This is a genomic window from Ruegeria sp. AM1, assembly GCF_056540745.1.
Genome location: NZ_JBQFXH010000018.1, coordinates 1 through 40,661 on the forward strand (window position 1 = coordinate 1; position 40,661 = coordinate 40,661).

Genomic DNA, 40,661 nt, shown 5'->3' on the forward strand with positions numbered 1-40,661 from the left:
TTGATCATTCCAATGATCTGTTCGTCGCTAAATCTGCGTTTCATAGTCCATCCTTTGCTTGGACGGATTACTAACACCTCAATGGCCTGATTTCAGGGGGCTGGGTCAGTCGGAATGCCAAGCTCATTGCCTTCGTGCATGTAGGATGAGCAACCGGAACCAATGAGAAAAGACAGGTTCTTGGAACCAAAAACCTCTGCCAGATTTCGCCGGATAATTTCGGCGCGATCATCAAACCCTGCTTCAGGGGAAAGCTTCGCAAACTCGTCTTTGCTTCCTTTTCTGAAATTAATCAAACAACCTCTCCGAGTGAATCTTGCTAATTGGTACCGCAATTTACGGTAACGTAGGAACTCGAATGTTGTAAGCTCGCTTTGCGTTGCCGCGCCTCATTTCTAGAGAGGTCCAGCGGTGGGTCTCGGCACATTGCGCCTGCAGCGAAATGCACGAACTTCTAACAGTTGTCTTTCGAAACAGAAGTCGGTAGGCTTCGGGAAGCTTAATTGGGGCTGGCGCTCTGCTGGATGCAGGTAGGCGCGGCAGGTGATGACCAACCCAGCAAATCTGATCCGGACCCATTGGATCCTGATTTGTCGAGCGACATAGAGTTCTTCAATCTGCTCATCCATCGTGCGGTTTGCGAATCCTGCCAAAGGGTCCACGGCTTAATTCGGAGTCGGAAATACGCCAGAGGAACGAGCACCATGAGCTTCCATACTGAAACGCCTGAGAGCGATGCCATCCAGGTAAATCTTGATCACCTTTCCAAAGGTGTTGACCGCATATTGGATCGCTGGAAGAGCGATGAATGCCCTACCAAACTAACTCTGTTGAATGATCTCGCGAACGCCATTTCTCCAGGGGCAAATTGGGGGGCGCTTAAAGCAAAGAGTTCTCGTCATCACCAACAGCCATCACAAGTCCTCGATAGGAGTCTAGTTCCTCCTGTTGATCGAAGCGCCGAGCAACGTTCAGCAAGAATAGCGGAAGTGAGTATTGCCAATAATAGTATCGAGTTGGCGTGGTTGGCCGAGGAAACTCGGCCGCTTTTTAGCATGCGACATTCAGGTGATCCGATTATTGGACTGGAACTCAGTGTTACCGAGGGGAATGGTCACAGTGAAGCGGCGATCTACGCCAATCTGGTCTTGAACCGCAATGGAAACGTTGAAGTGACCGATGCCTATCCTTCTGATCTCGACCCTGTTGCCGCACAGTTAATCTACGGTGCCATTAGGAACCTGAACGCGGTCGATTTGTATCCCACATTGGCTCAAAGTGACTGTAACGTGTTGCGTATCTTGGTTGGTCCGTTCGATTGCATTGTGTCCGTGCCTGAGACCTTTAGGGGCGCTTCTGTCGGCAATTTTGAAAGCCAGGGATTGCGAATATTGCTCGACGAGGGGGCTACACCTTCTGCGGTTGACGTTGAATCCGCTTTGCAATTGGCATCAGCCACGATCCCATCACTCGGACTTAAGCAATTCAAGGGTTTAAAAAATGTCCAGTTCAAACTCTCACAACCACTATTCAGTGTGTGGGAGGCAATCAAATTTACCGCGCCAGATCAGTTGGGCAATCGACCGGTATTTTGGCTTCCTGAGAAGCAGGCTTGGAAGCAGATGGATGATTTCATTGTTGAAAACAACATTAGAGCGGAAGGCAAGTTAGGTGAAGCGCTGGATTTAGCTCTGGCTCTTGTAGATATCGACGAACCGGACGTGTATTTGAACGCCTCCGTGGCGACCTCCGAAGTTGGGAACTGGAGTTGCGAAGTTTACAATGAGTTTGAGATACTGCGTCTTCGCGAGGGTGAGCCACCGAAAGTGCTTCGTCTAAAAGGTGAAGCCAAACAACGCTTCGAACGTGGTTTGAAGGGATGGGCTATCCACGAAGGCCATAACGTATTCGACGATCAAACAAAAATTGTCACCAATGTTCTGATAAAGCGCGATTTGAGACGTGCCTCGCAACATCTGCCGCAAGTCGAGGCGATCATGAACGGCATCGATCCAACTGACAAAGACTTGTTGCGTCGGGTCAGAGAAGGCAAAGCTGGATAGTTTGCTGTTCCAGCCTGCTAAAGTCGGCAGGAAAGGCGAGCCAAGCTGATTGCTTGGCTCGCGAAACAACTCAGCTGGCCTTGCCGATCATCGAAGCGGCCATTTCCAGACGACGAAGTTGTTGGCGAAGTGGAGCGCAATCCGGATAGGCGGATTTAAGCATTTGAGATACTCCGCCAAGAGCAAAAACGACATCGGCTGCGCTAGTCATCGACCTCCGCAGTGCTTTGTCCTCCGGGGTCTCGCCATAATAGACCTTGAAGAAGTCTATCCCCTCAGGATCTTTTCCTTTGATTTCAAAATTGTACCAGTTTTCAAGCTCTGACCGTAGAGAATTTAACCGTGTCCGTGCCCCCCAAGTCGTGTACTCTGATGACATTGCAGCCTTGATAATGCGCCCACATTCGACGTGCTCGTCCACTCCGAGAGCACCAATGGGGTGACGGTGAGTGCACCCCATTCGATAGCTGAAAGGTTCAGTCGTTTTGCTTGTTTCGGGATAAATTGTTCCTTTGCACCGCGCCCGACGCTTATCTTGTTTTGTCTTCGCCATTGGGCTCAAGAATGTATCCCACGAATGAACGGACTCTCCAGTCCAATCATCGCTAGTTACTGGGGCGGGCATGGAATTGATTTTCGCAACAAGTGCTTCAATATCGTACCCAGTGGTTACGTCGGCACAGACATAAAGATCGCACTGATAGGGGTAGTACATTCCGGGCCAACTGCTTTTTTCGACCCGCCATCCATTTCGTGATGCCCAAGCCGACCGTTCATCCGCATGTGGCGCTCCACCGTAGGGTTCATCGATAAGCACGAATTGACCACTTTTTTGGTCGATCCAGCTGGTAGGATGGTCGGTTTTTGGGAGTTTATCACTTTCGAGAATCTTTGGATATTTCCGTTGATCACGGTTCGGGATGAGGCCAGTGTGCTCCATAAACCGCAGTGAGCGTTCGGCAGCGCAAAGCCTGTTGCGTGCATATTCCTGATTGTGATCAACGTTGTCGCAAACAAAGTGGTCACCAGCCACCATTCTAAGCTCGCCGAAACCACGTGCATGTTTAAGTGTGTTCTTTGCGCACAGCTCGAAAATCGGAATTGGCAACTGCACCCGCAAAGTTTCCCGCCCTAAACTTGGGCGACTATCTTTGTCGTACCAGTACCTTGTTAGTAAGATGTAAGGTTTGGCGTTCGAATTCCCTCCAATAGGCAGGGTGCGCTGCGCGTGTCGGAAATTTTCACAGCGGGCGGCATTGGATGCCAGATCTAGTGCATCAGTATGCTTTATTCCCTTGCTCTTCTTGAGTTGGGAAGCAAGGCGTTTAACGCCGGTGATAGTGGTGGGACGAAGATCCTCAATCAACATAGCAGTCTCCTGGCTCGAAATGAGACGTTGCTCGCCAAACGCCCTTCAAGCCGGAGTGTCAGCTGATAGGATTCTGCAAAAGACTTTCGAAGCAGTGCTGCCTGCAGCTTTGGAACGGCGAGCGCCTTGCTCCTGCCAAGAGCAGCTCAAAAATAGCCTCTACTTAAATGCACTTCAATACCTAGACTTAGGGCTGGCTTGCGATATTTGCTGCTCTGTTGACGAATGGCGCTTCTGTACGCTTGGCTAGGATGTAGGCGTTTGGCTCAGAGTTGAATGACGTGAGTGGCTGATTTTCTGAGCCTTTGGTGTCGATTGAGACAAAGTTTCGTGACCTTCTAAAAATCCAACCGTTAATGATCAAAGTCCGCTTTGGAACTTCCCGAGTGTCTCCACTGCAGAGCGGCGAATTCACACTGTCCGCCCTGGGTGCCGGATTCAGAGCCTCCAGACCTCATGCACCGTGGCATTTCTTGGAAACTAGAAAAACAGCTAAGTTGACTGAGGTCTGCCCGTCAAAACTGCCAGATTTGGTAAAAGTTGCGGTTTTACCCGACAAAAGTTGCCTTACAAGCCGGACAAATGCCGATTCATACCGGACGACACACAATGGAAAATCATGGCTGGGGTGGTAGGATTCGAACCTACGATACACGGTACCAAAAACCGCTGCCTTACCACTTGGCTACACCCCAACGGTGAGCGGCTATCTACGATTGTTGTATGAGGGGCGCAAGGGCTTTTGGGCAAAAAAGTACGCGATGATCTCAAATTATTTTCACAGCGCTCAGGCGACCTCAAGAAGCACGGCACCGGATCGGTTTCCGGCTTCTACGGGCAACTGAGCTTGGGCGCATTCGTGCAGCGAGAAAACATCCTGAATGGGGCAACTGAGGGCATCTTCGGCCAATGCCTCGATCGGCCGCCGGCACCTCTGGTGGCAAGAGATAGACAAGCGCCACCTCGATTGTGACAGATTTGAACAAGAGGGGATAAAATGGCAGCACAGGCGTCATGTTTTGAGCCGAGCCATAGGCAGTGATACGACCGTTTTCGGCAACAACGTCGGCGTTCATGTCAATATTTGGTCCGAACTCCACACCGACGACCTGCGGGACAGTCTGTCCGCCATCTGCGTCCAGTATATTATCTGCCAAATCGGGTGCGGCGTAGTCTAGGGCCACGTCGGCACTCGCAGCCCCGACGCGGCCCAGATTGCGCGCGCTCGCCGTCGAGATGACTCTGGCACTGGCCATTTGCACTGCCAGATAGCTGACGGTGCCAGAGCTTCCTTGAATCAGGATTGTTGTTCCCTTTTATGTCGCTACCGGAAAAAAACCATGTGGCTGGTGGTGAGACCGAGGATACCCAGCACTGCACCGGTTCGCATCGAGACAGCATCGGGCAGCGGAGAGGCCTGCTCTGCGGGTAGCGTGATTTCAGTCGATGCGGTTCCGAATGCGGGTTGCTACTGGCCATTCCAAGTCCAGACCCGCTGTCCTATCGGCGCGGTTGAGAGACCGTTGCCCACAGCCGTGATGATCCCCAAGCCAGCACTGTGGGGGATGATGATCGAGAACGCGGGCTCTGTTGCTCCGGGCCGCGTGCCTGATCGCGATTTCACATCCTATGGATTCACGCCCGAACGGGCGATGTCGACCGTCACTTCGCCCGCGGTTGGGGGTAACGGGCTCAAGCTCTTGAAGCTTAAGAACCTCTGCGGCCACGCCGACGCTGCTGTAGGTGATGGCTTTCATGATGCCTCTCATGTCATGCGCATTGAGGGCTTCACACTACTGTCGAAACGTAAAATGCCAACCTCTGAACAAGACAGGTGGATAGAGTTGGTTTAGCTGATTTGGCGGTCTGTTGGCGGAGCCTGTGTCCAAGGTAGCTGCGATTGCTTTTCAGTCGCATAAGCGAATAGTTAACATTTTGAAAAATATGACTTAAAAGACGATATCGGTTGCGAAAATTCGTGCGAATATCTAGCTTAAAAAAGATAGAACGCTATTGTGAGGGAGTTCCCATGAAACTGAATGCCAAAGTCGCAGACGCGCTGAACAGTCAGATCAATAACGAGCTTCATGCGTCATATACCTATCTCGCCATGGCGGCCTATTTCGAGGCGCAGGATTTGCCGGGTTTCGCGCAGTGGTTCAGGGGGCATTCGGCTGAGGAAGAAACCCACGCCATGCGGATTTTCGATTTTATCGCAAAGCGCGGCGGGCGCATCGAGTTGGAAGGGATTTCCAAGCCGAAAGCAGACTATGCCTCTCCGGTCGACGCGTTAGAGGCGGCGCTTGAGAATGAGATAACTGTGACGGGCCAGATCAACGCTTTGTTCGGGCTGGCAAATGAGGTCAGAGAATACAGCACACAGAATATGCTGAACTGGTTCCTAGCAGAACAGATTGAAGAGGAAGACCTCTTTACGTCGATCCTCGATAAGGTCAAAGCCGCAAATGGCGATCGATGGAATCTGCTTTTGCTGGATCAAGAACTGAGTGCGCGCGGTGCTGCAGAAGAGGACACGCCTGCCTGAGTTTCGGCGGTACCGTCACTCGCGGATTTCAGCAGGATCGATGCCCCATAGGTTGGACTTGAGGGTCCAGCCACGATAACCGCCAGCCGAGATGCGACACCAGTCGACAGAACAACTGCCCAACCGCGCGACGACGCCGGTTTCGAAATGCGCGTTGATCTGGGATTTTGCGTCGGGGCTTGCGTAGACGGGCAGCATGTCCGACTCGATCAGAACGGTGCGCACCCCGGACAGCAAGGCATAGTGAACCCAGCCACCGGCACCGTCGCGGTCCTGAACCTTGCGCCAGTTCCCGTATTCAGCCGTGATCTGCAAAGGCATGCCGCGCCGTTTGAACACCCAGTCGATTCTGTGGGTCAAAGATGGTCCGCGGCGCACATTCCCCTCGGCCGCTTTCATCGAGACATAGCGCGGCAGGGGCAGGTTCGTGACCGGCCCGCGCTTGTCCTGCGCGCTGGCGCTTAATGTGCCGAACACGATCAAAGACACGGATAGGGCCGCCCAACCGAGGCGTTTCACCGAAAAAATAGCACTCACTGCCTGTCTGCTCTTATGCCTGTTTGTCGTGCTTCGAAAAAAGGTTGCATCAATACTCATGGGGTTCTTGTGCCCCGACTGATCCTGCGCCACGATGCCATGGCGCGCGACTGTTTGCAAAGCAGTAGGAGGGCTAAGGTGCCAAGAGAACGTTTGAGTGTTGTCGTTACGCGACGGTTGCCCGAAGCAGTAGAGACCCGCCTGAGCGAGCTTTTCGATGTGCGGTTGCGGCACGACGATACCCCCATGACCCGAGAAGAGCTGGTTGCTGCCGTACAAGAGGCAGATGTTCTGGTTCCGACGGTGACCGACACCATCGATGGCGGGCTTTTAGGGCAGGCCGGGGAAAGGCTTCGGCTGATTGCCAACTATGGGGCCGGGGTTGACAATATCGACATTTCGACCGCCCGACAGCGCGGGATATTGGTCTCAAATACGCCGGGCGTTCTAACCGACGACACGGCCGACATGACGATGGCGCTGATCCTAGCAGTTACGCGCCGCATTCCCGAAGGCCTTTCCCTGATGCAAAAAGGCGACTGGGCAGGGTGGGCGCCAACCGCATTGCTGGGGGGGCGTATTGGCGGACGTCGGCTGGGCATTCTTGGTATGGGGCGCATCGGGCAGGCTGTCGCGCGGCGGGCCGCAGCCTTTGGGATGCAGGTGCACTATCACAATCGTCGCCGTTTGAGGCCGGAGACAGAGCAGGAGCTTGAGGCGACCTATTGGGAGAGCCTGGATCAGATGGTGGCCCGGATGGATGTGATCTCGGTGAACTGCCCGTCTACGCCGTCCAGCTTTCATCTGATGAACGCCCGTCGACTGAAGCTGATGAAGCCTTCGGCGGTTCTTGTGAATACATCCCGCGGTGAGGTGGTGGATGAAAACGCTCTGACCCGCATGATCCGTGCGGGTGAGATCGCCGGAGCGGGTCTGGATGTTTATGAACACGGTATCGATGTGAACCCGCGTCTGCGCCAGCTGTCCAATGTGGTTTTGCTGCCGCATATGGGGTCGGCGACACTGGAAGGACGGATTGAGATGGGTGAGAAAGTTATCATCAACATTAAGACGTTCGAAGATGGCCACCGTCCGCCGGATCAGGTTGTGCCTGCCATGTTATGATGGTCCTGACCGCCGCGTCTCGTGTCGAGGGCGGGCTGGTCGCTGACAGAGCTGGTTTTAAGGCCGCAGGGCAGGGTGCCTGTGGGGGTATTTGAATTGGAAACCAATTGGAGGTTGCTATGAAGTTCAGTCAGTTTTCGTCGGCGCTGCTATCAGCCGTTGTGTTCTCTACGTCGCTGAGCGCGCAGGAGGCTGCCGATACGGTTGCGCCCGAAGGCGCGTCCGAGGGGCAAGTGCAGACCTTGACCGACGAGGTGATCGCCGCGCTCGAGGCCAAGGCTGCCGGTGTTCCCGTCCAGTCAGACAACTGGATGATCGCCGCAGCAAACCCATTGGCGGTTGAGGCCGGGGCACGCGTTCTGCGCGCGGGGGGAACGGCGGCAGATGCCATGGTGGCGGTACAGGTCGTTCTGGGGTTGGTTGAACCGCAATCCTCTGGTCTGGGCGGGGGCGCATTTCTGGTGTGGTATGATGCTGCGAGCGGTAAGCTGACAACGCTGGATGGGCGGGAAACCGCGCCCCTAGCCGCCACACCGACCTTGTTTCAGGACGAAAATGGAGAGCCGCTCAAGTTTTTTGACGCAGTTGTCGGGGGGCTGTCCGTTGGCACCCCCGGTACACCCGCCTTGTTGGAAGAGGCGCATCGTCGCTGGGGCCGCAGCCCCTGGCCATCGCTGTTCGAGGATGGCATTCGTCTGGCGGATGAGGGTTTTCTTGTGTCGCCCCGGCTGGCCAGCCTTGTCGAGCGCGACGCCGAGCGCCTGTCGCGGTTTCCTGCAACAGCCGCGTATTTTCTGCCCGGCGGAGAACCGATTGCTCAGGGACATCGCCTGATGAATCCGGCCTATGGCGAGACGCTTCGAGAATTGGCAAGTGACGGCGCAGCTGGGTTTTATGGCGGTGATGTCGCGGTGGGTATCGTGAACACCGTCCGAAATGCGCCCGGCAATCCTGGCGTCCTCTCAGGTATCGATCTGGCGCTTTATCAGGTGATCGAACGTGAGCCGGTTTGTGCCGAGTATCGCGCGTTTGAGGTCTGCGGTATGGGGCCGCCATCCTCTGGCGCGTTGACCGTTGGGCAAATTCTGGGGATGCTGAACAGCTATGATCTGGCCGCTATGGGCCCCGAAAGCCATGAGGCTTGGCGATTGATCGGAGATGCGTCGCGACTGGCGTTTGCGGATCGTGGTCGCTATATGGCGGATAGCGATTTTGTCCCGATGCCGACAGAAGGTTTGGTCGATCCTGCCTACCTCGCCGAGCGTGCGGCCCTGTTGACAGACGGAGCAGCACTGGCCGAGGTCGCACCAGGTAACCCTGAGTTCGACCACGCATCGAACTGGGCGGATGATGTGTCGATCGAACTGCCGTCGACGTCCCATATTTCGATTGTCGATGCGTATGGCAATGTTCTGTCTATGACCACAACGATCGAAAACGGCTTTGGTTCTCGGCTGATGACCAATGGTTTTCTGCTTAACAACGAACTGACCGACTTTTCATTCAAAACCCACAGCGATGGCTTGCCGATCGCCAACCGCATTGAACCGGGTAAGCGCCCCAGATCCTCGATGAGCCCGACCATCGTCATGCAGGACGGTGCGCCGGCGCTTGCCATCGGGTCTCCGGGGGGCAGCCGCATTATCGGATATGTCGCAAAATCCATCATTGCCTGGGTAGACTGGGACATGAATGTTCAGCAGGCGCTGTCGCACCCGCATCTGGTGAACCGTTTCGGCACCTATGATGTCGAGGTTGGAACCGCTGCCGAAGGTTATGCCGATGCGCTGGCAGAGCTTGGCTTTGAGGTGAATGCACGTGATCTGACCTCGGGCTTGCACGCCATTGAGATATCGGGTGGATTGAAGGGGGGGGCTGATCACCGGCGCGAGGGGATTGCGCTGGGAGAATAGGACCTCCGTCATTCTGGGTATTGGCAGGACCCCGCGGGCCTTCTAGTCATATGCTGGAGGGCTCGCGTTCCTAAGCGGGCAGGGGAGGTGTCTATGGTGCAAGCAGCTGCTTTGCCGCGCAACGAAACAGGTATCGAAACAGTAATTGGCGTTCTGAAACAACGGTTCGGCGATCGACTGCAGACCAGCGCCGCGATCCGTGAACAGCATGGCCACACCACGACATGGATCGAGAACCAGAACCCCGATGCGGTGGTTTTCCCTCAATCGACAGATGAAGTGTCGGAAATCGTCAAAACCTGCGCGGCCCATAAGGTTCCGGTGATCCCTTTTGGAACGGGGACGTCCCTTGAAGGGCACGTCAATGCCCCTGCCGGAGGCGTGTCCGTTGATTTGACCCAGATGAACCGGGTTTTGGTGGTGAATGCCAGTGATCTGGATTGTGTGGTGCAGCCGGGCGTCACGCGCGAGGACCTGAATACGCATCTGCGCGATCAGGGCCTGTTCTTCCCCATCGATCCGGGGGCCAATGCCTCGCTTGGGGGCATGGCGGCGACGCGTGCCTCGGGCACCAACGCGGTGCGCTATGGCACGATGAAGGACAACATTCTGAGCCTTGAGGCGGTGATGCCCGACGGACGTGTCATCCGCACCGGTCATCGCGCGCGCAAGTCGTCGGCGGGCTATGACCTGACCCGGCTGTTGATCGGGGCCGAGGGTACTTTGGGTATCATCACCGAGATCACGTTGCGCCTGCAGGGCATCCCCGAAGCAATCACCTCGGCGCGCTGTTCGTTCCAGACCGTTGATGCGGCCTGTCAGGCGGTGATGACAACGATTCAGTACGGTATTCCCGTTGCCCGGATCGAGCTACTTGACGAAATGTCGGTGCGCGCTACCAATGCCTATTCCGGTTTGGATCTGCCCGAAACGCCACTGCTGCTGCTGGAGTTTCATGGATCAGAAGTCGGAGCTGCAGAGCAGGCCCAGACCTTCGGAGATATTGCCGAAGAGTTCGGCGGCGCCGATTTTGTGGCGACATCCACCACCGAGGAACGGAACAAGCTTTGGCAGGCGCGCCATGACATGTATTGGGCCAACCTGCAGTTGCGGCCCGGTGCCCGTGGCATTTCAACGGATGTCTGCGTGCCGATTTCGCGCCTGGCCGAATGTGTCGGCGCGGCGCAAGACAAAGCGGCCGGGTTGGGCCTGCTCGCGCCGATCGTTGGGCATGTCGGTGATGGCAACTTTCATACGCTGTTGCTGATCGACATGGACAACAAGGACGAGGTGACCAAAGCGGATCAGTTCGTTGGATGGCTAAACGAGCTTGCCATCTCGATGGAGGGCACCTGTACAGGGGAACATGGGATTGGTCAGGGCAAACGCCCCTATCTGGTGAAAGAGCTGGGTGCAGCGACCGACTATATGCGCGCGATAAAAATGGCGCTCGATCCCGACAACATCATGAATCCGGGTAAGATTCTCTAGACGGATTGGCCCTTGCTGGCGGCAACCTTCGGGCCGAAGGTCGGTTTTGATCTTTTTTGGGTCGGCTGGACTTGGCGTTGCGGGCCGTCCTTGGGCATAAACCTTGCCAAACAGACTCAATCCGGAGAGCGGGCGAATGAAAACCCAAGTCAAAGCACTGGTCGTTGGCGGTGGCGCTATCGGCACCTCGATTGCCTATCATCTGGCCAAAGCGGGCTGGGATGATGTGATGCTGATCGAACGGGACGAGTTGACGTCAGGCTCGACCTGGCACGCGGCGGGGCTGTTGCCGCTGTTCAACATGTCTTACGCGACGACCCATATCCACAAATATTCGGTCGATTTCTACAAGACGCTTGAGGACGAAACCGGCCTGAACGCGGGCTTTGCCGTGGTTGGCAACCTGCGCATGGCGCAGACGCAGGATCGCATGGACGAATTCATGCTCTACGCCTCGACTGCCGAGACCTGCGATGTGAAATATGAATGGCTGACCCCAGATCAGATCAAGGAACGCTGGCCGCTGATCGAAACCGGTGACCTCAAGGGGGCCCTCTACCATACCGAGGATGGCTACATTAACCCTGCGGATGTTACGCAGGCGATGGCCAAGGGTGCGCGTCAGCGCGGCGTGGACATCGTGCGCAAGATGCAGGCCGACGCCTTCCACTGGACCGGCACCCATTGGGAAGTCACCTGCACCAAGATGGTCGAGCAGGGCGGTAACCTCGTGCCGTCAGACGAGCAGGTCGTCATCACCGCCGAACACGTCGTGACCGCATCAGGCAACCACGCGCAGCGGACCGCCAAAATGCTGGGCATCAAGATGCCTGCGATCCCGGTCGAGCACACCTTTATCGTCATGGACAAAGACCCTGAGCTGGTCAAATGGCGTGAAGCGGGCAACGCAGAACATCCCGTTGTGCGTGATGCCGACAATGAATCCTATGCCCGAGAGGAACGCGGCGGTTGGATTCTGGGCATTTATGAACACGGTGCGCCTGCGCGGTTTGAATACGGTGTGCCAGACAGTTTCCGGGCAGACCTGTTCCCGTTGGACTTGGACCGGATTGCCGAGCAGTACATGGCGATGGCTGAACGTGTTCCCTCGTGCGCTGACTCGGGTCTTAAGGACGATTTCAACGGTCCGATTTGCTATACGCCTGACGGCAACCCGCTGGTTGGTCCGGCTCCGGGCCTTCGCAATATGTGGCTGGCCGAAGGATTCTCATTCGGGATCACCGCCGCAGGTGGCACCGGTTACTATCTGGCGCAGATGATGGTCGATGGCGAAGCCGAGATCGACATGGCCTCGCTGGACCCCAAGCGGTATTCGTCGAACTGGATGACCACTGAGTTCGCGGCGCGTAAGAACGAAGAGTGCTATGAGCACGTCTATATTCTTCACCACCCCGACGAAGAGCGTGAAGCCTGTCGTCCGCTACGCACCGTTCCAGCCTATGATCGTCAGAAAGCGCGCGGCGCACAGTTTGGTTGGGTCAATGGTTGGGAACGTCCGAACTACTATGGCCCGCTGGATGCGCCGGACAATTTCGATAAGGAAAGCCGGTCCTTCCGCCGTGGTGGCTGGTGGCAATATGCCGTCGAAGAAGCCAAAGCGATCCGCGAAGGCGTGGGCCTGATTGATGCATCAGCCTTTACCAAGCATGTCGTCAAAGGCCCTGGTGCGACCCGGTTTCTGGATTGGTTCACCTGCAACAAGCTACCCAAGGTTGGCCGCATCAACCTGACCTACGCGCTGACCTCGCACGGCACCACACGCACCGAATACACCATCGTTCGCAATGGCGAGAACACCTACTACATCGTATCTGCCGGTGCCTGGACTGAATACGACGCCGATTACCTGCGCAAGGCGGCCGAGGACAAGATGGAGGAGTTCGGTTACATCGAGATCCAGGACGTCACCACGCAATGGGGCGTTTTTGCCATCGCCGGACCCAAGTCGCGCGACGTTTTGAAAGAGGTCATCAAAGACGCCGACCCGGACACTGCGCTGTCTAACAAGCGTTTCCCGTGGCTGTCGGCCTGTCAGATCGAACTGGGCATGTGCCCCGTGAACGCCATCCGTGTGGCCTATACCGGTGAGCTGGGCTGGGAGTTGCACCACCCGATCGAGATGCAAAATTACCTGTTCGATCTGCTTGAAAAAGCCGGTGAAAAGTACGGGATGAAGCTGGTTGGCGCCCGCGCTCAGAACTGGCTGCGTCAGGAGAAATCCTATCGCGCCTTCGGCACCGAACTGGGCCGCGACGCGACCCCGCTTGAGGCTGACCTGCCGCGTTTTGTCGATCTGTCTAAGGAGTTCCACGGCAAAGCCAAGCTGGAAGAGACCGGCGTGCGAGTGAAATGCTGTACCCTGCTGATCGATGGGCCGGACGACGCCGATCCGTGGGGCCGCGAGGTGCTGTATACGCCTGAAGGAGAGCGTGTGGGCCGCCTGACCTCGGGCGGATACTCGGTCGCGTTCGAGAAATCCATCGGCATGGGATATGTAAAGCCCGAGCTGGCGGCCGAAGGCACCAGGTTGAAGGTCAAGATGCAGGACAAGTTGTGGGACGCGGTCGTGACCTGTGACAGCCCTTATGACCCGAAGAACGAGGTTATCCGCAAAGACGGTTAATCACACAAAGGCCCCGCTTTTCCGGCGGGGCCTCTTTGCGCGTCAGATGGCCGAAAGGCCCAACGCAATCCACAGTTTGGGCCAATGCATGACATTGGCAGGGCAGTCCGCTTTTGATCCCGCTCAGATGTCCGTTTTCTCTGCCACAAACGCAAGGTTGTTGGCGGGCATTTCGATCATGTCGATCAACTCCAGACCTACCCGCTTCAACATCTCGCGCAGGTCACTGTCGTTCTTGTAACCGATGTCCGGGTCTTGCGTGATCAATGCGGTGTGAAAGCGCTGATCTCCATCGCTGATCAGGCGACCATCCCGCATGAAAGGGCCGTAAAGGACCAGACGGCCCCCGGGCGCCAGCGCCAGCGCCGCCTCGCGGATCAGTGTTTCAGCTTCGGGCGAACTGATCAGATGCAACAGGTTGACCAGAACAATCAGGTTTTGTCCGCTAAACCTCTCATGCCAGCCCGCCGAGGTCGCGTTCAGGTCTGTCGCAGCGGCAACATTCGGCAGGGACACGGTGTAGGTATCGATGCTGGTTCGGCGCTCGGCCTCAATATCGCTGGGCTGCCAATTCAGATCGGGAAAAAGTTGTGCAAAATATGCCACATGCTGCCCGGTGCCACTGGCTAGCTCCAGCGCAGAGCCGGATGTCGGAGCAAAGCTTTGCAATACATCGCAGATCGCTTCGGCATTCCGGCTGGCTGAAGGGGCAACCAACTGACCGTCATCCGCTGGTATTACAACACTAGCCGCTGGCGGCAGCTGTCTCTTGGTCATGGTCGTAACCTTGCAGGGCTAAGTTCGGAAATTATGTCCGTCGCCAGTTTTGGCTGTGCGCCAACGATCAGGTCAGCGACAAGCTGAGAGGCAGCTGGGGCGGTCTGGAACCCATACCCCCCTTGCGCGGCGCACCAGATGAAACTGCGATCCGACGGATCGGGCCCCAGCACCAGGGTGCCATCAGGAGCAAAACTGCGCAATCCAGCCCAGTTCGCCTCAACCCGCGTCACGGGTTCGGTCACCATTTCTTCATACCGTGCCAAACCCTCGGCTAACACCATGTCGTCGGCGTAAGCATCATGCGGGTCAACGGGATGGGCCTCGGCCGGGGAAACAAGCAGTTTGCCCGCGTCCGGTTTGGCGTACCATGTTTCTCCGGCGCCCAACAGCATCGGCCATTTGGCCACATCGTGCCCGCCGGGGGCGGGGATGCGTGCCATAGATCGGCGGCAGGGTTTGATCCCAATCGGCGCGATACCTGCCATAACCGCGATTTGGTCAACCCAGGCCCCTGCGGCGTTGATGACGTTGCGCGCGCAAAAGGTCTGCGCCGCTTTGACATGCCAGACGTCCTCTTTGTGGATATGCGTCACGGGTTGCCGGGTCAAAACCTGCCCCCCGTTTGTGCGAATGACACGTGCAAAATCCTGCAGCATTCGATCGGTGTCGATATCAAACGCGTTGTCGCTGATTGCGGCATGGGTAACAGTGTCCGGGTTCAGCACCGGTATCCGGGCAGTTGCATCGGTTACCGCAATCTCTTCCATCCCGAAATCGGCCACATCTTTGGCAAAAAGACTGTATTGCGCGTCGCTGCCTACAAGCATCAGACCACGCGGTGTCAGATAGTCGCTTGCAAAGAAAAACTCCGCACTTGCCCTGTTCAGTTCGACGACCGACGGCGGGCCGTAGCCTTCTTCGAACATCGCTGCTGAGCGGCCCGAGGAGTGATAGCCCAATGCCTCTTCTGCTTCCAGAACGGCTACGGTGCCGTGTTCCGACAGGCGCGCGCCGGTACTGAGGCCGGCGATGCCGCCTCCGATGATCAGAAAGTCAATCACGATTGCTCTTCGAGCCTGTCCGTCGCGGGCGGCGGAGTGACGCTGAGCGCTGTGATGCGTTCATAAAGGTCATCGGGCATTGACCAATTCATTGCTGCAAGCGACGGCGTCAATTGGGTGGCATTCCGCGCCGAAATGATCGGCATTGGCTGAAACGGGCTGGCGGCAACCCAAGCAACGGCCAGCGTGGCAGGGTCCTGTCCGATCTCATGCGCGACAGCGCTGAGATTCTGCGCCACGATGGGCATCCAATCTGCGCCATATCGCGCGGCATAGCGGCTGTCCTCGGCTAGGCGCCCCTGTTCACCTTGGGCGTATTTGCCGGTCAGCAGCCCGCCACCCAGAGGGGAATAAGCAGCAACGGCAATGCCCTGATCTGCACACATCGGCAGTATTTCAACCTCGGCTTGACGCTTCACCAGGTTATACATTGGCTGCAATACATCGATTGTCAGATCGAACTCTGCCGCGATGCGAACGGCCTTCATCACCTGCCACGCCGCGAAATTCGATACCCCGACATAGCGGATTTTGCCCTCTTGTTTCAGGCGCGCAAGACATTCCATCGTGTCCGCCAACTCGACGTTCGGGTCGAATCTGTGCAGATAAAGCAGATCGACCATGTCCTGATCCAGTCGCTGACGAGAAGTATCGAACTGTTTTGTGATATCCTGAGCGCTTGAGCTTCCGATATATCCCGCTTTGGTTGCAATCACCAACGACTCTCGGTCGCTCTTGATCATGTCACCCAGCAGGGTCTCCGATGCCCCATCGGTATATACATAGGCTGTATCGAAATGTGTGATACCGGCTGTCCGACACGCATCGAACATTTCGCGGCTTTCGTTAGCATCAGCACGTCCGCCAAACTGCATCGTGCCGAACACAAAGCCGCGGGCGACGGTTCCATTCAAAGATTTCAAAGCTGGGGTCATGCTAAGGCCTGTGTTGATAGGGGAATTAGGGCTATGAAGGTCCGAGGGAACTTTAAGCAGGGTTGAAAATACACATCAACCCATTCAAAGAAGTGACAGTAATAAAGAGGAGGGCAGGGTGAATACCGCAGAGATACACCCGATGGCCACAGGACATATCCCGTCCTATGTGACCCAAGCGGATGGGAGCGATTTCCTTTTTACATTTATGCTTGTTTTTACGGTTATCGTTATTTTGCTGATTGGCGTTGCCTATTTTACGCTGCACGCGATCCCCGAGAAATTGGCGCATGAATCCAACCATCCACAGTTTCAGCTGGTGGGAATTCTCGCGCTGCTCGCGTTGTTTACGCATAATGGCATATTCTGGATTGCGGCCATTCTGGTTGCCGGTTTCCAGTTCCCGGATTTCGCGGCCCCGTTGCGCGCTATTGCGGACGCGATCCGATCTTTGGCACCTCAGCGTGAGGATGTAGCGGTCGTCAAAGATGCGCCCGCTGATATCTCGGAACCCGTCGAAACCGCACCGCAGGAGCAGTAAGATATGCTAGAAACACTGATGTGCGCGCTGGTGACCGTGCTGCCTGATTATCTGTTCCGCAGGTTTGTTCAGGGTAAACGGATCGGGCATGAAATCACTCTTTTTACCATGTGGTACGAATTGCGATGGGGGCTGACCTCCTGTGCCATCCTGGCCCTGACTGTAATCACCACGCTGTTTTACTTCCACCCATCCAGCCAAGCCGCTGCGTCCTACTTCAGGACGGTTACGATCCTGCCGCAGCTGGGTGGTCGCGTGTCCGAGGTTTATGTCCGCAATAACCAGCTTGTGACAGCCGGGCAGCCGATTTTCCGTCTCGAAGATTTCACACAGCAGGCCCAGGTCGAAGCGGCTCACGCGCAGATTGCGCAGGTCCAGGCATCGCTGAAAGTTGCCGAGACCGATCTGGCCGAGGCAGATGCCGGGATCGCCGGGGCAAAGGCCGCGCTGGATCAGTCGATCGAAGATCTGGAGCGGAACACGACCCTGCGGGACGAGGGCTCAAGCGCGGTTCGTCTGGCCGAGATCGAGCGCCTTGAAAACCTTGTCGAAGAACGTGAGGCGCAGGTTGTCGCCACGCAATCACGCCGGGCAGCTGTTGTGCAGCAGATAGAAGAGCTGATCCCTGCGCAACTGGCCAGCGCTAACGCCCAGCTTGATGCAGCTCTGACCGAACTGGACAAAACCGTGGTCAGCGCGGGCGTCACGGGTCGTATCGAACAGTTTGGTCTACAGGTCGGGGACTATGTCAGCCCCCTGTTGCGACCAGCCGGGATCCTGGTGCCGTCGGCCTCGGGGCATGACCGTTTCCAGGCGGCCTTCAATCAGCTGTCGGCGCAAGTCATCAAGCCAGGTATGATTGGCGAACTGGGTTGTATGACCAAGCCCTTCACGGTCATTCCCGTTGTCGTGGTCGAGGTTCAGGATGTCATCCCATCAGGTCAAATCCGGCCCAGCGATGAACTGCGGGATGTGCAAAGCAACACGCAGCCGGGGTCAATTCTAGTCTATCTCGAACCGCTCTACGAAGGTATGGCGGATGAGGTTCCGCCCGGCAGTAACTGTCTGGCGAATGTTTATACCGACAATCACGAAAAGCTTGAGGATGAAAACCTTGGCTTCGGCGAAAAGGCATTTCTGCATGTAGTCGACACCATTGGTGTTGTGCATGCAGCGGGCCTGCGGTTGCGCCTGATCCTGATGCCGGTGAACACTCTGGTACTAAGCGGTCACTGATCGCCATGGTAAGACCCGGTCGGATGGGGCCGGATCTTACCTGCCTGTTTTCCTGCGGGTGGCTGGCCTTTCCAACGCCGCATAAGAATAGGCAAACACGCAGGCAGCAAATGCTGCGACGAATCCAAACACTGCCGGAAATGAGTTGGTCACAGCATAGGCTGTGCTGGCCAACGCCATTCCAACGGTTCCGCCCAAAAGCTGAAAGCTCATGGAAATACCGCTGGCCTGCCCATGGAACTCGGGTGGTACAGATGTCATGACCGCGCGCCGTGGTGGAACAAACAGAAAGGGGGCACTGCATCCCCAGATCAGGAAAGCGGCCATGATCAAAGGGCTTTGCCGGGTTGCCGTGCCGGCAGCGACCAGCCCCACTCCCAAGGTTCCGCAGGCGAGACCGATCAGTGATGGGCTGCGCGTGCCAAAGCTGTCTGCCATCTTTCCGGCCAAAGGTGCGATAAAGACTTGCGGAATGGCGACCGGCAACAGCGCCAGCCCGGCAGTGAGTGGTGAAAATCCGAGTTTCGATTGAAAATAAAGCGCACCAAAGACGAACAGCACGATCTTTACGAATTGCGCCGTGAAAACGATCATGTTTGCCGCTGCAAAGCTGGGATTGGAAAACGGTGAGACCGCAATGAGTGGATTGGCCGATTTGTTTTCGATGGGAACAAAGAGGATCAGCATTAGAACGCCAGCCGCCAAGGCGATCAAAACCTCCGGCTGTAACCAGCCTCGGTCGGGGCCCTCCATGATGCCAAAGACCAGCGCCGCCAGACCGGTGACCAGCAAGATAAAACCTGCCCAATCGAACCCGAGCTGGGGCAGGTGGGGCGGGTCGCGCCAGCAAGTCAATGCAATGGCCGCCACGATCAGAACGATCGGTGGATTGACCCAGAATATCCAGCGCCATGACAGGTATTCCGTCAACATGCCGCCGACCAGCGGACCCAGAGACAGAAAGACCGTTCCGACGGCACCATACAAACCCAGCGCCAGACCCCGTTCATGTTCTTCGAACGAGCGGACCAGTATCAGCAGGGACAAGGGAAATATCAGCGCCGCACCCAGCCCCTGAACGGCGCGGGACAACAGCAGGTCAAAACCACTTTGGGCGAACCCGCCCAACGCAGAAGCCAGGCCAAAAATCAGCAGCCCCACGCTCAGCAGCCAACGCGCCCCAAAGATGTCACCCAGACGGCCCGCGGCCCCGGCAAAGCAGGCCAGCACCAGCAGATAGATGTTCACTACCCAGTGGGATTGCAGCCGCGTCAGGCCAAGGTCTTTCTGGATGGTCGGCAACGCGACGCTGATCACCGTTTCATCCAGAAGGATCACACCCAGAATGGCACCCATCGCGGCCAGTATCCACCAGCGCCTGTGCTTGTGTCTTTGTTGATCCATACGCCCTGCGTGTTGTAAGCCTGCGTGTCTATCAGGTCGCCTGCTGGGCGGTTCGTCAAGAATTTCGTCAGCTTACCGCCCATGAGTTCATGGTAAATGGCAGAAAAAAGGGCCAGCCTTTCGGCCAGCCCCTCTCGATACATATGCCGCTGTCTTATTGCGGAATTTCGCCTTCCAGCCCTTCGACATAGAAGTTCATGCCAGCCAGCGTGCCATCATCCGCGGTCTCACCATCCGCCAGCCAGTCGCTGCCGTCCTGCTTTTTCAGCGGACCGGTGAAGGGGTGGTATTCGCCAGCGGCCATGGCAGCTTGCATCGCCAGCGCTTCTTCTTTCACATCGGCCGGGACGCGGTCGGAAATCTCGCCGATTTCAACCATGCCTTCTTTGATACCATCCCATGTGTTCACGGTTTCCCACGAGCCATCCATGACGGCCTGGGTGCGCGCGATATAGTAGGGCGCCCAGTTGTCGATGATCGACGATACACGCGGGAACGGAGCATATTCGCTCATGTCCGAGGCTTGACCGAAGGTAACAACGTTGCCTGCCTCTTGCGCGGCGGCTTGCGGTGCGGTCGAGTCGGTGTGCTGCAGGATCACGTCTGCGCCCTGTTCGATCAGAACGGTGGCGGCGTCAGCTTCTTTAGCCGGGTCAAACCAAGTGTAGGCCCAGACAATTTTGAACTCGACATCCGGGTTCACCTTTTTGGCGTGGATATAGGCCGAGTTGATGCCACGGATCACTTCGGGGATCGGGTAGGACCCGATATAGCCGATGATGTTGGACTCGGTCATCTTGCCGGCGATATGTCCCTGAACGGCGCGGCCTTCGTAGAAGCGCGCGGAATAGACCGAGACGTTGTCGGCAGTCTTATAGCCGGTCGCGTGTTCGAACTTAACGTCCGGGAATTTCTTCGCCACGTTGATGGTCGGGTCCATGTAGCCGAACGACGTGGTAAAGATCAGATCAGCACCTTCCAGCGCCATCTGAGTCATCACACGTTCCGCATCCGGGCCTTCGGGGACGGATTCAACGAATACGGTTTCAACCTTGTCGCCAAAATGCTCTTCGACAGCCAGGCGACCTTTGTTGTGCTCATAGGTCCAGCCACCGTCACCCACAGGGCCGACATAGACAAAGCCGACCTTGGTCTTGTCTTCGGCCAAGGCGCCCGTGGCCAGACCCAACGCCATGGCGGCGCTTGTCAGAAGTGTAGTGAATTTCATTTGTTACTCCCCAAGTTGGTTCAGTTGGCCTCGTCTAATGCGAGGCGTGGAAGGTCCGGCCCAATGCGGCAGGTGCGCTGCTCTTGTCAGCCGAAAGGATCACAAGCACAAGGATTGTGATGATATAAGGCGACATTGCCAGATACTCGACAGGAATGGCAACGCCCGCTGCCTGCAAATTAAGCTGCAACACAGTGATGCCGCCGAACAAATAGGCACCCAGCAGGGCGCGCCAAGGTTTCCAACTGGCGAACACCACCAGAGCCAGAGCGATCCAGCCCACACCGGCGGTCATCCCTTCCGTCCATTGCGGGACGCGGATCAGGCTGATGTAAGCGCCGCCAAGGCCCGCGCAGGCCCCGCCAAACAGGATCGCCATGATGCGGATCTTGATGACCTTATAGCCAAGCGCATGGGCTGCATCGTGGTTTTCCCCCACCGCGCGCAGGATCAGGCCAACGCGGGTGTATTTCAGCGTGGCCCAGACGGCAGCGGTCAACGCGATGCCGACATAGAGGATCGGGTCATGCTGGAACAGGATCGGGCCGAGGACCGGGATATCGCTGATCACAGGGATGTGGATGTCGCCCATGCTGGGCGGCTTGATACCTACATAGCTTTGGCCCAGCAGGGCGCTGAAGCCAAGGCCGAACAGCGTCAGGGCCAAACCACTTGCGACCTGATTTGCCAAGGCCACCTGCGTCAGCAGCACGAACAGCAGCGACAGGACCGCGCCGCCGACAGCGGCCGCGATAAAGCCCAGCCAGGGGGAACCGGTCTCGACCGAGATCGCAAAGCCGCTGATCGCACCCACGATCATCATGCCTTCGACGCCGAGGTTCAGGACGCCTGCTTTTTCAACGACCAGCTCTCCGATTGCGGCCAGCAACAGAGGCGTGGCCGCCACCATCAGCGAGGCAACCAGAAGGACGGGATTAATCTCACCAAGATCCATGGGTCACGCCACCTCGCTACGGGCCGCACGGATGCGGTAGTTGGTCAAAAGGTCGAAGGCCAGCAGGAAGAACAGCAGCATCCCCTGGAACACCTGAATGGCAGCGGCAGGCAGCCCCAACTGAGACTGCGCGATCTCGCCGCCAATATAGGTCAGCGCCATCAGGCCGCCGGCCAGCAAGATGCCCACCGGGTGCAGACGGCCAAGAAACGCCACGATGATCGCGGTAAAGCCATAGCCGACGTTAAAGTCGATGCTGACCACGCCCGAGGGGCCAGAGACTTCGAACATCCCCGCAAGCCCGGCCAGCGCACCGGACAAGCCCAGACAGAACAGGATCAGGCGCGCCGGGTTCACGCCCGCAAATCTCGCCGCACGGGGGGCCTCGCCGGTTAGTCGGATATGAAAGCCCAGCATGTGCCGGTTCAGCAGCACATAGGCAAAGATCACCGCGATCAGGGCTGTCACAACCCCCCAGTGCATTCCCGATCCGGCAATCAGTTCGGCATTATGCGCGCTGTCATAGGATTGCAGGTTGCGCGATCCGGGAAATCCGAACCCTTCGGGGTTTTTCAACAGCCCGAGCGAGACCGAAGCCAACATCTGCTCGGCCACGTAGACCAGCATCAGCGACACGAGGATTTCGTTGGTGCCAAAGCGCACCTTCAAAAAGGCCGGGATCATCGCCCACAACCACCCGCCCAGGGCGCCCGCCATCACCATGATCGGAAAAATGTACCACGCATCCAGCGGGTAGAAGGCCAGACCGGCCCCGGCGCCAAAAATGGCACCCATGATATATTGCCCCTCGGCCCCGATGTTCCAGATGCCGGCGCGAAAGCCAAGCGACAGACCGATGGCGATCAAAACGAGCGGTGCCCCTTTCACCAGCAACTGAGGCCGGTAATAGAAGGCAAACTCACCAAAGAGCGGGTCCCAAAAAATTGTACCGATGGCCTCGACGGGGTTCTTGCCCAGAAGGGCAAACAGCACCCCGCCAAACACCATCGTTGCCAGAACTGCGACCAACGGAGTGGCATACGACCACGCCTTGGACGGCTGAGGCCGTTTCTCCAACACAATCATCCGCGCATCCCCCTGCGGCCTTTTCCTGGTTTGCGGTGCGCGTGCGCAAGATGGTGATCACACATGTGCCACCTCCATGCCGTGCGCGCCGCCCATCATCAGCCCGATTTCGTCGACGGTCAGGCCCGTGGTCGGGCGCGGGGCGCTTAATCGTCCCTCGTTCAGCGCCGCGAAGCTATCGGATATTTCCATAAGCTCATCGAGGTCCTGGCTGATGCAGATCACAGCGGTACCCTGCGCCGCCAGATCCAGAATGCCCTGTCGGATTGAAGCAGCCGCTGCGGCGTCCACGCCCCAAGTCGGTTGGTTTACAACAAGCACATCCGGGTTCTGCAGCACTTCGCGTCCGATGACGAATTTCTGTAGGTTCCCACCCGACAGCGACCGCGCCGCGTTTTCCGGACCCGGAGTGCGGACATCGAAAGCGCTGATGATCTTCTCGGCAAAACCTCTGGCATCGGCCCACTTCAGAAAGCCGTTCGTCACCAGGCCTTCGCGAACCGACCCGGTGAGCAATGCGTTTTCGGTCAGGCTCATATCCGGCGCCGCCGCGTGGCCAAGCCGCTCTTCGGGGGCGGTCAGCACGCCCAGCTTTCGCCGTGCGGCGGGGCCAAGCCTGCCGATCTTCTGACCGTTGAATTTGATCGCGTCAGCAGTTGTGGAAATTTCCCCCGACAACACGCCCAGCAGTTCATCCTGCCCATTCCCCGCAACACCGCCGATGCCCAGAACCTCGCCTTGGCGTACGGTCATGTGTACGTTTTTAAGGGCGGTGCCGAACTCCGAAGGGGACGGCACTGACAAGCCGCTGACATCCAGCGCAATCTCACCGAAGTCCCGCCCTGCGCGTTCCGGGGTTTGCAAGGTCGCACCGACCATCATTTCCGCCATGTCCCGGGCCGAAGTCTCGGCAGGGACGCATTCGCCCACATTCTTCCCAAGGCGCAAGATTGTGGCATGGTCACAAAGCGTGCGGATTTCCTCAAGCTTGTGCGAGATATAAAGGATCGATGTCCCCTCAGAGCGCAATTTGTTGAGTGTTTCAAACAGGATATCTACCTCCTGCGGGGTCAGGACCGAGGTTGGTTCGTCCATGATCAAAAGCTTGGGATCCTGTAGCAGGCAGCGGATGATCTCAACCCGCTGACGCTCGCCCGCCGACAGGTCGCCAACGGTACGATAGGGGTCCAGCGGCAGGCCATAGGTCTCGGACACTTCGCGGATGCGCGACGCCAGCGCACCCATCGGCGGAGGGTTCTCCATTCCCAACGCGATGTTCTCGGCCACGTTCAGCGCATCGAACAGCGAGAAATGCTGGAACACCATCGCGATCCCGTCACTGCGCGCGGCGCGCGGCTCGGGTGGGGCAAAGGGCTGGCCGCGCAGCAGCATCGTGCCGCTATCGGGTTTGACCAGCCCATAGATCATCTTGACCAGCGTTGATTTTCCCGCGCCATTCTCGCCCAGAAGGGCGTGAACCTCTCCCTCGCCGATGTCAAAGGACACCTGATCATTGGCGACGACACCGGGATAGGCTTTGGTCAGCCCTTGCAAGCTCAGAAGTGGGGTGGTCACGCGCTCAGGTCCTCCTTCAACTCGTTCTGCCAGGCCGGGCGCAGAAACTGTGCCGCGACACCAACGGCGATCATCTGCGGGTGCTTGCCCAAGCCGGGATCACCGATCGGACAGGTGATCCGGCCGATCCGTTCGGGCGAATGGCCAAGCGCCGCCAGCCGCGATCGGAATCGCGCCCATTTCGTAGCCGACCCAATCAGCCCCGCAAAGCGGAAATCGTGCAAAAGCAGCCGGTTGCAGAGTTCCAGGTCCAGATTGTGTGAATAAGTAAGCACAAAGTGCTCGGCATCTCTGGGCGCATGTTGCACCAGCTCAGCTGGTGTCTTGGCCGGAACCACGGTCACCCCCGCAGCGACAGCGGCTGGAAAACGCTCGGGCCCCGTATCGACCCAGGTGAGCGCCAGATCGGGCAGCGGGGCCAGGACGTCCACCAGCGCACGGCCCACATGGCCCGCGCCCCAGATCCATACTTGGCGCGCCGGCTTGTGTACTGCTTCAACCATCCAACCGTCGATCAACTGCGGTTCCGGAACGATGCCCTGACTGCGCATCTTCGCCAGCAGGCGTTTCACCGCCAAGGGCATCTCATCTTGTGACACGGCGCGTGCGATGACTGTGTCATCCAGGGCTTCCAGCGCTTTGTGGTCAAAGACTTCGCTCAACAGAGACACCGCGCCGCCACAGCACTGCCCCATGTCGGGGCCAAGCGCATGGCGAGACAGGCTGGAGTGCGTGATTTGCGTTCGCGCCGCGGCGGCGGCCTGAAATTCCAGCGCACCGCCGCCAATGGTGCCGCTTTGCCCATCCGCCCAGACCAGCATAGCTGCGCCAACTTCGCGGGGGGACGATCCCTTGATATTGGCAATGACCACCCGGACCACTCTGCCGTGGGTTTTGACCGCCTCTCTCAAAGCCTCAAGGTCAAATCCCATCAGATGCCTCCCTTCATCCGTTGAACGCCGTGCCAGACTTCCTCGGCTGTGGCCGGTGCGTTTAGTGCCGGATAGCTGCCTCCGCAGGCTGCGACCGCATTTGACAGCGCCAGCCAGGCTGAAATCCCAAGCATAAAGGGAGGCTCTCCAACCGCTTTGGAGCGATAGATGGTATCCTCGCGGTTTTCACCCTCCCAAAGCGCGACGTTGAAGATATCGGGGCGATCCGAACAGGCGGGTATCTTGTAGGTCGACGGGGCGTGCGTACGCAGGTTGCCCTTACCGTCCCAGACCAGCTCCTCGGTCGTCAGCCAGCCCGCACCTTGCACATAGCCGCCTTCGACCTGACCGACATCCAGCGCCGGATTCAGCGATGCGCCCGCGTCATGCAGGATGTCGGTGCGCAGGATGCGGTTCTCGCCGGTCAGGGTGTCGATGGCAACTTCGGTGACCGACGCGCCATAGGCGAAATAGAAGAACGGGCGACCTCGACCCTTGATCCGGTCCCACTCGATCTTGGGCGTTTTGTAGAACCCCGTTGCCGACAGGCTGATGCGGCCCTGATAGCTGAGCGCTGCGGCCTCGGCAAAGGTATAGCGTTCGTCTCCGACCGAGACATGACCGTCGGCGAACACAACTGCTGACGGGTCGGCCTGATGCCGTTCCGCCAGATAATCGGTCATCCGGTCGCGGATCGTGTCACAGGCGGCTTTCACGGCCATACCGTTGAGATCGCTGCCCGATGAGGCCGCCGTGGCCGAGGTATTTGGAACCTTGGCCGTATCGGTGGCGGTGATTTTGACCATCTCAAGCGGTATGCCAAAACGCGCGGCGGCGACCTGCGCGACCTTCTGGAACAGGCCCTGCCCCATCTCGGTGCCGCCATGGTTTAGGTGGACCGAGCCATCCTGATACACATGCACCAGCGCGCCCGCTTGATTCAGATGGGTTAGCGTGAAGGAAATCCCGAATTTGACCGGGGAAAAAGCGATCCCCTTTTTGATCACCCCGTGTTCGGCGTTCCATTTCTCAATTGCTGCTTTCCGTGCGGCATAGTCACTAGATCTCAGCAGTGCATCGGTCATGCCGTGCAGTTCGAAGTCGCTGACTTCCATCCCATAGGGCGTTGTATTCCCCTCCGCGGGCAGGGGGCGGACTGGCGCGTTGCCGGTCTCAACCGCGCCACGGCTGGTCAGATCCTCATACGGATCGGGATGGCCCAGCGGTTTGTTCTTGGGGGCGCGTTCGGCCGTTGCATGAGCCGGCTCATAGTAGTTCCGGCGGCGCAGCTCGACCGGGTCCAACCCGAGCGCATGCGCGGCGTGGTCCATAACGCGTTCAATTCCGACCATCCCCTGAGGGCCGCCAAACCCGCGATAGGCGGTGGCGGATTGGGTGTTGGTCTTCAGCCGATGGCTTTCGATCCGGGCGTTGGGCAGCAGATAGGCATTGTCCGAATGCAACATGGCCCGGTCGGCAACTGGCAACGAAAGGTCCTGCGCCCAGCCGCAGATAGCGTAGTGGTGGAACGACACGCCCTGAACATGCCCGTTCGTATCGAAGCCTGCCTTGTAGGAAATCCGGAACGCATGGCGCTTGCCGGTGATAATCATGTCATCGTCGCGGTCATAGCGCATTTTGCAGGCCTTGCCGGTCGCGCGCGCGGCCACGGCACAGGCGACAGCCAGTGCGTTGCCCTGACTTTCCTTGCCGCCAAAGCCGCCGCCCATGCGCCGGGTCTCGACTCGGATGGCGTGCATGGGAACGCCAAGGGCGTCCGCGACCTTGTGTTGGATTTCGGTCGGGTGCTGGGTCGAGCTATGCACCAGCATGTCCGCACCCTCGTTTGGCGCGGCCAGAGCGGCCTGACCTTCCAGATAGAAATGCTCTTGCCCGCCGATCTCGAACGTTCCTTCGATCACGTGATCCGCGTTCGCAATGGCCGTGTCTGCGTCGCCTTTCGCATAGATGCGCGGGCCGTCCTCAAACCGGCTGTCGGCGGCCAGGGCCTCTTCGACGGTCAGGATCGGGGTTTCCTCGGCATAGTCGATCTTGCCCAGACGCGCTGCTTTGCGGGCGGCCAGATGGCTTGTCGCGATCACAAGAAACACGGGCTGGCCGACATAGTCAACGGTACCGTCCGACAGCAACGGCTCATCATGGATCGAGGGGGAGACGTCATTGGCGAAGGGCAGATCTTTGGCGGTGATTACGCTGACAACGCCTTTGGCGGCCTTGACCGCAGACAGGTCCATCGCCGTGATCGTGCCCTTGGCAATCGGGCTTAGCCCAAAGGCCAGATGCAACGTATCTTTTGGCGTCGGGATGTCGTCGACATACCGCGCCGCGCCGGAAACATGCAGTTGCGCCGCATCATGGGGCAGGGCTTTGGCAACACTCATGCCTGCACCTCCAGCACGTTTGTCACTTCGCCCTGATCCTCACGGTGATACCGTTCCAACATCGCTTTGGCGCTTTCCAATCGATAAGTCGCTGAGGCGCGCATATCCGTGAGCGGCGTGAAATCCTGGGCAAAGGCGGGCAGGGCAGCCTGGATGGTCTCAGCTGTCCAGGGTTTGTCAGTCAGAGCGGCCTCGACCTGCGCTGCCCGTTTGGGAACGCCTGCCATGCCGCCGAAGGCGATACGCGCCTCTGTCACAGTGCCATCCGCCGCCGTGATATTGAAGCACCCGCACACGGCCGAGATGTCCTGATCGAACCGTTTGCTGAGCTTGTAGCATTTCAGGCGATCCGGCTGGCGTGGGACGCTGACCGCTTCGACGAACTCGCCGGGTGCGCGATTTTGCCGACCGTAGTCGATAAAGAAATCCGCAAGCGGAAGCGACCGGCGCGCGTCGCCCTTACGCAGATGCAGAGTCGCGCCCAAGGCGATCAACGCGGGTGGGTTGTCCCCGATGGGGGAACCGTTGGCGATATTGCCGCCGATCGTCGCGGCGTGCCGGACCTGAACGCTGGCATATCGCCGGATCATTTCCGCGTAGGAGGGGTGCAGATCCGCAAGAGCCTCGCCCATGCGGTTCATGTCGACCATGGCCCCAAACCGGATGTTTTCGTCCGTGACTGTGATCTCTTTCAGGTCATCACACTGGTTTAGAAAAATCACAGGCCCCAGATAGCGCAATTGCTTGGTGACCCAGAGGCCCACATCGGTTGCACCGGCAATCAGGGTCGCGTCCGGATGATCGGCGTAAACGCTGGCCAATGCGTCCGACGACGTTGGCAACATTGGGGTTTTGGGCGTGACAGCGATGGGCTTGTCTTTGACCCAAACCGGTACGGGCTGCGTTTCGGCAGCCTTGGCCGCGCGGATGATGGGCGCGTAGCCCGTGCAGCGGCACAGGTTCCCGGCAAGCTGGGTGTCGTGATCGGTCGCGCCATTGGCATGACCAGCAACCATCGACATCACAAATCCCGGTGTACAGAATCCGCATTGCGAGCCATGCAGGTCGACCATGGCTTGCTGAACCGGGTGGGCCTCGCCGCTTGGGCTGCTTGCTCCTTCGACGGTGCGCACCGCCTTGCCGTGCAATTGCGGCAGGAACAGGATGCAGGAATTCAGCGCCTTGTGCCCTTCCTGATCTGTCACCATGACGGTGCAGGCGCCGCAATCGCCCTCATTGCAGCCTTCTTTGGTGCCGGTCAGGCCGCGATCTTCGCGCAGCCAGTCCAGCAAGGTGGCCGTCGGATTCACATCCTCCAGCTCCACTGTCTCTCCGTTCAGAAGAAACGTGATGTCCATTCGAGAAACCCGTCGCCTTACCCGGTTGCGCCCGTTGGGCCCTCCTTCGATGCGACGTAGAAAGAGTGGCGGGCGGTAGCTTGCCGTAAGATGTTAGAAACAGCGCGGCTTATCTGGCAAGAAAAACTGCCTAAATGATGAACCATTACAGCTGGACGGCGTGAGCGTATGCGGGGTGTCTAGTATTCAGGCGACTGAAACTAAAGTACTTTTAATGCGCAAAAGTGTTTGCCCCAGAAGCACCTTCTGAAAAAACCGAATAATCAGCGCTGATTTTTTAGGCATTGGACCGTAACGGTTCGTGCTTTTGCCTCGCCCCCGGCTGGGATAGCTTGCGACCTATGAGTAGAAATCCCCGATTCATTCATCTCCGCGTTCATACTGAGTACTCTCTGCTGGAAGGCGCAGTCCGGCTGAAAAAGCTGCCTGCGCTTTGCGAGCAGATGGAGATGCCCGCTGTCGCGGTGACCGACACAAACAGCATGTTCTCGGCGCTCGAGTTCTCTGTCACTGCAAGCGGGGCCGGGGTGCAGCCGATCATGGGGTGTCAGGTTGATCTGACATATGCGCAGGCGCAGCCGGGCGAAAAGCCAAAAACCCCGGCGCCGCTGGTCCTGCTGGCACAGTCTGAAGTCGGATATGAGAACCTGATGAAGCTAAGCTCTTGTCTCTATGTGGACAAAGGCGGTCAGCTGCCGCAAGTGACGCTAGATGAATTGGCCGCGTGTTCGAACGGTCTGATCTGCTTGACCGGAGGGCCGGATGGCCCAGTTGGGATGTTGTTGCAGCAGGGGCAGCGCCCCGCGGCCGAAGGCTTGGTGGAGCGTCTGGCCGCCATGTTCCCAGACCGCCTGTATGTCGAGCTACAACGTCACCCAGGCGAGGATGGCCAACCCGAAGCAGAACGTCTGACCGAGCGCGGCCATGTCGAGATGGCCTATGCCAGAAACTTGCCCCTTGTCGCCACCAATGACGTCTATTTCCCTACCTCGGATATGTATGAGGCGCATGATGCGCTGATCTGTATTTCCGAAGGTGCCTATGTTGACCAGCAGGAGGGCCGCCGCCGCCTGACCGCGCAGCACTACTTCAAGTCGCAACAGGAAATGGCGACCCTGTTCGCTGACTTGCCAGAGGCGATCGAGAACACGGTCGAGATTGCCAAACGCTGCGCCTTTATGGCCTATCGCCGCGATCCGATCCTGCCGAAATTCGCGGATGACGAGGTCGCCGAACTGCGCCGCATTGCCAATGAGGGGCTGCAAAAACGTCTGGCCGTGATCCCGCACGCTGTGACGTTGGAGGAGTATCAGGAGCGGCTCGATTTCGAACTGGACATCATCGAGGGCATGGGGTTTCCCGGCTACTTTCTGATCGTTGCGGACTTTATCCAATGGTCCAAGGATCACGATATCCCCGTCGGTCCGGGGCGTGGCTCGGGTGCGGGCTCGTTGGTGGCTTATGCGCTGACGATCACCGACCTCGATCCGCTGCGGTATTCGCTGCTGTTCGAACGGTTTCTGAACCCTGAACGGGTATCTATGCCCGACTTTGATATCGACTTCTGCATGGATCGCCGGGAGGAAGTCATCCGCTACGTGCAGCAAAAATATGGCCGCGACCGAGTGGGGCAGATCATCACCTTCGGCGCGCTTTTGTCCAAGGCGGCAGTGCGCGATATCGGACGCGTGTTGCAGATGCCTTATGGGCAGGTGGATCGCCTGTCCAAGATGATCCCGGTGGAAGGCGTGAAACCTGTTTCCATCGAAAAGGCATTGAAGGACGAGCCGCGCCTGCGCGAAGAGGCCCGCAACGAAGAGGTAGTGGATCGCCTTCTTACCTACGGCCAACAGGTCGAGGGGTTGTTGCGCAACGCGTCGACCCACGCGGCGGGTGTGGTGATCGGGGATCGACCGCTGGACGCGCTGGTGCCGCTCTATCAAGATCCGCGCTCGGACATGCCAGCGACCCAGTTCAACATGAAATGGGTGGAACAGGCCGGGTTGGTTAAATTCGACTTTCTGGGTCTGAAAACCCTTACGGTGATCCAGAACGCGATGGATTTGATCTTCAAATCCGGGCGGGATTTGCACATTGCGCCGGATGGCACGGAACTCTATGAGCCTGCCGATGGAGCGGTGAATCAAATCAACGCCATACCGCTGGATGACGAGGCGACGTACAAGCTCTATTCGTCAGCTAAAACGGTGGCGGTGTTCCAGGTAGAATCCTCGGGCATGATGGATGCGCTCAAACGGATGAAGCCGGACTGTATCGAAGATATCATTGCCCTTGTTGCGCTGTATCGCCCGGGCCCGATGGAGAACATCCCTAAGTTCTGCGAGGTCAAAAACGGACTGAGCCAGCGGGACAAGTTGCACCCCTCCATCGACCACATCCTAGACGAAACCCAGGGTATCATCGTTTATCAGGAACAGGTGATGCAGATCGCCCAGGAAATGGCGGGCTATAGTCTTGGGGGCGCCGACCTGCTGCGCCGCGCGATGGGTAAGAAAATCCAAGAGGCGATGGACGCCGAGCGGCCCAAATTTCTCAAGGGCGCGGCTGAAAACGATGTGGATGAGACCAAGGCGACTGAGGTCTGGAACCTGCTCGACAAGTTCGCCAACTACGGCTTCAACAAATCCCACGCGGCAGCCTATGCAGTCGTCAGTTATCAGACCGGTTGGCTGAAGGCGAACCACCCGGTTGAGTTCATGGCTGGTGTCATGAACTGCGATATCCATCTGACTGACAAGCTGGCCATTTATTTCGAAGAAGTCCGCAAGGGATTGGAGCTGCCGTATATCCCGCCTTGCGTGAACCGTTCTCAGTCGGCGTTTGACGTGGCCGAAGGGCATCTGGTCTATGCGCTGGGCGCGCTCAAGAACGTTGGCGTTGAGGCGATGACGTTGGTGGTCGACGGGCGCGGCGACAAGCCTTTCGTGAACCTGTTTGATTTTGCGCGCCGTGTTGATCTGAAAAAAGTCGGAAAGCGCCCGCTTGAGATGCTGGCGCGGGCCGGGGCGTTTGATGAGCTCGACAAGAACCGTCGCCGTGTCTTCGAAAGCCTCGATCCGCTAGTGCAGTATTCTGCGGCCATTCATGAACAGAAGAACTCCAATCAGGTTTCGCTGTTCGGTGAGGCCGGAGAGGACCTGCCCGAACCGCGCCTGTCGCCGTCGCCTGACTGGTTGCCCGCCGAACGGTTGAGTGAAGAGTTCAAAGCCATTGGCTTTTATCTGTCGGGGCATCCGTTGGACGACTATATGCCGGCCCTGAAACGTAAACAGGTGCTGACCCTGGATGAAGTTACTGAAAAGGCGCGGTCCGGTCCGCTGATTGCAAAGCTGGCAGGTGTGGTCGCCGGACGGCAAGAACGGAAATCAGCGCGTGGCAATCGGTTTGCTTTTGCCCAGTTGTCAGATCCGACAGGTGCGTATGAGGTGACGCTTTTTTCAGAAACGCTGGAAAAATCGCGCGAGTTTCTGGAGACCGGGTCTCAGGTGGTGCTGACGGCCGAGGCGACGCTTGAGGCGGATCAGTTGAAGCTTCTGGCCCGGTCCGTGGGCCCAGTCGATTCGGTTGTGGCCGAGGCGGGCGCGACCGGATTGCGCATCTTTGTGGATGAAGCCGGAGCTCTGCCCACGGTGGCGAAAGTCCTTGAGGATGCGGCCAGCGCGGCCAAGGGCGCCGGGCGTGGACCGATCCAACTGCTGCTGCTGGACCCCGGCCTGCCGGGCGATGTCGAGATGGATCTGGGGCAGGACTTTCCGATCAACCCTCAGATCAAAGGGGCGATCAAGTCGCTGGAAGGCGTCATGTCGGTCGAGGAAATCTGAACCCGCACCGTTTTGTTGCCTAAGAGGGTGCGCGGCGCTAGGCTGAACCTGAGACATTTCTTTGGGTTAGGGCACAGGAGGACCCCCGAATGGCGATCTCGGGTACCGGTTTTAAAACGTTGAAAATTGCGGCTGTTGCGTCATTGATTTTGGCGTCAGCCTCGGCCGGGTTGGCGGATAACAAAAAGAAAAAGAACACAATCGAGGGCGCGCTGATCGGTGCCGGAGTCGGGGCGCTGATCGGCGACGGAAAGGGCGCCGCCATCGGTGGCGTGGCAGGGGCATTTATCGGACATAACTGGAAATGAAGGCGATGCGCATGACTGCACTCAAAACCGTTGTCGCAGGCTTTTGTCTGGCCGTTCCCAGTATGGCTTTGTCTGATGAAGCCGCCGAGCAAATGGTGCAGGATGCGATGCCTGTGATGTACCATACCTGCGCTTCGGTGGTAGAAGAAGCCGATGGGGATGAGACTTATATCTTTGCAATTGTGGGTAAAATGACCGCAGTGTCAATTTACAACCGGCAGATCGACATCAATGATCACGCAAGCTCGGACGAGGACAAAGCGAAACTGCGTGAGACATTTGTCGCCGCCTTGCGCGAAGGGTGTGCGGATGACAAAGACGCGCTGCTGGCCGGTGTAGTGGATAACGCCGTGAAATCGACGCTGGGCCTTTGACCTAATAGTGCGGCGGGCGTTCGTCGCCAAAGACGACCCCGCCCGATCCTTCTTGCGCGCGCTCGGCCTCGCGCTGCAGCAGCATTTCGACCCGGCGCGTCAGGCGGTCGATCTCGGCCTGCTGTTTTACAACGACCGTATTCAGCTCTTCGACTGTCCGGCTGAGGTGGGCGATCTGTTCTTCCAGATGCTGCATGGGGTGCTCCTGTCTCTGCGACGGTCATAGCGACCTGCCAGCGCCAAGACCAGAGAAACAATGCCCTGTGACAGAGGCTTGCCTTGCCCCGATCCGGGCCATGGGATAGACCGCGCGCGGAACAGGAAAATCCCAAGGACGCCCCAAATGGCCAAGCCCAAGAAACAGCCCCGCCCCAAGGCAGTCACGCCCAAAGGGTTCCGCGACTATTTCGGCTCGGAAGTCACGCAGCGCACCGAGATGCTGCGGACCATTGCTGGCGTCTATCATCAATATGGCTTTGAAGCGTTGGAAAGCAGTGCGGTTGAAACCGTCGAGGCGCTGGGCAAGTTCCTGCCCGACGTGGACCGCCCGAATGAGGGCGTGTTTGCCTGGCAGGAATTTGACGAAGGCGGTAATGGCGACTGGATGGCCCTGCGCTATGACCTGACCGCACCCTTGGCCCGCGTCTATGCGCAACATCGCAACGAGTTGCCGACACCCTACCGGCGTTATGCGATGGGGCCGGTCTGGCGCAACGAAAAGCCGGGGCCGGGGCGGTATCGTCAGTTCTATCAATGTGATGCGGATACGGTCGGGACCGCGTCGATGGCCGCAGATGCCGAGATTTGCGCAATGCTTTCGGACACGCTGGAAACTGTCGGAATTCCCCGCGGGGACTATCTGGTGCGTGTCAACAACCGCAAGGTTCTGAACGGCGTGCTCGAGGCTATGGGTCTGGGCGAAGACGCTGCGGCCCGTGATAACGTCCTGCGCACCATCGACAAGTTCGACAAGGTAGGCGAGGCCGGTGTGCGCGAGCTGCTGACCAAGGGCCGACTGGACGCGTCGGGCGCGTTTATTGATGGCGTTGGCCTGAGTGACGATCAGGCCGAGCCGGTGATTGCATTTCTGACCTCGAAAGCTGCCGACACGGCTGGCACGTTGGCGAACCTGCGCGCGGCTGTTGGCGACAGCAAGATCGGTGCTGACGGGATCGCTGAGTTGGAACAGATCGGCGTTCTGCTGGACGCAGGGGGCTATGGCGCGGACCGGATTGAGATCGACCCATCGGTTGTGCGCGGTCTGGGCTATTACACCGGCCCCGTTTATGAGGCCGAGCTGACCTTTGAGATTTTCGACGAGAAGGGCCGCAAGCGGCAATTCGGATCGGTCTCGGGCGGCGGTCGTTACGACGATCTGGTCAAGCGTTTCACTGGCCAAGAGGTTCCGGCAACTGGTATTTCCATCGGTGTTGACCGCCTGCTGGCTGCTTTGCGCGAAAAGGGCCGGATTGCGGCGCAGGCCAAAGGTCCCGTGGTTGTCACCGTTATGGATCGCTACCGGATGGCCGACTATCAGGCGATGGTGGCCGAACTGCGCAACGCAGGTATCCGGGCCGAGGTTTATCTGGGCAACCCCAAGAACTTTGGCAATCAGCTAAAATATGCGGACAAGCGCAACTCTCCCATCGCGGTGATCGAAGGCGGGGATGAAAAGGCCAACGGGATCGTTCAGATCAAAGACCTGATCCTTGGTGCTAAAATCGCCGAAAGCGCCACGCTTGAGGAATGGAAAGAACGCCCCAGCCAGTTCGAAGTGCCGCGCGCTGATCTGGTCGCCAAGGTGCGCGAAATTCTGGACAGTCAGGACTGAACCATGCCGAACCGTTCCCAGATACAGGCCCGTGCCGCCATGATGCGCGTGCGTTTCGAGGCCGCAGGCGCGCAGGTGGTCGACCCGCCTCTGCTGCAGCCTGCTGAAACGCTGCTGGACCTCTATGGCGAAGACATTCGCGCCCGCGCCTATGTGACCTCTGACGCGCTACAGGGCGAACAGATGCTGCGCCCCGATTTCACCCTGCCGGTGGTGCAGATGCACATGCGTGAGGGGGCCGAGCCCGCACGGTATACGTATTCCGGTGAGGTCTTTCGCCGTCAGGAGCATGATCCGGACCGCGCCAATGAATATGTTCAGGTCGGGTATGAGGTCTTCGACCGCGAGGACCCGGCTGGCGCTGATGCCGAGGTTTTCTCTCTGTTCGCGCTTCAACTGCGCGGCCTGCCGCTGCGGGCAGCAACTGGGGATATCGGTATCCTCATTGCAGCCGTGCAGGGATTGCAGACAACGGAACGGCGCAAGGCTGCGCTGATGCGGCATCTCTGGCGTCCGCGCCGCTTTCGCATCCTGCTGGATCGGTTTGCCGGGCGCACCCCGGAACCCGAGATGCGCTCCAGCATATTGGACGCCGCGGACCCGATGGCATTCGATGCGCCGATGATCGGCAAGCGCCGCGCGTCCGAGATTGAGGCGCGGATTGAGGCGCTGCGCGAAAATCGCCAGACACCGTCAATCTCGGACAATGAGCTTGCCGGGCTTGAGACATTGCTGACAATCCGGGAAACCATGCCCTTTGCGCTTGAGCAATTGCGCGATGTGGCAGTGGACCTGCCTCAGATCACTCCTGCGATAGACCGGCTGGAGGCGCGGGTTGCCTCGCTACAGGCGCGTGGCGTTGATGTGAGCCAGCTGGATTTCGAAGCTGCCTATGGACGCACGTCGATGGAGTACTACGATGGGTTCGTCTTTGGTTTTTATGCCGAAGGGAGACCGGATCTGCCGCCCATTGCAACGGGCGGGCGCTATGACGCGCTGACCCGTCAACTGGGCAATGGCGCGGAAATTCCGGCTGTTGGCGGCGTCCTGCGCCCGGACCTGATGCTTGAGATCGAGGAGGCCGGACAATGAACCTGAAGCTGGGCGTGCCCTCCAAGGGCCGGTTGATGGATAAATCCTTTTCATGGTTCAGCAAGCGCGGGATCACGCTGTCGCGCAGCGGGTCAGATCGCGAATATGCAGGCAAAGTTGAGGGGATCGAGGGGATTTCTCTGATTCTGCTCTCTGCCGGGGAAATCCCGCGTGAACTGGCGGCAGGCCGTATTCACCTGGGCGTCACGGGGACCGATCTGGTGCATGAAAAACTGCCCCGGTGGGAGCAGCAGGTCGAAGAGGTTGCGTTGCTGGGCTTTGGCAAGGCGGACCTGATCATCGCAACACCGAACTGCTGGATCGATGTCGATACCCTGGATGACCTTGATGCGGCGGCAGCTGCGTTCCGACGCACCCATGGGCACCGTTTGCGGATCGCGACCAAATACCACCGTCTGGTCCGAGAGTTTCTGACCGATGCAGGCGTCGCAGATTATACCCTCGTCGACAGTCAGGGCGCGACTGAGGGCACCGTGCTCAACGAAACCGCCGAGGCGATTGCGGATATCACTTCGACCGGGGAAACCCTGCGCGCCAATCACCTGAAAATCCTGTCCGATGGCCTGATCCTGCAATCACAGGCGACGTTGTGGCGGAGCCGGGTGGCCAAATACGAGTCCGAAGACAAAACGGTTCTGTCCGAGCTGCTGGATCGTCTGGCTTAGTTAAAGTACACCGATTTCGGCCAGTGCCCGGTTCAGATCGTCGGGCAGGGCATCGTCCTGCGCACGCCCTTCGGGCAGATCGGCGGGCGTATCCTCGGGCTTGAGGTAGCGCCAGCCTTGAAATGGCCGCTTGAGGGCTGTTTGGGTGCGATGCACCTCGGGGTCCAGCACGATCGCACATCGGCGGATACCGTCCTCGCCACGCACCTCGTCCAGACGCAGGATGCGCTGGCGGCACTGGATCACGCCTTTGATCACCCAATAGATAGATCCACCGTTCAGAATCTCGGCCTCGCGCTTGGGCCACATGCGGGTGACGTGACGCGGGCAGCCGTCCTCGTACAACGGTCGGCGGCTCTCTTGCCAAGCCATTAGCGTGTCGACACTTTCCGAGCCAACCGAGAGTTTTATGAGGTTTACGTACTTATCCACAGCTTTCCCACAGAGTCGTCCCGAGGCTATGCTTATATTGTAGCTCTCTGGCTGCTGTCATCAAGGTGTTGTGGCCTTGGGTTCCGCTGCTGTAGTGTAGAAGCCTGTCGACGAATCGACAATAATGTGGCGTAGCTCAAAGGATCGAGCGCCTCGCTTTCGAGTAGTTCTGGTTCGCACCTAATAGGCTACGGCGAGGAGGATGCGGGTTCAAGTCCCGCCGCCACGTCCAACTGCATTTTTGATATTGGAGCACCAATGAGCCGCTTTGCCTCCCCTATCGCCGAGCAAATCTGGGACATGAAATACCGCTTTAAGCAGGCGGATGGCACGCCCATCGACCAGACAGTCGAAGACAGTTGGCGGAGGATTGCGCGCGATCTGGCGAGGGTGGAAAAAGACCCCGAGCACTGGGAAGAGCAGTTCTACACCGCGCTGGAGGATTTCAAATACCTGCCCGCCGGACGCATCACCGCCGGTGCTGGGACCGCGCGGCAGGTCACCCTGTTCAATTGCTTTGTCATGGGCACCGTGCCGGACAGCATGGGCGGCATTTTCGACATGCTGAAAGAGGCGGCGCTGACCATGCAGCAGGGTGGGGGGATCGGCTATGACTTCTCGACCATCCGCCCGCGTGGCGCGGATGTGCATGGGGTGGCGGCGGATGCCTCTGGGCCGCTGAGTTTTATGGATGTCTGGGATGCGATGTGCCGCACCATCATGTCGGCAGGCTCGCGCCGCGGCGCGATGATGGCGACCATGCGCTGCGACCACCCGGATATCGAACACTTCATCACCGCCAAATCTGACGCGGCCCGCTTGCGCATGTTCAACATGTCCGTTCTGGTGACCGACCCGTTCATGGAGGCCGTAAAGGCCGATGGCCCATGGGAGTTGGTTTTCGGCGACAAGGTCTATCACACGGTCCAGGCGCGTGATTTGTGGAACAAAATCATGCAGGCAACCTATGATTATGCCGAACCTGGTGTGATTTTTATCGATCGTATCAATCAGGCCAACAACCTCAGCTATGTCGAGACCATCGCGGCAACCAACCCGTGCGGCGAGCAGCCCCTGCCGCCTTATGGCGCGTGCCTGTTGGGGTCGATCAATCTGGCACGTCTGGTGGCCGAGCCCTTTGACGCCGACGCGCATCTGGATGAAAAGGCGCTGCAATCGCTTGTCGCCACGGCCGTTCGCATGATGGACAATGTGGTTGATGCTTCAAAGTTCCCTCTGCCCGAGCAAGAGGCGGAAGCACAGGCCAAACGCCGTATCGGTCTGGGCGTGACGGGGCTGGCGGATGCTCTGTTGATGCTGGGGCTGCGCTATGGGTCCGACGAGGCGGCACGTCAGACCGAGCACTGGTTGCACGCGATCGCGCGCGCCGCGTATCTGGCGTCGGTGGATTTGGCCAAGGAGAAAGGGGCGTTCCCTTTGTTCAATGCCGAGAAGTATCTGGCCAGCGGTACGATGCAGCAAATGGACGAAGATGTGCGCGCCGCGATCCGCGAACACGGCATCCGCAATGCACTGCTGACGTCAATCGCACCGACCGGAACGATTTCTCTGTATGCAGGCAATGTCTCCTCTGGGATCGAGCCGGTCTTTGCCTATGCCTACACGCGCAAAGTGCTGCAAAAGGATGGCTCGCGCACCGAAGAAGAGGTGGTGGATTACGCAGTGCAGATGTGGCGTGACCGATTTGGCGATACCGAGCTGCCAGAGTATTTTGTCAATGCTCAGACGCTGTCACCCGCCGATCACGTCAAGATGCAGGCGGCGGCGCAGAAATGGATCGACAGCTCGATCTCAAAAACCATCAATTGTCCTGAAGACATCAGCTTTGACGCGTTCAAGGATGTCTATATGCAGGCCTGGGATGAGGGCTGCAAAGGCTGTACGACCTATCGCCCCAATGATGTAACGGGATCAGTGCTGACCGTGTCGGAAAGTGATGACAAAGTGCCCGGAGAAAGCGCGGACGCGCCGCAAAAGGTCGAGGGTGGCGATGTCATCTACATGTCCGAACCGCTCGACCGTCCGCAATCGTTGGAAGGGTCGACGTATAAGCTAAAGTGGCCCGACAGCGAGCATGCGATCTATCTGACGATAAACGATATCGTCATCGGTGGCCGCCGCCGTCCTTTCGAGGTGTTCATCAACTCGAAAAATATGGAGCACTATGCCTGGACGCTGGCTCTGACCCGCATGATTTCTGCGGTATTCCGCCGTGGCGGGGATGTGTCGTTTGTTGTCGAGGAACTCAAGGCTGTATTCGATCCTCGTGGGGGTGCCTGGGTTAAAGGTAAATATATCCCGTCGATCCTTGCCGCTATTGGCGGTGTGATTGAACAGCATATGATAGCCATCGGTTTCCTTGAGGGCGAAGGCATGGGCCTGAAATCAGACCCACAAGCGCAGGTCGTCAACATGGACGCCCCGCGCGGCAAAACCTGCCCATCCTGCGGTCAGTTCGATATGGTCATGATCGAAGGGTGCATGACCTGCCGCAGCTGCGGTCATTCGAGGTGTAGTTAGCCATATGATAACGTAACTGTTGTGGTGTGTCACGCGTCATGACCTAAACGTTTCAATAGGTCATTTTTGGCAGATTACGTGGGAAAACGGCCTCGGATTTCTTCCGAGGCCGTTCGCAAGTCTGACAGAGACGGACGATTGAGATGGCGCTGGGCTGACGACATTATCAGGCTTTGATACAAGGGGCGGGCAGCGGACTTTCGCTGCACGTACTGAGACTTCCATCGTTCTGAGCTAATTCAGACATTCGAGACTGTGCGCTTCCTGACCCAGCCCCCTGAAATCAGGCCATTGAGGTGTTAGTAATCCGTCCAAGCAAAGGATGGACTATGAAACGCAGATTTAGCGACGAACAGATCATTGGAATGATCAAGG

At 58.1% G+C, this 40,661-nt stretch carries 32 protein-coding genes and 2 tRNA genes; 17 read left to right on the top strand and 17 right to left on the bottom strand.

The genetic code is table 11. The features are described from left to right. Positions 1–92 precede the first annotated feature (92 nt). Positions 93–296 (bottom strand): hypothetical protein, encoded by a 204-nt coding sequence (locus tag ACR0I7_RS18975; RefSeq protein WP_480513771.1) that lies wholly within the window; start codon positions 294–296, stop codon positions 93–95. A 408-nt stretch (positions 297–704) separates the two neighbouring features. Between ACR0I7_RS18975 and ACR0I7_RS18980 the strand changes: the two genes are divergently transcribed. Then, on the top strand, positions 705–2,063 hold the full coding sequence (locus ACR0I7_RS18980) for a hypothetical protein (protein WP_480513772.1): 1,359 nt from the start codon (positions 705–707) through the stop codon (positions 2,061–2,063). Positions 2,064–2,133: 70 nt separating this feature from the next. On the opposite strand, the gene ACR0I7_RS18985 is transcribed toward ACR0I7_RS18980, so the two are convergent. Further along, positions 2,134–3,432 (bottom strand): DUF5623 domain-containing protein, encoded by a 1,299-nt coding sequence (locus ACR0I7_RS18985; protein ID WP_480513774.1) that lies wholly within the window; start codon positions 3,430–3,432, stop codon positions 2,134–2,136. 620 nt (positions 3,433–4,052) lie between these two features. Next, positions 4,053–4,127: transfer RNA gene (locus ACR0I7_RS18990), tRNA-Gln, on the bottom strand. 843 nt (positions 4,128–4,970) lie between these two features. On the opposite strand from ACR0I7_RS18990, the gene ACR0I7_RS18995 reads away from it, so the two are divergent. Together ACR0I7_RS18995 and ACR0I7_RS19000 are read left to right on the top strand one after the other, a co-directional pair. Beyond that, the gene (locus tag ACR0I7_RS18995) at positions 4,971–5,285 is read left to right on the top strand and encodes a hypothetical protein (RefSeq protein WP_480513776.1); all 315 of its coding nucleotides are present in this window, start codon (positions 4,971–4,973) and stop codon (positions 5,283–5,285) included. A gap of 176 nt (positions 5,286–5,461) precedes the next feature. Next, complete coding sequence (locus ACR0I7_RS19000; RefSeq protein ID WP_480513778.1) at positions 5,462–5,977, top strand: ferritin; 516 nt, start codon at positions 5,462–5,464, stop codon at positions 5,975–5,977. A gap of 15 nt (positions 5,978–5,992) precedes the next feature. On the opposite strand, the gene ACR0I7_RS19005 is transcribed toward ACR0I7_RS19000, so the two are convergent. Then, positions 5,993–6,514 (bottom strand): SH3 domain-containing protein, encoded by a 522-nt coding sequence (locus ACR0I7_RS19005; RefSeq protein WP_480513780.1) that lies wholly within the window; start codon positions 6,512–6,514, stop codon positions 5,993–5,995. A gap of 138 nt (positions 6,515–6,652) precedes the next feature. Here ACR0I7_RS19005 and ACR0I7_RS19010 point away from each other — a divergent pair, with 138 nt between their 5' ends. The 4 genes from ACR0I7_RS19010 (at position 6,653) to ACR0I7_RS19025 (ending at position 13,687) form a co-directional block, all read left to right on the top strand. Beyond that, positions 6,653–7,639, top strand: a complete 987-nt coding sequence (locus ACR0I7_RS19010) for a 2-hydroxyacid dehydrogenase (protein WP_480513782.1) — start codon at positions 6,653–6,655, stop codon at positions 7,637–7,639. 119 nt (positions 7,640–7,758) lie between these two features. Further along, positions 7,759–9,552: a gamma-glutamyltransferase gene (gene ggt, locus ACR0I7_RS19015; protein WP_480513784.1), complete on the top strand. Its 1,794-nt coding sequence runs from the start codon at positions 7,759–7,761 to the stop codon at positions 9,550–9,552. Between the two features lie 93 nt (positions 9,553–9,645). Beyond that, a complete protein-coding gene (locus tag ACR0I7_RS19020; RefSeq protein ID WP_480513786.1) occupies positions 9,646–11,043 on the top strand; it encodes an FAD-binding oxidoreductase in 1,398 nt (465 codons plus the stop codon). 136 nt (positions 11,044–11,179) lie between these two features. After that, positions 11,180–13,687 carry a GcvT family protein gene (locus tag ACR0I7_RS19025; RefSeq protein ID WP_480513788.1) on the top strand — a complete coding sequence of 836 codons (2,508 nt, stop codon included), beginning with the start codon at positions 11,180–11,182 and terminating at the stop codon, positions 13,685–13,687. Positions 13,688–13,810: 123 nt separating this feature from the next. Here ACR0I7_RS19025 and ACR0I7_RS19030 read toward each other — a convergent pair whose 3' ends face one another. From ACR0I7_RS19030 to ACR0I7_RS19040, 3 genes are read right to left on the bottom strand one after another with little or no spacing between them, the layout of a single operon-like run. Further along, on the bottom strand, positions 13,811–14,464 hold the full coding sequence (locus tag ACR0I7_RS19030) for a DUF938 domain-containing protein (RefSeq protein WP_480513790.1): 654 nt from the start codon (positions 14,462–14,464) through the stop codon (positions 13,811–13,813). After that, entirely contained in the window at positions 14,461–15,528 is a 1,068-nt protein-coding gene (locus tag ACR0I7_RS19035; RefSeq protein WP_480513792.1) for an NAD(P)/FAD-dependent oxidoreductase, read from the bottom strand. Before ACR0I7_RS19035 ends, ACR0I7_RS19030 begins: the two co-directional genes overlap by 4 nt. Further along, complete coding sequence (locus ACR0I7_RS19040; protein ID WP_480513794.1) at positions 15,525–16,463, bottom strand: aldo/keto reductase; 939 nt, start codon at positions 16,461–16,463, stop codon at positions 15,525–15,527. The genes ACR0I7_RS19035 and ACR0I7_RS19040 overlap by 4 nt, the downstream gene beginning before the upstream one ends. 142 nt (positions 16,464–16,605) lie before the next feature. On the opposite strand from ACR0I7_RS19040, the gene ACR0I7_RS19045 reads away from it, so the two are divergent. Together ACR0I7_RS19045 and ACR0I7_RS19050 are read left to right on the top strand one after the other, a co-directional pair. Continuing rightward, a complete protein-coding gene (locus ACR0I7_RS19045) occupies positions 16,606–17,004 on the top strand; it encodes a hypothetical protein (RefSeq protein ID WP_480513829.1) in 399 nt (132 codons plus the stop codon). 3 nt (positions 17,005–17,007) lie between these two features. Further along, positions 17,008–18,240 carry an HlyD family secretion protein gene (locus ACR0I7_RS19050; RefSeq protein WP_480513796.1) on the top strand — a complete coding sequence of 411 codons (1,233 nt, stop codon included), beginning with the start codon at positions 17,008–17,010 and terminating at the stop codon, positions 18,238–18,240. Between the two features lie 36 nt (positions 18,241–18,276). Here the strand turns inward: ACR0I7_RS19050 and ACR0I7_RS19055 are convergent, their stop codons facing one another. From ACR0I7_RS19055 to xdhA, 8 genes are all read right to left on the bottom strand, one after another. Further along, complete coding sequence (locus ACR0I7_RS19055; protein ID WP_480513798.1) at positions 18,277–19,644, bottom strand: MFS transporter; 1,368 nt, start codon at positions 19,642–19,644, stop codon at positions 18,277–18,279. A 154-nt stretch (positions 19,645–19,798) separates the two neighbouring features. Then, positions 19,799–20,872, bottom strand: coding sequence for a BMP family ABC transporter substrate-binding protein (locus ACR0I7_RS19060; RefSeq protein WP_480513800.1), 1,074 nt, complete (start codon positions 20,870–20,872; stop codon positions 19,799–19,801). A 34-nt stretch (positions 20,873–20,906) separates the two neighbouring features. After that, entirely contained in the window at positions 20,907–21,827 is a 921-nt protein-coding gene (locus tag ACR0I7_RS19065; RefSeq protein ID WP_480513802.1) for an ABC transporter permease, read from the bottom strand. Positions 21,828–21,830: 3 nt separating this feature from the next. Further along, positions 21,831–22,913: an ABC transporter permease gene (locus tag ACR0I7_RS19070; RefSeq protein ID WP_480513803.1), complete on the bottom strand. Its 1,083-nt coding sequence runs from the start codon at positions 22,911–22,913 to the stop codon at positions 21,831–21,833. A gap of 57 nt (positions 22,914–22,970) precedes the next feature. After that, positions 22,971–24,488 carry an ABC transporter ATP-binding protein gene (locus tag ACR0I7_RS19075; protein ID WP_480513805.1) on the bottom strand — a complete coding sequence of 506 codons (1,518 nt, stop codon included), beginning with the start codon at positions 24,486–24,488 and terminating at the stop codon, positions 22,971–22,973. After that, entirely contained in the window at positions 24,485–25,420 is a 936-nt protein-coding gene (gene xdhC / locus ACR0I7_RS19080) for a xanthine dehydrogenase accessory protein XdhC (RefSeq protein WP_480513807.1), read from the bottom strand. Before xdhC ends, ACR0I7_RS19075 begins: the two co-directional genes overlap by 4 nt. Then, the gene (gene xdhB, locus ACR0I7_RS19085; RefSeq protein WP_480513809.1) at positions 25,420–27,822 is read right to left on the bottom strand and encodes a xanthine dehydrogenase molybdopterin binding subunit; all 2,403 of its coding nucleotides are present in this window, start codon (positions 27,820–27,822) and stop codon (positions 25,420–25,422) included. The genes xdhC and xdhB overlap by 1 nt, the downstream gene beginning before the upstream one ends. Then, entirely contained in the window at positions 27,819–29,180 is a 1,362-nt protein-coding gene (gene xdhA, locus ACR0I7_RS19090) for a xanthine dehydrogenase small subunit (protein WP_480513810.1), read from the bottom strand. Before xdhA ends, xdhB begins: the two co-directional genes overlap by 4 nt. Positions 29,181–29,521: 341 nt before the next feature. Between xdhA and dnaE the strand changes: the two genes are divergently transcribed. The 3 genes from dnaE to ACR0I7_RS19105 all read left to right on the top strand — a co-directional run bounded on the left by dnaE (position 29,522) and on the right by ACR0I7_RS19105 (position 33,704). Continuing rightward, positions 29,522–33,022 (top strand): DNA polymerase III subunit alpha, encoded by a 3,501-nt coding sequence (dnaE, locus tag ACR0I7_RS19095; RefSeq protein WP_480513812.1) that lies wholly within the window; start codon positions 29,522–29,524, stop codon positions 33,020–33,022. An 89-nt stretch (positions 33,023–33,111) separates the two neighbouring features. Continuing rightward, entirely contained in the window at positions 33,112–33,330 is a 219-nt protein-coding gene (locus ACR0I7_RS19100) for a glycine zipper 2TM domain-containing protein (protein ID WP_480513813.1), read from the top strand. An 11-nt stretch (positions 33,331–33,341) separates the two neighbouring features. After that, positions 33,342–33,704 carry a hypothetical protein gene (locus tag ACR0I7_RS19105; RefSeq protein WP_480513815.1) on the top strand — a complete coding sequence of 121 codons (363 nt, stop codon included), beginning with the start codon at positions 33,342–33,344 and terminating at the stop codon, positions 33,702–33,704. A gap of 1 nt (position 33,705) precedes the next feature. On the opposite strand, the gene ACR0I7_RS19110 is transcribed toward ACR0I7_RS19105, so the two are convergent. Beyond that, on the bottom strand, positions 33,706–33,900 hold the full coding sequence (locus ACR0I7_RS19110; protein WP_480513817.1) for a SlyX family protein: 195 nt from the start codon (positions 33,898–33,900) through the stop codon (positions 33,706–33,708). 147 nt (positions 33,901–34,047) lie between these two features. Between ACR0I7_RS19110 and hisS the strand changes: the two genes are divergently transcribed. The 3 genes from hisS to hisG are packed head-to-tail and all read left to right on the top strand — an operon-like array spanning position 34,048 to position 37,313. Beyond that, positions 34,048–35,535, top strand: a complete 1,488-nt coding sequence (gene hisS / locus ACR0I7_RS19115) for a histidine--tRNA ligase (RefSeq protein WP_480513819.1) — start codon at positions 34,048–34,050, stop codon at positions 35,533–35,535. A gap of 3 nt (positions 35,536–35,538) precedes the next feature. Then, the gene (locus ACR0I7_RS19120; RefSeq protein WP_480513821.1) at positions 35,539–36,627 is read left to right on the top strand and encodes an ATP phosphoribosyltransferase regulatory subunit; all 1,089 of its coding nucleotides are present in this window, start codon (positions 35,539–35,541) and stop codon (positions 36,625–36,627) included. Continuing rightward, positions 36,624–37,313, top strand: a complete 690-nt coding sequence (gene hisG / locus ACR0I7_RS19125) for an ATP phosphoribosyltransferase (protein WP_480513823.1) — start codon at positions 36,624–36,626, stop codon at positions 37,311–37,313. The genes ACR0I7_RS19120 and hisG overlap by 4 nt, the downstream gene beginning before the upstream one ends. On the opposite strand, the gene ACR0I7_RS19130 is transcribed toward hisG, so the two are convergent. Then, positions 37,314–37,745, bottom strand: coding sequence for a DUF1489 family protein (locus ACR0I7_RS19130; RefSeq protein ID WP_480513825.1), 432 nt, complete (start codon positions 37,743–37,745; stop codon positions 37,314–37,316). 125 nt (positions 37,746–37,870) lie between these two features. Between ACR0I7_RS19130 and ACR0I7_RS19135 the strand changes: the two genes are divergently transcribed. Together ACR0I7_RS19135 and ACR0I7_RS19140 are read left to right on the top strand one after the other, a co-directional pair. After that, positions 37,871–37,977, top strand: a tRNA-OTHER gene (locus tag ACR0I7_RS19135). A 26-nt stretch (positions 37,978–38,003) separates the two neighbouring features. Continuing rightward, positions 38,004–40,286, top strand: coding sequence for an adenosylcobalamin-dependent ribonucleoside-diphosphate reductase (locus ACR0I7_RS19140; RefSeq protein ID WP_480513827.1), 2,283 nt, complete (start codon positions 38,004–38,006; stop codon positions 40,284–40,286). Positions 40,287–40,661 lie beyond the last annotated feature (375 nt).

What these genes read in the sequence shown, in the direction of transcription:
- ACR0I7_RS18980 (WP_480513772.1), top strand. Translation starts at nt 705, where the DNA reads ATGAGCTTCCATACTGAAACGCCTGAGAGCGATGCCATCCAGGTAAAT.
- ACR0I7_RS18985 (WP_480513774.1), bottom strand. Translation starts at nt 3,432, where the DNA reads ATGTTGATTGAGGATCTTCGTCCCACCACTATCACCGGCGTTAAACGC.
- ACR0I7_RS18995 (WP_480513776.1), top strand. Translation starts at nt 4,971, where the DNA reads ATGATCCCCAAGCCAGCACTGTGGGGGATGATGATCGAGAACGCGGGC.
- ACR0I7_RS19000 (WP_480513778.1), top strand. Translation starts at nt 5,462, where the DNA reads ATGAAACTGAATGCCAAAGTCGCAGACGCGCTGAACAGTCAGATCAAT.
- ggt (WP_480513784.1), top strand. Translation starts at nt 7,759, where the DNA reads ATGAAGTTCAGTCAGTTTTCGTCGGCGCTGCTATCAGCCGTTGTGTTC.
- ACR0I7_RS19020 (WP_480513786.1), top strand. Translation starts at nt 9,646, where the DNA reads ATGGTGCAAGCAGCTGCTTTGCCGCGCAACGAAACAGGTATCGAAACA.
- ACR0I7_RS19025 (WP_480513788.1), top strand. Translation starts at nt 11,180, where the DNA reads ATGAAAACCCAAGTCAAAGCACTGGTCGTTGGCGGTGGCGCTATCGGC.
- ACR0I7_RS19030 (WP_480513790.1), bottom strand. Translation starts at nt 14,464, where the DNA reads ATGACCAAGAGACAGCTGCCGCCAGCGGCTAGTGTTGTAATACCAGCG.
- ACR0I7_RS19040 (WP_480513794.1), bottom strand. Translation starts at nt 16,463, where the DNA reads ATGACCCCAGCTTTGAAATCTTTGAATGGAACCGTCGCCCGCGGCTTT.
- ACR0I7_RS19045 (WP_480513829.1), top strand. Translation starts at nt 16,606, where the DNA reads ATGGCCACAGGACATATCCCGTCCTATGTGACCCAAGCGGATGGGAGC.
- ACR0I7_RS19050 (WP_480513796.1), top strand. Translation starts at nt 17,008, where the DNA reads ATGCTAGAAACACTGATGTGCGCGCTGGTGACCGTGCTGCCTGATTAT.
- ACR0I7_RS19055 (WP_480513798.1), bottom strand. Translation starts at nt 19,644, where the DNA reads ATGGATCAACAAAGACACAAGCACAGGCGCTGGTGGATACTGGCCGCG.
- ACR0I7_RS19060 (WP_480513800.1), bottom strand. Translation starts at nt 20,872, where the DNA reads ATGAAATTCACTACACTTCTGACAAGCGCCGCCATGGCGTTGGGTCTG.
- ACR0I7_RS19065 (WP_480513802.1), bottom strand. Translation starts at nt 21,827, where the DNA reads ATGGATCTTGGTGAGATTAATCCCGTCCTTCTGGTTGCCTCGCTGATG.
- ACR0I7_RS19070 (WP_480513803.1), bottom strand. Translation starts at nt 22,913, where the DNA reads ATGATTGTGTTGGAGAAACGGCCTCAGCCGTCCAAGGCGTGGTCGTAT.
- xdhC (WP_480513807.1), bottom strand. Translation starts at nt 25,420, where the DNA reads ATGGGATTTGACCTTGAGGCTTTGAGAGAGGCGGTCAAAACCCACGGC.
- xdhB (WP_480513809.1), bottom strand. Translation starts at nt 27,822, where the DNA reads ATGAGTGTTGCCAAAGCCCTGCCCCATGATGCGGCGCAACTGCATGTT.
- xdhA (WP_480513810.1), bottom strand. Translation starts at nt 29,180, where the DNA reads ATGGACATCACGTTTCTTCTGAACGGAGAGACAGTGGAGCTGGAGGAT.
- dnaE (WP_480513812.1), top strand. Translation starts at nt 29,522, where the DNA reads ATGAGTAGAAATCCCCGATTCATTCATCTCCGCGTTCATACTGAGTAC.
- ACR0I7_RS19100 (WP_480513813.1), top strand. Translation starts at nt 33,112, where the DNA reads ATGGCGATCTCGGGTACCGGTTTTAAAACGTTGAAAATTGCGGCTGTT.
- ACR0I7_RS19105 (WP_480513815.1), top strand. Translation starts at nt 33,342, where the DNA reads ATGACTGCACTCAAAACCGTTGTCGCAGGCTTTTGTCTGGCCGTTCCC.
- ACR0I7_RS19110 (WP_480513817.1), bottom strand. Translation starts at nt 33,900, where the DNA reads ATGCAGCATCTGGAAGAACAGATCGCCCACCTCAGCCGGACAGTCGAA.
- hisS (WP_480513819.1), top strand. Translation starts at nt 34,048, where the DNA reads ATGGCCAAGCCCAAGAAACAGCCCCGCCCCAAGGCAGTCACGCCCAAA.
- ACR0I7_RS19120 (WP_480513821.1), top strand. Translation starts at nt 35,539, where the DNA reads ATGCCGAACCGTTCCCAGATACAGGCCCGTGCCGCCATGATGCGCGTG.
- hisG (WP_480513823.1), top strand. Translation starts at nt 36,624, where the DNA reads ATGAACCTGAAGCTGGGCGTGCCCTCCAAGGGCCGGTTGATGGATAAA.
- ACR0I7_RS19140 (WP_480513827.1), top strand. Translation starts at nt 38,004, where the DNA reads ATGAGCCGCTTTGCCTCCCCTATCGCCGAGCAAATCTGGGACATGAAA.